The sequence below is a fragment of the Leisingera daeponensis genome (genome assembly GCF_019801465.1).
Taxonomy (GTDB): Bacteria; Pseudomonadota; Alphaproteobacteria; order Rhodobacterales; family Rhodobacteraceae; genus Leisingera; species Leisingera daeponensis_A.
Genome location: NZ_JAHVJA010000004.1, coordinates 1 through 55,290, shown reverse-complemented (window position 1 = coordinate 55,290; position 55,290 = coordinate 1). Strand labels below are relative to the sequence as shown.

The 55,290-nt window shown below is 62.6% G+C and carries 53 protein-coding genes, 1 tRNA gene and 1 pseudogene (1 of these 55 only partly in view); 29 read left to right on the top strand and 26 right to left on the bottom strand.

Translation table 11 applies throughout. The annotated features are described in order from the left end of the window. From pnp to KUV26_RS11200, 3 genes are all read left to right on the top strand, one after another. Positions 1–1,131: the 3' portion of a polyribonucleotide nucleotidyltransferase gene (pnp, locus tag KUV26_RS11210; RefSeq protein ID WP_222504246.1), read on the top strand. 1,014 nt of this gene lie to the left of the window's left edge; 1,131 of the gene's 2,145 nt are visible here — the last part of the coding sequence; the start codon falls outside the window, past its left edge; the stop codon is at positions 1,129–1,131. A 79-nt stretch (positions 1,132–1,210) separates the two neighbouring features. Next, positions 1,211–2,089, top strand: a complete 879-nt coding sequence (locus KUV26_RS11205) for a glycosyltransferase family 2 protein (protein WP_222508401.1) — start codon at positions 1,211–1,213, stop codon at positions 2,087–2,089. A 53-nt stretch (positions 2,090–2,142) separates the two neighbouring features. Beyond that, a complete protein-coding gene (locus KUV26_RS11200) occupies positions 2,143–3,297 on the top strand; it encodes a rhamnan synthesis F family protein (RefSeq protein ID WP_222508400.1) in 1,155 nt (384 codons plus the stop codon). A 67-nt stretch (positions 3,298–3,364) separates the two neighbouring features. On the opposite strand, the gene KUV26_RS11195 is transcribed toward KUV26_RS11200, so the two are convergent. Further along, complete coding sequence (locus KUV26_RS11195; protein ID WP_222504249.1) at positions 3,365–4,018, bottom strand: peroxiredoxin; 654 nt, start codon at positions 4,016–4,018, stop codon at positions 3,365–3,367. A 267-nt stretch (positions 4,019–4,285) separates the two neighbouring features. Here KUV26_RS11195 and KUV26_RS11190 point away from each other — a divergent pair, with 267 nt between their 5' ends. Continuing rightward, entirely contained in the window at positions 4,286–5,725 is a 1,440-nt protein-coding gene (locus tag KUV26_RS11190; RefSeq protein ID WP_222508399.1) for an aldehyde dehydrogenase family protein, read from the top strand. A gap of 168 nt (positions 5,726–5,893) precedes the next feature. On the opposite strand, the gene KUV26_RS11185 is transcribed toward KUV26_RS11190, so the two are convergent. Both KUV26_RS11185 and KUV26_RS11180 read right to left on the bottom strand, forming a co-directional pair. Beyond that, positions 5,894–6,187 carry an AzlD family protein gene (locus tag KUV26_RS11185; protein WP_222504251.1) on the bottom strand — a complete coding sequence of 98 codons (294 nt, stop codon included), beginning with the start codon at positions 6,185–6,187 and terminating at the stop codon, positions 5,894–5,896. Next, positions 6,180–6,893 carry an AzlC family ABC transporter permease gene (locus KUV26_RS11180; protein WP_222508398.1) on the bottom strand — a complete coding sequence of 238 codons (714 nt, stop codon included), beginning with the start codon at positions 6,891–6,893 and terminating at the stop codon, positions 6,180–6,182. The genes KUV26_RS11185 and KUV26_RS11180 overlap by 8 nt, the downstream gene beginning before the upstream one ends. Positions 6,894–6,998: 105 nt before the next feature. Here KUV26_RS11180 and KUV26_RS11175 point away from each other — a divergent pair, with 105 nt between their 5' ends. Next, a complete protein-coding gene (locus KUV26_RS11175; protein WP_261399843.1) occupies positions 6,999–7,553 on the top strand; it encodes a helix-turn-helix domain-containing protein in 555 nt (184 codons plus the stop codon). A 9-nt stretch (positions 7,554–7,562) separates the two neighbouring features. Here KUV26_RS11175 and KUV26_RS11170 read toward each other — a convergent pair whose 3' ends face one another. Beyond that, positions 7,563–8,216 carry an RluA family pseudouridine synthase gene (locus KUV26_RS11170; RefSeq protein WP_222504253.1) on the bottom strand — a complete coding sequence of 218 codons (654 nt, stop codon included), beginning with the start codon at positions 8,214–8,216 and terminating at the stop codon, positions 7,563–7,565. Positions 8,217–8,353: 137 nt separating this feature from the next. On the opposite strand from KUV26_RS11170, the gene truB reads away from it, so the two are divergent. Beyond that, complete coding sequence (gene truB / locus KUV26_RS11165) at positions 8,354–9,280, top strand: tRNA pseudouridine(55) synthase TruB (protein ID WP_222504254.1); 927 nt, start codon at positions 8,354–8,356, stop codon at positions 9,278–9,280. Between the two features lie 105 nt (positions 9,281–9,385). Here truB and KUV26_RS11160 read toward each other — a convergent pair whose 3' ends face one another. Both KUV26_RS11160 and KUV26_RS11155 read right to left on the bottom strand, forming a co-directional pair. After that, on the bottom strand, positions 9,386–9,664 hold the full coding sequence (locus KUV26_RS11160) for a hypothetical protein (RefSeq protein ID WP_261399842.1): 279 nt from the start codon (positions 9,662–9,664) through the stop codon (positions 9,386–9,388). Continuing rightward, positions 9,661–10,320 (bottom strand): hypothetical protein, encoded by a 660-nt coding sequence (locus tag KUV26_RS11155; protein WP_222508396.1) that lies wholly within the window; start codon positions 10,318–10,320, stop codon positions 9,661–9,663. Before KUV26_RS11155 ends, KUV26_RS11160 begins: the two co-directional genes overlap by 4 nt. A gap of 114 nt (positions 10,321–10,434) precedes the next feature. Here KUV26_RS11155 and KUV26_RS11150 point away from each other — a divergent pair, with 114 nt between their 5' ends. From KUV26_RS11150 to rpsO, 3 genes are all read left to right on the top strand, one after another. Continuing rightward, positions 10,435–10,956, top strand: a complete 522-nt coding sequence (locus KUV26_RS11150) for a DUF1643 domain-containing protein (RefSeq protein ID WP_222508395.1) — start codon at positions 10,435–10,437, stop codon at positions 10,954–10,956. Positions 10,957–11,058: 102 nt separating this feature from the next. Continuing rightward, on the top strand, positions 11,059–12,087 hold the full coding sequence (locus KUV26_RS11145; protein ID WP_222508589.1) for a calcium-binding protein: 1,029 nt from the start codon (positions 11,059–11,061) through the stop codon (positions 12,085–12,087). Positions 12,088–12,252: 165 nt separating this feature from the next. Beyond that, the gene (gene rpsO, locus KUV26_RS11140; protein ID WP_024088374.1) at positions 12,253–12,522 is read left to right on the top strand and encodes a 30S ribosomal protein S15; all 270 of its coding nucleotides are present in this window, start codon (positions 12,253–12,255) and stop codon (positions 12,520–12,522) included. A 265-nt stretch (positions 12,523–12,787) separates the two neighbouring features. On the opposite strand, the gene KUV26_RS11135 is transcribed toward rpsO, so the two are convergent. Further along, positions 12,788–15,124, bottom strand: coding sequence for an aldehyde dehydrogenase family protein (locus KUV26_RS11135; RefSeq protein ID WP_222508394.1), 2,337 nt, complete (start codon positions 15,122–15,124; stop codon positions 12,788–12,790). Positions 15,125–15,135: 11 nt separating this feature from the next. Next, on the bottom strand, positions 15,136–16,125 hold the full coding sequence (gene deoC, locus KUV26_RS11130) for a deoxyribose-phosphate aldolase (protein ID WP_222508393.1): 990 nt from the start codon (positions 16,123–16,125) through the stop codon (positions 15,136–15,138). A 243-nt stretch (positions 16,126–16,368) separates the two neighbouring features. Here deoC and mutL point away from each other — a divergent pair, with 243 nt between their 5' ends. From mutL to KUV26_RS11110, 4 genes are all read left to right on the top strand, one after another. Continuing rightward, positions 16,369–18,315 (top strand): DNA mismatch repair endonuclease MutL, encoded by a 1,947-nt coding sequence (gene mutL, locus KUV26_RS11125; protein WP_222508392.1) that lies wholly within the window; start codon positions 16,369–16,371, stop codon positions 18,313–18,315. 31 nt (positions 18,316–18,346) lie between these two features. Next, on the top strand, positions 18,347–19,729 hold the full coding sequence (gene rmuC / locus KUV26_RS11120; RefSeq protein WP_222508391.1) for a DNA recombination protein RmuC: 1,383 nt from the start codon (positions 18,347–18,349) through the stop codon (positions 19,727–19,729). After that, on the top strand, positions 19,730–21,031 hold the full coding sequence (locus KUV26_RS11115; RefSeq protein WP_222508390.1) for an adenylate/guanylate cyclase domain-containing protein: 1,302 nt from the start codon (positions 19,730–19,732) through the stop codon (positions 21,029–21,031). Between the two features lie 87 nt (positions 21,032–21,118). Beyond that, entirely contained in the window at positions 21,119–21,442 is a 324-nt protein-coding gene (locus tag KUV26_RS11110) for a DUF3775 domain-containing protein (protein WP_222504263.1), read from the top strand. Positions 21,443–21,510: 68 nt separating this feature from the next. Here KUV26_RS11110 and KUV26_RS11105 read toward each other — a convergent pair whose 3' ends face one another. The 5 genes from KUV26_RS11105 to KUV26_RS11085 are packed head-to-tail and all read right to left on the bottom strand — an operon-like array spanning position 21,511 to position 25,263. Continuing rightward, positions 21,511–22,653, bottom strand: a complete 1,143-nt coding sequence (locus KUV26_RS11105) for a saccharopine dehydrogenase family protein (RefSeq protein WP_222508389.1) — start codon at positions 22,651–22,653, stop codon at positions 21,511–21,513. Further along, entirely contained in the window at positions 22,650–22,916 is a 267-nt protein-coding gene (locus KUV26_RS11100) for a SemiSWEET family sugar transporter (RefSeq protein WP_222508388.1), read from the bottom strand. The genes KUV26_RS11105 and KUV26_RS11100 overlap by 4 nt, the downstream gene beginning before the upstream one ends. Further along, positions 22,913–23,965, bottom strand: coding sequence for a saccharopine dehydrogenase (locus tag KUV26_RS11095; RefSeq protein WP_222508387.1), 1,053 nt, complete (start codon positions 23,963–23,965; stop codon positions 22,913–22,915). The genes KUV26_RS11100 and KUV26_RS11095 overlap by 4 nt, the downstream gene beginning before the upstream one ends. Before the next feature lie 11 nt (positions 23,966–23,976). Beyond that, positions 23,977–24,591: a glutathione S-transferase family protein gene (locus KUV26_RS11090; protein ID WP_222508386.1), complete on the bottom strand. Its 615-nt coding sequence runs from the start codon at positions 24,589–24,591 to the stop codon at positions 23,977–23,979. A gap of 21 nt (positions 24,592–24,612) precedes the next feature. Continuing rightward, positions 24,613–25,263: a histidine phosphatase family protein gene (locus KUV26_RS11085; RefSeq protein WP_222508385.1), complete on the bottom strand. Its 651-nt coding sequence runs from the start codon at positions 25,261–25,263 to the stop codon at positions 24,613–24,615. Positions 25,264–25,407: 144 nt separating this feature from the next. Here KUV26_RS11085 and KUV26_RS11080 point away from each other — a divergent pair, with 144 nt between their 5' ends. Next, complete coding sequence (locus tag KUV26_RS11080) at positions 25,408–26,607, top strand: Zn-dependent hydrolase (RefSeq protein WP_222508384.1); 1,200 nt, start codon at positions 25,408–25,410, stop codon at positions 26,605–26,607. Between the two features lie 73 nt (positions 26,608–26,680). Here the strand turns inward: KUV26_RS11080 and KUV26_RS11075 are convergent, their stop codons facing one another. From KUV26_RS11075 to KUV26_RS11060, 4 genes are all read right to left on the bottom strand, one after another. After that, positions 26,681–26,908, bottom strand: coding sequence for a WGR domain-containing protein (locus KUV26_RS11075; protein ID WP_222504269.1), 228 nt, complete (start codon positions 26,906–26,908; stop codon positions 26,681–26,683). Between the two features lie 41 nt (positions 26,909–26,949). Then, entirely contained in the window at positions 26,950–27,348 is a 399-nt protein-coding gene (locus KUV26_RS11070; RefSeq protein ID WP_222508383.1) for an MAPEG family protein, read from the bottom strand. A 67-nt stretch (positions 27,349–27,415) separates the two neighbouring features. After that, a complete protein-coding gene (locus KUV26_RS11065; protein WP_222504271.1) occupies positions 27,416–28,120 on the bottom strand; it encodes a response regulator transcription factor in 705 nt (234 codons plus the stop codon). Continuing rightward, positions 28,117–30,018, bottom strand: coding sequence for a PAS-domain containing protein (locus KUV26_RS11060; RefSeq protein ID WP_222508382.1), 1,902 nt, complete (start codon positions 30,016–30,018; stop codon positions 28,117–28,119). Before KUV26_RS11060 ends, KUV26_RS11065 begins: the two co-directional genes overlap by 4 nt. 455 nt (positions 30,019–30,473) lie before the next feature. On the opposite strand from KUV26_RS11060, the gene KUV26_RS11055 reads away from it, so the two are divergent. Next, positions 30,474–32,438: an AMP-binding protein gene (locus tag KUV26_RS11055; protein ID WP_261399855.1), complete on the top strand. Its 1,965-nt coding sequence runs from the start codon at positions 30,474–30,476 to the stop codon at positions 32,436–32,438. Between the two features lie 53 nt (positions 32,439–32,491). Here the strand turns inward: KUV26_RS11055 and KUV26_RS11050 are convergent, their stop codons facing one another. After that, positions 32,492–32,710 carry a hypothetical protein gene (locus tag KUV26_RS11050; protein ID WP_261398736.1) on the bottom strand — a complete coding sequence of 73 codons (219 nt, stop codon included), beginning with the start codon at positions 32,708–32,710 and terminating at the stop codon, positions 32,492–32,494. Between the two features lie 55 nt (positions 32,711–32,765). On the opposite strand from KUV26_RS11050, the gene KUV26_RS11045 reads away from it, so the two are divergent. Together KUV26_RS11045 and KUV26_RS11040 are read left to right on the top strand one after the other, a co-directional pair. After that, on the top strand, positions 32,766–33,584 hold the full coding sequence (locus tag KUV26_RS11045) for an ABC transporter ATP-binding protein (protein WP_222508381.1): 819 nt from the start codon (positions 32,766–32,768) through the stop codon (positions 33,582–33,584). A 102-nt stretch (positions 33,585–33,686) separates the two neighbouring features. Beyond that, entirely contained in the window at positions 33,687–34,673 is a 987-nt protein-coding gene (locus KUV26_RS11040; protein WP_065268514.1) for a branched-chain amino acid ABC transporter permease, read from the top strand. A gap of 27 nt (positions 34,674–34,700) precedes the next feature. On the opposite strand, the gene KUV26_RS11035 is transcribed toward KUV26_RS11040, so the two are convergent. After that, on the bottom strand, positions 34,701–35,033 hold the full coding sequence (locus KUV26_RS11035) for an SHOCT domain-containing protein (protein WP_222508380.1): 333 nt from the start codon (positions 35,031–35,033) through the stop codon (positions 34,701–34,703). A 102-nt stretch (positions 35,034–35,135) separates the two neighbouring features. Here KUV26_RS11035 and KUV26_RS11030 point away from each other — a divergent pair, with 102 nt between their 5' ends. The 6 genes from KUV26_RS11030 (at position 35,136) to KUV26_RS11005 (ending at position 41,965) form a co-directional block, all read left to right on the top strand. Further along, on the top strand, positions 35,136–35,399 hold the full coding sequence (locus KUV26_RS11030; RefSeq protein ID WP_222508379.1) for a hypothetical protein: 264 nt from the start codon (positions 35,136–35,138) through the stop codon (positions 35,397–35,399). Between the two features lie 74 nt (positions 35,400–35,473). Continuing rightward, positions 35,474–36,550 carry a branched-chain amino acid ABC transporter permease gene (locus KUV26_RS11025; protein WP_222508378.1) on the top strand — a complete coding sequence of 359 codons (1,077 nt, stop codon included), beginning with the start codon at positions 35,474–35,476 and terminating at the stop codon, positions 36,548–36,550. 92 nt (positions 36,551–36,642) lie between these two features. Further along, complete coding sequence (locus KUV26_RS11020) at positions 36,643–37,926, top strand: ABC transporter substrate-binding protein (protein WP_222508377.1); 1,284 nt, start codon at positions 36,643–36,645, stop codon at positions 37,924–37,926. A gap of 117 nt (positions 37,927–38,043) precedes the next feature. Then, positions 38,044–38,892 (top strand): ABC transporter ATP-binding protein, encoded by an 849-nt coding sequence (locus KUV26_RS11015; protein WP_222504278.1) that lies wholly within the window; start codon positions 38,044–38,046, stop codon positions 38,890–38,892. A gap of 17 nt (positions 38,893–38,909) precedes the next feature. After that, positions 38,910–40,127 carry a phenylacetate--CoA ligase family protein gene (locus KUV26_RS11010; RefSeq protein WP_222508376.1) on the top strand — a complete coding sequence of 406 codons (1,218 nt, stop codon included), beginning with the start codon at positions 38,910–38,912 and terminating at the stop codon, positions 40,125–40,127. A gap of 158 nt (positions 40,128–40,285) precedes the next feature. Next, positions 40,286–41,965: an ABC transporter permease gene (locus tag KUV26_RS11005; protein WP_222508375.1), complete on the top strand. Its 1,680-nt coding sequence runs from the start codon at positions 40,286–40,288 to the stop codon at positions 41,963–41,965. A gap of 23 nt (positions 41,966–41,988) precedes the next feature. On the opposite strand, the gene KUV26_RS11000 is transcribed toward KUV26_RS11005, so the two are convergent. The 4 genes from KUV26_RS11000 to KUV26_RS10985 all read right to left on the bottom strand — a co-directional run bounded on the left by KUV26_RS11000 (position 41,989) and on the right by KUV26_RS10985 (position 44,622). Continuing rightward, positions 41,989–42,849, bottom strand: coding sequence for a CobW family GTP-binding protein (locus KUV26_RS11000; protein WP_222508374.1), 861 nt, complete (start codon positions 42,847–42,849; stop codon positions 41,989–41,991). Positions 42,850–43,098: 249 nt separating this feature from the next. Continuing rightward, positions 43,099–44,115: a Fe(3+) ABC transporter substrate-binding protein gene (locus KUV26_RS10995; protein WP_222504282.1), complete on the bottom strand. Its 1,017-nt coding sequence runs from the start codon at positions 44,113–44,115 to the stop codon at positions 43,099–43,101. Positions 44,116–44,343: 228 nt separating this feature from the next. Beyond that, positions 44,344–44,469 carry a type B 50S ribosomal protein L36 gene (gene ykgO / locus KUV26_RS10990; protein ID WP_005648635.1) on the bottom strand — a complete coding sequence of 42 codons (126 nt, stop codon included), beginning with the start codon at positions 44,467–44,469 and terminating at the stop codon, positions 44,344–44,346. Positions 44,470–44,547: 78 nt separating this feature from the next. Continuing rightward, positions 44,548–44,622, bottom strand: a tRNA-Val gene (locus KUV26_RS10985). Positions 44,623–44,785: 163 nt separating this feature from the next. Between KUV26_RS10985 and KUV26_RS10980 the strand changes: the two genes are divergently transcribed. Then, positions 44,786–45,646: an N-formylglutamate amidohydrolase gene (locus KUV26_RS10980; RefSeq protein ID WP_222508373.1), complete on the top strand. Its 861-nt coding sequence runs from the start codon at positions 44,786–44,788 to the stop codon at positions 45,644–45,646. 14 nt (positions 45,647–45,660) lie between these two features. Here the strand turns inward: KUV26_RS10980 and KUV26_RS10975 are convergent, their stop codons facing one another. Continuing rightward, a complete protein-coding gene (locus KUV26_RS10975) occupies positions 45,661–46,914 on the bottom strand; it encodes a DNA polymerase IV (protein WP_222508372.1) in 1,254 nt (417 codons plus the stop codon). A 90-nt stretch (positions 46,915–47,004) separates the two neighbouring features. Between KUV26_RS10975 and KUV26_RS10970 the strand changes: the two are divergent. After that, positions 47,005–47,418, top strand: a pseudogene (locus tag KUV26_RS10970) (NUDIX hydrolase); the annotation flags it as partial. 404 nt (positions 47,419–47,822) lie between these two features. Here KUV26_RS10970 and pyrF read toward each other — a convergent pair. Then, positions 47,823–48,539: an orotidine-5'-phosphate decarboxylase gene (gene pyrF / locus KUV26_RS10965; RefSeq protein ID WP_222504301.1), complete on the bottom strand. Its 717-nt coding sequence runs from the start codon at positions 48,537–48,539 to the stop codon at positions 47,823–47,825. A 282-nt stretch (positions 48,540–48,821) separates the two neighbouring features. Here pyrF and clpB point away from each other — a divergent pair, with 282 nt between their 5' ends. Further along, on the top strand, positions 48,822–51,440 hold the full coding sequence (gene clpB, locus KUV26_RS10960; protein WP_222508370.1) for an ATP-dependent chaperone ClpB: 2,619 nt from the start codon (positions 48,822–48,824) through the stop codon (positions 51,438–51,440). 143 nt (positions 51,441–51,583) lie between these two features. Beyond that, complete coding sequence (locus KUV26_RS10955; protein ID WP_222508369.1) at positions 51,584–52,225, top strand: TVP38/TMEM64 family protein; 642 nt, start codon at positions 51,584–51,586, stop codon at positions 52,223–52,225. A 31-nt stretch (positions 52,226–52,256) separates the two neighbouring features. Here KUV26_RS10955 and KUV26_RS10950 read toward each other — a convergent pair whose 3' ends face one another. Further along, a complete protein-coding gene (locus tag KUV26_RS10950; protein ID WP_222508368.1) occupies positions 52,257–52,826 on the bottom strand; it encodes a hypothetical protein in 570 nt (189 codons plus the stop codon). A 207-nt stretch (positions 52,827–53,033) separates the two neighbouring features. On the opposite strand from KUV26_RS10950, the gene msrP reads away from it, so the two are divergent. After that, positions 53,034–53,954 carry a protein-methionine-sulfoxide reductase catalytic subunit MsrP gene (msrP, locus tag KUV26_RS10945; protein ID WP_222508367.1) on the top strand — a complete coding sequence of 307 codons (921 nt, stop codon included), beginning with the start codon at positions 53,034–53,036 and terminating at the stop codon, positions 53,952–53,954. Between the two features lie 11 nt (positions 53,955–53,965). Beyond that, the gene (gene msrQ, locus KUV26_RS10940) at positions 53,966–54,589 is read left to right on the top strand and encodes a protein-methionine-sulfoxide reductase heme-binding subunit MsrQ (RefSeq protein ID WP_222508366.1); all 624 of its coding nucleotides are present in this window, start codon (positions 53,966–53,968) and stop codon (positions 54,587–54,589) included. Positions 54,590–55,290: the final 701 nt, after the last annotated feature.

Here is a 55,290-nt window from a genome sequence, read left to right as displayed (position 1 = left end):
CGTACCCACGGTTCCGCCCTGTTCACCCGTGGCGAGACCCAGGGCCTGGTCGTGACCACGCTGGGCACCGGCGACGACGAGCAGTTCATCGATGCGCTGCATGGCAACTTCAAGTCCAACTTCCTGCTGCACTATAACTTCCCGCCGTACTCGGTTGGCGAAGTGGGCCGTGTCGGCTCCCCGGGCCGCCGCGAAATCGGCCACGGCAAGCTGGCCTGGCGCGCGCTGCAGGCAGTGCTGCCGGCTCCGACCGACTTCCCCTACACCATCCGTCTTGTTTCCGAGATCACGGAATCGAACGGCTCTTCTTCGATGGCTTCCGTCTGCGGCGGTTCGCTGTCGATGATGGACGCGGGCGTGCCGCTGAAAGCACCGGTTGCCGGTGTGGCGATGGGCCTGATCCTCGAGGACGACGGCTCCTACGCGGTCCTGACCGACATCCTGGGTGACGAAGACCACCTGGGCGACATGGACTTCAAGGTGGCGGGTACCGAAAACGGCATCACCTCGCTGCAGATGGACATCAAGGTTGCCGGCATCACCCCGGAAATCATGGAGAAAGCCCTGGCCCAGGCCAAGGATGGCCGTCTGCACATCCTGAACGAGATGGGCAAGGCCCTGTCCGAGACCAACGAGTTCTCGGTCCACGCCCCGCGCATCGAGACCATGCAGATCCCGACCGACAAGATCCGCGAAGTGATCGGCTCTGGCGGCAAGGTGATCCGCGAGATCGTCGAAGTGTCCGGCGCCAAGGTCGACATCAACGACGACGGCGTGATCAAGATCGCCAGCCCCAACGGCGACGCCATCCAGAAGGCCTATGACATGATCTATTCGATCGTGGCAGAGCCGGAAGAAGGCCAGATTTACACCGGTAAAGTCGTGAAGATCGTCGACTTCGGCGCCTTCGTAAACTTCTTCGGCAAGCGCGACGGCCTGGTGCATGTTTCCCAGATCGAAAACCGCCGCCTGAACCATCCTTCGGACGTTCTGAAGGAAGGCCAGGAAGTGAAGGTGAAGCTGCTGGGCTTCGACGACCGCGGCAAGGTCCGCCTGTCGATGAAGGTTGTCGATCAGGAAACCGGCGAGGAAATCGCGCCGGAGAAGAAAGAAAAGGCAGAGCAGGACTAATCCACCTCTGACCGTCCATAAACAGCCCGGGGCGCGCATAAGCCGTGCCCCGGGCTATTCAATTTCTGCCGGGACGCTCATGGACCAGCCTTTGAATTCCCGTATTTCCATTATCACGGTCACCTATAATTCGTCGGTGATTGTTGAAAACCTGCTGCGCTCCGTCCCGTCCGGGGTTCCCGTCGTACTCGTCGACAACGCGTCACGCGACGCGGAGGCAACCCGGGCCTTAGCCGCTGAACATGGCGCCCGCTTTCTTGCCAACTCTGAGAACCTGGGCTTTGGCCGCGCCTGCAATCAGGGTGCGGAGCAGGTCGGTACCGAGTTCCTGTTTTTCTTGAATCCGGACGCCGAGCTATTTCCGGACACGCTGGAACATCTGCTAGCTGCTGCGGATTCTCATCCCGAGGCCTCAGCCTTTAACACCCGCATCGTCAAAGGCGACGGTTCTCTGTTCTTCAAGCGTCGCAGCAAACTGATCCCGAAATCGCTCTGGCTGGGGCGCAGCGCTGCAAAACAGGATGGCGAGGTGCCGGTGTTGAACGGCGGCGCGCTGCTGGCGCGCCGGGCCGCATTCGAGCAGGTCGGCGGCTTTGATCCGGCGATTTTCCTGTTCCACGAAGATGACGACCTCAGCCTGCGTTTAAAGGCAAATTGCGGCCCGCTGCGGTATGTCTATGACGCGCAGGTCCGCCACCTCTTGGGTCATTCTACCGAGCGGTCTTCCAGGACTGCGGCGCTGAAAGCCTGGTACATGGGGCAATCGCGGGTATATGCCGCGCGCAAGCACGACCAGCCCTTTGGCTTCTCGCGTGCGTTCGCGGAAGCGGGGCTGCAGCTGGTCTCGCCCCTCAATCTGATTTCGGCGCGAAAACGGGCCAAGGCATGGTATTACTTCCGTGCCATCCTCAGCAGCCGCGGAAAGCAGAGCGCCGACAGGCAGCCGCCCTGGGTTTAGGACTACACGCGGAAAAGCCTGACGCTAGAAGCCAAAAAAAGAGGCCAAGGAAGATGAAACTGCCCCCGCTTTGGAAGATTACCAGAGAGCTGAAGCGCCCGTTGGCGCAGCTCAAGCTGTTGCCAAGCCGGATCGGCACTTATGTCTTCGGAAATAAGTACTACGACTGGTTCCTGGCCAAAAACTCCCGCTGCACCGAAGGCAGGGCGACACCCGGCTCGCGGATTGCCGTCTATCTGATCTTTCCCAGTCAGGGTGTTCTGGCATCCCATATCGAGGCCCTGAAGTACCTCATTTCAAGCGGTTATGCGCCATTGGTGGTGTCAAACCTGCCACTGCCGGAAGCAGACCGCGACCAGGTTCTGGATTACTGCTGGCTGTGCCTGGAACGGCCTAATTACGGCTATGACTTTGGCGGTTACCGCGATGGCATCCTGCTGGCCCGGGAAAAGGCTGCGCAGATCGACCGTCTGGTACTGCTTAACGATTCCTCCTGGTTCCCTCTGCCGGGGGCGCAGGACTGGCTCGCCGAAGCAGAAAAGACCGGGCTGGATTTTACCGGGGCGGTGTCGAATTACGGCCACCCCCGTGTCGATCCCGAGAATTTCCGCAGCATCCGGTGGAACTACACCACGTCGCACCGGAACTTCCATTACTGCTCCTTTGCGCTGATGATGTCGGGCCGGCTTATGGCAGATCCGCAGTTCATCAAATTCTGGGAACGGTTCCCGTTGACCAGCGACAAGAAGGTGACGGTGCGCCGCGGCGAGATCGGCCTCAGTCAATGGATCACTTCCAGCGGCTACTCGCATGGGATGACGAGCGACCCAAGTGATCTGGATCAGCGCCTCGCCGGGCTTTCGCATGAGGAGATCAAGGCCGCCGTGCGCGGAGCGGTGTTTCTGGACCGCCCCCGTCTAGATACGCTGCGGGAACAGCTTCTGGCAGCAGACGCCCCCGCCGGGGACCTGGTGGCCTTTTTGCTGACTGCGGTTGCTATCCAAGGCGCAAGCTACGTGCAGCCGGACTTGATGCGGCAGCTGCATGGTGCGGCATTCCTGAAGAAATCGCCTTGCTGGCTGGACGAGAAAGGATCGGCAATAACGATCCGGTTCGCCAGAAGACTTGGCGGTGACTTTGGTGCGGTTGTTGCCCGCGAAGCCGAGACGCTGCGCCGCGAGAAGGCTCCGGACTTCCCGCCGGTCTGACATCCGGCCCTTTGACCGGCGCACGGCAGCTGCGCAGGGATATCCGCGCAGCCGCTTCGAGCAGCAACTATTCCGGTGCCTTTGTCTTGCGGAGGTAGGGGAAAACAGTCTCGAATTCGCCGAATTTCGCTTTGGCTTCCTCGTTGGAAACAGCCGGCGGAATAATCACATCTTCGCCCGGAACCCAGTTCGCCGGGGTGGCGACTCCTTTGCCAATCGACATTTGCAGCCCGTCCAATGCCCGCAGGATCTCGGCAAAGTTGCGGCCCACGGTCATCGGATAGGTCATGCTGAGCTTCAGCTGCTTGTCCGGGCCGATGATGAAGACAGAGCGCACCGTGGCGCTGTCTGCAGGCGTCCGTCCGTCAGGCAGATAGGCTTCGGCAGGCAGCATGTCGAACGCTTTGGACACCGTCAGTCCGTCGTCGGCGATGATCGGGAAACCGGGGGCAGCCTTGCCGTATTCCTCGATATCCTTCTTCCACTTTTTGTGGTCCTCGACGCCGTCGACAGAAACGCCGATCACCTTGGTGTTGCGCTTGGTCCATTCGTCGCCCAGCTGTGCAACAGCTGAGAATTCTGTGGTGCAGACCGGGGTGAAATCTTTGGGGTGGGAGAACAGAATCGCCCAGCTGTCGCCGATCCAGTCATGGAAAGAAATGGTGCCCTGATCCGTTTCCGCGGTGAAATCGGGGACCGTGTCGTTAATGCGCAAACCCATGGCGGTGTCTCCTTGTCAGTGAAATATTGAGTCGTCTTGACTGATACCTAAGTACTTTAACGCAACGATAAAGCCACCGTACAAGGAAACCGCAAATTATCGTCTCCTCAGGCGGCTGGCAGCTGCCGCAGATGAACATTGACAGTGCACGCGATAATTTGATCAAATTATGCGTAAATCTCCTTGCCCACTCTAAAGTGCAGTGACAGAGTGGCGGCGAAACCGGCAAACCGGGACAAGAAACACCTCTGAATTGGGAGTTCCCAGATGATCGAGAAACGCGACTTTTACATCAACGGCCAGTGGGTCGCCCCTTCTGCCGCCAACGATTTCGAGGTGATCAACCCCTCGACCGAAGAACCCTGCGCAGTGATCTCGCTGGGCTCTGAAGCCGACACCAACGCTGCCGTGGCGGCGGCCAAGGCGGCCCTGCCGGGCTGGATGGCCACCCCGGTGGCTGAGCGCATCGCATTGGTCGAGAAACTGATCGATGTCTACGAGGCCCGCGCCGAGGACCTGGCTCAGGCGATGTCGCTGGAAATGGGCGCGCCGATCGACATGTCGCGCACTTCGCAGGTGGGCGCCGGCAGCTGGCACCTGCGCAACTTCATCGCCGCGGCCAAGGAGTTTCCCTTTGACGCGCCGCTGAACGACCGCAGCCCCAACGACCGCATCATTCACGAGGCGGTGGGCGTCTGCGCCCTGATTACGCCCTGGAACTGGCCGATGAACCAGGTGACGCTCAAGGTCGGCGCTGCGGCGGTGGCCGGCTGCACCATGGTGCTGAAACCGTCCGAGCAGAGCCCGCTCAACGCGATGATCTTTGCCGAGCTGATGGACGAGGCCGGCTTCCCGGCAGGTGTCTTCAACCTGGTGAACGGCGACGGCCCGGGCGTCGGCTCGCAGCTGACCACCCATCCGGACGTGGACATGATCTCGTTCACCGGTTCCACCCGCGCAGGCATCGCGATCACCCAGGCTGCCGCGCCGACGCTGAAGAAAGTGGATCTGGAACTGGGCGGCAAAGGCGCCAACGTGATCTTTGAAGATGCCGACGAAAAGGCCGTGAAGCGCGGCGTGCTGCACATGATGCAGAACACCGGCCAGAGCTGCAACGCGCCCAGCCGGATGCTGGTGCAGAACAGCATCTATGACCGGGTGGTCGCCGAGGCGGCGGAAGTGGCCGCCAAGGTCGAGGTCGGCCCGGCAGACCAGCAGGGCCGCCATATCGGCCCGGTGGTGAACGAGATGCAGTGGAACAAGATCCAGGACCTGATCCAGAAAGGCATCGACGAAGGCGCCAGGCTGGTGGCCGGCGGCACCGGCCGCCCGGACGGGCTGAACAAGGGCTACTACGTGAAGCCCACGGTCTTTGCCGATGTGAACAACCAGATGACCATCGCGCGCGAGGAGATCTTTGGCCCGGTGCTGTCGATCATTCCATTTGAATCTGAGGAAGAAGCCATCGGGATTGCCAATGACACGCCCTATGGCCTGACCAACTATGTGCAGACCCAGGACGGCGCCCGCGCCAACCGCATGGCCCGCGCGCTGCGTTCCGGTATGGTGGAAATGAACGGCAAATCCCGCTCGGCCGGGTCGCCCTTCGGCGGCATGAAACAGTCCGGCAAGGGCCGTGAGGGCGGCAAATGGGGTATCGAGGATTTCCTGGAAGTGAAAGCCGTGGGCGGCTGGGCAGCCGACTAAGCCCTTCGCTTTGGACGTAACGGAGAGCCGCCCCTCGGGGCGGCTTTCTTTTTTCCAGATGTGTTCAGGAAGGGGTGGTGCTCCCGCGCCCTCAAGCCCCCCGGCTGCGCCGGGCTGCCTTCGGACTTGGGCGTGGCCCGTGCTGCGCACGGGCAAGCGGTCATGAGATCAGAAAAAGGCTCTAAGCAGGCAGATTGCAGCGATTCCGGCGCCCATGGTCAGCGGCAGGCTGCGGGTGATCAGTGCCACAATCAGCGCGGCAGTCCCAGCCGCCCATTCCTGCGGCCCGCCCTGCATCAGCAGATAGGTGACCAGCGACAGGATCAGGCAGCCCGGCAGTGCCTGCAGCCCGCGCGCCCAGGGGCCGTGGTCCGGCAGCCGCCGGCCCAGCAGATAGCCCGAAAGCCGCACGGCAAAGGTCGCCATTGCCAAGCCAGTGATCAGCGTCCACGTCTCAGTCATGGCCAAATGCTCCGGCGACGGCCGCACCGCTGACGCCGCCTAGGATAAGTGTCCAGGTGGGATCCAGCGGGGCCAGCAAACCTGCAAGCAATACGATGGCAACGGATCCGGCCCACGGCAGCAGCATGGCGTTGCCGCTCCATAAGGAGCGCAAGATGGCGATAAAGGCAGCGGTAAAGGCAAAGTCCATGCCCAAGGCGCGCGGTTCCGGTACGGCCGCCGCGAACCCCGCACCTGCTACCGTGGCCAGAACCCAGATCGCGACCAGCGCCAATCCACCGCCCACCAGATACCAGTAGCCCGCAGGCCGGCCGCGGGCGCGCATGGCGTGCATCAGCGCCCAGTTCTCATCCGTTGCCAGATGCACCCCCAAGAGGATCTGCCACCAGGGCCGCCCGGCCAGTTCATCCCGCAATGAGGCCGTGATCAGCAACAGCCGGAGGTTCAGCGCAAGTCCCGCCAGCAGGGCAGTGCCCGCCCCGGCGCCTGCCACCAGCCGCTCGACCGCGATGATTTGCGAGGACCCGGCAAAGACAATGGTTCCCATCACCCCTGTCTGCAGCCCGCTCATCTGCGCCTGAGCGGCCAAAAGGCCAAAGGCCAAGCCGTAGACGGCGACGCCGATTGCCAGCGGCAGGATGTCCCGCAACCCGGCCAGCAGCTGGCCGCGGGCAGGGGGCAGTGAAGATATGTCCTGAACGGTCATTGCAAGGCTCCTCTGGAAAAAGGCAGGGCGTTCATTTAAACCGAATGCGAGGCTTCTATATCGAACGAATGGATTGTTCGTCAAGGCGAACGATGGGATGAAAAAATGAACACATCAGCGCCCCACAAGATGATAGCCGCGGCCATCCAGCGCGAACGCAGCCGCGCGGGAAAGTCGCTGTCGGCACTCGCGGCCGAGGCAGGAATTGCGAAATCGACCCTGTCTCAGCTGGAGGCAGGCAATGGAAACCCCAGTGTAGAGACTCTTTGGGCACTGGCCGCAGCGCTGGATATCCCGCTGAGCCTGCTGTTTGAGACCGAGGCGCCCGCCACAAAGCTGATCCGCGCAATCGAAGGAGAGGTGCTGGAGTCAGAACAGTCGGATTTCGCCGCGGTCCTGCTGTCGCGCAGCCCGCCGAATGTGCGCCGGGATGTCTACCGCGTGGTGATGCAGCTGGGAGAGATCCGCCGCGCCCAGCCGCATCCGCGCGGCACCGTGGAGCATATGCTGGTCTGTTCCGGTCAGATGCGGGCCGGGCCGGAAGGGCAGGAGGAACTGCTGTATCCCGGTGACTACTACACCTTTCCGGGAGACCATCCGCATACCTATGAGGCGAAGCGGGCCGACACGATGTTCCTGATGGTGATGGAGGCGCCCTGACCGGCGCCCTCAGAAATCGGACTTCACCCGGAACTTCAGCGACTCGCCGCTATCGGGGTGCTTAATCCGCAACTCCTCGGAATGCAGCATCAGCCGCGGATGCTCCAATGCCGCGCCGGTTGCATAAAGCGGGTCGCCCAGGATCGGGTGGCCCAGTGACAGCATATGCACCCGCAATTGGTGCGAACGCCCGGTCTTGGGGGTCAGCCGCACCCGTGTGGCATTGTCCTCATACTTCATCACCCGCCAGTCGGTGACGGCGGGTTTGCCGGTTTCATGGCAGACCATCTGCTTGGGCCGGTTCGGCCAGTCGACGATCAGCGGCAGATCTACGGTGCCGCTGCGCGGTTCCAGCCGGCCAGCCACCCGCGCGACATATGCTTTCTTGGCGGTGCGCTTTTCAAATTGCATCGACAGATGCCGCTGCGCATGGGGGGTGAGGCCAAACACCATCACGCCGGAGGTGTCGCGGTCGAGCCGGTGCACCAGCAGCGCCTCAGGGAACACCGCCTGAATGCGGCTGATCAGGCAATCGGCCAGATGCTCCCCGCGCCCCGGCACTGACAACAGGCCGGCAGGCTTGTTCACCGCCAGCAGCTCTGCGTCGTGGTGCAGGATCTCCAGCGGGTCCTGCGGCGGGGTGTATTCGCTTGATACGGCCATGACCGATTGCCTACTGCGGGATCCTGGCGAGGGCAAGCAGTCCCGCGCCGCTTTCCCGCTTGCCTGGTCTTTGCTAAATTGACACTGTCCCGGCGATCCGGTAACCGGCGCGCCTCACGTACACATGGGGACGATGCATGGCACGCAAACGCAAAGGGCGCGATATTTCCGGCTGGCTGGTGGTGGACAAGCCCGCGGGGCTGACCTCGACCGCGGTTGTGAACAAGGTGCGCTGGGCGCTGGAGGCCAAGAAGGCCGGCCATGCGGGCACCCTGGACCCGGAGGCAACCGGCGTTCTAGCGGTGGCACTTGGCGAAGCGACCAAGACCGTTCCCTATATCACCGATGCCTTGAAGGCCTATACTTTCACCGTGCGGCTGGGGCAGGCGACCAATACCGATGATGCCGAGGGCGAGGTGATTGCCGAAAGCGCCGAACGCCCCACCGATGAGCAGATCAAGGATGCGCTGCTGCCCTTCCTGGGTGAGATCATGCAGGTGCCCCCCAAGTTCTCCGCGGTGAAGATTGACGGCCAGCGCGCCTACAAGCTCGCCCGTGATGGTGAGGATGTGGAGATCGAAGCCCGCCCGCTGTGGGTCGAGGAGCTGATCATGCTGGACCGCCCGGACGCGGACCACGTGGTGCTGGAAATGACCTGCGGCAAAGGCGGCTACGTGCGTTCGATCGCCCGTGACCTGGGCGCGGCGCTGGGCTGCCATGGCCATGTCAAGGAACTGCGCCGGATCTGGTCCGGTCCCTTTGATGCGGCTGAGGACGGGATTTCGCTGGAGGAGATCGACCGTCTGGCGCGCACGCCGGAGCTGGACGCCTACCTGCGCCCGCTGGAGGAAGGACTGGCTGATTTGCCTGAGGTGAAATGCACCCCCGAAGGCGCAGTCCGGCTGCGCAACGGCAACCCGGGCATGGTAATGCCCAGCGATGAAGTTGAATACGGCGATGAGGCCTGGGCCTCGCTCGACGGCCAGGCGGTGGCAGTTGGCGTCTATAAATCGGGCACCCTGCATCCCAGCCGGGTCTTCAATCAGGACACAAGCGCCGGTTAACAAGGTGTGACTTTTTGGGTCAGCAGCTGTGACCGGATGTTTCGCGCGCGAAACATTCGGACAGCAGCGCTGACCTATTGCCCTGCGCGGTCGTTGCGGTCCGGACTAGACTGCACCGGCTGTTCCGTATTCCCCGAACACAGAGTAATACTCTTGTGCGGTCAGGATGATAGCTGCTTGCCTGCCCTCCACGGCGCTGATTGTATTTCCCGCCGCATCCCTCCAGCGGTCTTCATCCGTAGAATAGTCGTCGTGGAAGGCAATGCTGATCTCTGACTGGTCGCCTGGCAATGCCGAGACAGCAATGCCGTCCATGGCGATCAGGGTGCTGTCCTCGTCCGCTCCACCTGACAGGGTGTCGGCACCGCTTTGGCCAAAGATCAAATCATCGCCTGCGGTGCCGTCCAGTGTGTCGCCGCCCGATGTGCCGCGGATCGCATCCAGGGTGAACGGCGCGGTTCCGCCGGGACCTTCAAAGCGCACGGTGCGGTCAACGTCGCCCCCCGGGTCAGAAAATCCACTTGCAGAGTTTCACCTTCATCCAGGGAAACGCCCGGCAGGGTCAGGATCGTTTGGTTGTTGAGGGTGTCGATATAGCGCAGGCCGGTGCCGTCTTCGGCCTCGATCAGCTCGACGTAACCGGAGTGATAGGGCGTCAGGGCCAGCCGGTCGGCACCCAGTTCAAAATCCTCGATCAGCGTGTGACGGCTGCCCTCATCGCCCAGGACAAAGCGGTCTGCCCCCGCGCCGCCCCGGGCGGTATTGTCCGCACCCAGATGCAATTCATCATCGCCGTTGCCGCCGGCCAGCAGATCCAGGTCGCCGGCATTGCCCGTCAGCGTGTCGTTTCCATCCCCGCCGTCCAGCACGTCGTCTGTTCCCGCGGTGCCGGACAGTTGGATGGATTGGGGTTGCGGGTCTGGTTCAACCGGAGTGTCCGGTTCCGCCGGTCCGGCGGTTTCTTGGCCGGAGTTTTCTGCTCTGTCAAAGCCAACTGCTATGGCGGAGCCTGCAAGTGCAAGGAAGATAAGAAGTTCCATGTCGCTCAGGTCAAAAAAATCAAAGCCTCCGCGGTAAAAATGCGCCTACGTTTCTGCTGCAGGTTGCGAGAAACCTGCTTGGATCGCAACCTGTGCCGGTCTAGTAACGCCGCCATGATCATCCGCAGCCATACCAAGGGCGATGCGCCCTCGACCGCCGTTTATTCCGACTGCGAAACCTACCGCTACAGCCTGACCCGGGTTTGGGAACCGGCCGGGCCGCGGGTGATGTTCGTGATGCTGAACCCTTCGACCGCAACCGAGGTGCAGAACGATCCCACCATCGAACGCTGCGAGCGGCGCGCCCGGGCACTGGGGTTCGGCGGGTTCCGGGCCACCAACATCTTTGCCTGCCGGGTGACCGACCCGCGGGAGATGCGCAGGCTGCAGGCGCCGGAGGGGCCGGACAACATGGCCGCCATCCTTGTAGGCATGGAGTGGGCGAATATGGTGATCTGCGCCTGGGGTACCCATGGCGAACATCGCGGCCAGGGCGCACGGGTGGAAAGCACGCTGCGGGAAACGGGCAAACCGCTCCATCACCTTGGGCTCAGCAAGGCGGGTCATCCGAAGCATCCTTTGTACATCGCCTACAGCCAGCAGCCTCAGCCGTGGCATGCGGGCACCGGGTCCTGAACTCAAATACCCGTTAACCGATGTTCCCGTTTTGTTTTGTCATTCAGCGTGCAGCATGAGAGTGTGTATTTGTTTGATTTTGTGTCTTCGGGTTGAGTGGCGATGCTGTGGCTGGCGAGCATGTTGGGACTGATGGCGGTGGGCGGAGCCGTCCTGGCGGAGACCGGGACCGATGAGGATGAGGGCAGCAGCGCCCCGTCCGGCCCTGAGGCGGAGGGTGACGGTCTGGACGGCGGCTTCATCGAGCCCGGCGGCGAAGCGGGGGCAGACGGGGGCAGCGCGGAGTCAGCAGGCACGGAAGATGGCGAAACTCTGACGGGCACCGAATACGGCGATGTGCTGGCAGGCAGCGGCCAGGCCGACAGCATCAGCGGCGGCGGCGGTGATGACCAGATCGGCGGGTATGGCGGGGAAGACTGGCTGGAGGGCGGATCCGGCAGCGATGTGCTGCACGGCGGTGCCGGAGATGACAGCCTGTTTGGCGGTGCAGATGAGGACCTGCTGCATGGCGAAGACGGAGATGACGTCCTGCAAGGCGGGGAAGGCGGTGACACACTGTACGGGCATTTCGGCAATGACAGCCTGCTGGGCGGCGGCGGCGCGGATGTGCTGCATGGCGGCCGGGAGGAGGATTGGCTGGAAGGCGGAGACGGCGCGGATTCGCTGCATGGCAATGACGGCGACGACAGCCTGACTGGCGGCGCCGGTGAAGATGCGCTGTTCGGCGGCACCGGCAATGACGTGGTATCCGGCGCCGGGGATGGCGCTGACCAGGATTTTGTTAACGGCGGTGATGGTGATGACACGCTGATCGCCGGGGCAGGTGATGTGCTCACCGGCGGCGCAGGTGCCGATCTCTTTGCAGCGGGCAGTTGGACCGGCACTGCCGGAGCCGTGCAGCTGATGGATTATGATGCCGCAGAGGACCAGCTGGTGCTGGTCTGGGACTTCGAGGGCGGTACGGAACCGCAGGTGGTGGTGCAGCAGAATCCGGAAGCTGAAGATGAGCAGCTGATACTTGTGAACGGGGAACCAGTGTTGCGGGTCTCGGGCGCATTAGGCCTGACCGTGGCCGACCTGGTGCTGATCGACACTGCATCGGCTGCGGCGGCCGGAATGCTGCCGCAGTAGGCTGGACAGATGATACCGGATCGCCTCACATAGGCTTTGCCTTTGCAGCGGAAACAGCTTATACGCCCGCATCTGCCGCGATTCTGCGGCAGGTATCTCCATGGGCCTGTGCTGGACGACATCCCGGCCTGAGCCATCCACTCTAACCTTATGAAGGAGACCCCGATGTCGATCACTGCGGAAGAAAAAACGCGCCTGATGAAAGAATTCGCAACCAAGGACGGCGACACCGGTTCCCCGGAAGTCCAGGTTGCAATCCTGACCTCGCGCATCAACACCCTGACTGAGCACTTCAAAACCCACAAGAAGGACAACCACGGCCGCCGTGGCCTCCTGAAAATGGTTGCTCAGCGCCGCAAGCTGCTGGACTACACCAAAGGCAAGGATGAGGCCCGTTACCAGGACCTGATCAAGCGCCTGGGCATCCGCCGCTAATCCGCGCATATCCGGATTTTCTGCGCCCGTTCCGAAAGGAGCGGGCGTTTTCTTTTCTTTCAGTGGCGTCAAGCGCGCGAAGTGCTCCCGCGCCCGCAGGCCCCCCGGCTGCGCCGGGCAGCTCTTGGCCTTGGGCGTGGCGCGTGCTGCGCACGGGCGGTTGCTGCCTGCGGCAATGCAGGCCTTTGCGGGCCCGTGGCCGGTTTGCAAACGAAACGCCGCCCCGGATGGAGCGGCGTTTTGTCTTTGCCGGAAGCGGCGCGGGTTATTCCCCGTAGGGCACCCAGATGTTCTTGATCTCAGTGGCCTCCTGCAGGAAGCGCTTTGTCCGGTCCTGCATCCAATCGGCTGCGGTGCCGTTGTTGACCCAGGTGCGCTTCAGGTTGCCTGCGGAAGCCGCCTCGATTGATGCCGACAGATCAGAGGAGGAGAAGCTCCAGACTGCGTCCACGTTTAAGTGCGCGGCCAGCGGTGTCGCCAGCTCCGCATGGCTGCCGGTCAGGATGTTGACCACACCGCCGGGCACGTCCGAGGTGTCCAGAACCTGGTAGAAATCGGTTGCAGCCAGAGGGAAGGGCTCGGAGGCCACCAGCACCACCCGGTTGCCCATGGCAATGGCCGGCGCCATCACCGAGACCAGACCCAGCAGCGGCGCCTCATCCGCGCAGAGCGCGCCGATCACGCCAACCGGCTCCTTCATCGCCAGCGCCACGCCGTGGATCGGAACGCCATGCACCTGGCCGTCGTATTTGTCGGCCCAGGCCGCGGCGGAGAACAGGCGCTGGATCGAGGCCCCGACCTCTGCTGCGCCGCCCTTCTTGCCTGTCATTGCGTCGATGCGGGCTGCAAACTCGTCCGCACGGGCGGAGAGGTTCTCGCCGATGTAGTAAAGGAGCTGCGCCCGCAGGTGGCCGGTGGTTTTGGACCACTTGCCTGCACCCGCCGCGGCCTCAACAGCGTTGCGGACATCCTTGCGGTTGGCGAGGCCGGCATGGCCGAGCAGTGCGCCGGACTTGCCATAGATGGCCTGGCTGTAGCCGCCATCCGGGCGTGCCTGCTTGCCGCCAACGTAGAGCTTGGCGGTGCGGTCCAGCGGGTCGACGGGGGCGCCACTGCCGGCAAACGCATCAACTTTGGCCAGTTGCTTGGCCTTGGATTTCGGACGGGTATAGGCAGCAAGACCCTCCCAGCCGCCTTCGCGCCCGAAGCCGCTTTCGCGCACACCCCCGAAACCGGCAGCAGCGTCGAACATGTTGGTGCCGTTGATCCAGACCACGCCGGCGGCCAGTTGCGGCGCCATGTCGAGCGCGAGGTTCACGTTCTCGCTCCAGACGGTCGCAGCCAACCCGTAACGGGTGTTGTTGGCCAGCTCCACGGCTTCCGCCGGGGTGCGGAAGGTGCAGGAGACCAGCACCGGGCCAAAGATCTCCTCCTGCATCAGCGGATCGGCGGGCGACAGGCCCTCGATCAGCGTCGGCGGGTAGAAGCAGCCGCCTTCGGGCATTTCGACACGTGCCTGATGCATGGTGCCCGCCCGGTTGGCCGCAACCATGCAGCTGATGGTGTCGAGCTGCACGGGATCCACCACGGCACCCACGTCGATGCATTTGTCGAGCGGGTTGCCGACGCGCAGCCCGTCCATGCGGGCCTTGAGCTTGGTATGGAACCGGTCCGCAATGCCCTCTTGCACCAGCAGGCGCGAGCCGGCGCAGCAGACCTGGCCCTGGTTGAACCAGATCGCATCCACCAGACCTTCGATGGCGGAGTCAATGTCGGCGTCGTCAAAGACGATGTAGGGGGACTTGCCGCCCAACTCGAGAGTCAGTGCCTTGCCGCTGCCTGCGGTGGCTTCGCGGATCTTGCGGCCGACAGAGGTGGAGCCGGTGAAGGCGATCTTGTCCACATCCGCTGCGGTGATCATCCCGCCCACGGCGCCGTCGCCTGTGACGATGTTGACCACGCCCCTGGGCAGGCCCGCCTGGCGGCAGATGTCGGCGAACAGCAGCGCTGTAAGGGAGGTGTATTCCGCCGGTTTCAGCACCACGGTGTTGCCCATGGCGATGGCCGGGGCGATTTTCCATGCGAGCATCAGAAGCGGGAAGTTCCACGGGATGATCTGGCCGCAGACGCCCAGGGCCTCGGCATCCGGCAGTTCGCTGTTCATCAGCTGGGCCATGCCGGCGTGATAATAGAAATGCCGCTGCGCGAGGGGGATGTCGATGTCGCGGCTCTCGCGGATCGGTTTGCCGTTGTCCAGCGTTTCAAGCACTGCAAACAGGCGGGAATGCTTCTGCAGCAGGCGCGCGATGGCATAGAGGTATTTGGCGCGGCCAGCGCCGCCAAGTCCGGCCCAGCCGCCCTGCGCCTTGCGGGCGGCTTCAACCGCAGCATCCACATCGGCCTGCGAGGCTTGGGTCAGGGTGGCCAGCACCTCGCCGGTGGCCGGGTTCCTGCTGTCAAAGCCGTCGCCGGGCGCGGTGAACTCACCGTTGATGAAATGTCCGAACCGGCTGCCCTGATCAACCAGCCAGGCCAGTGCCTCAGCTGCGCTTTCGGGGGCGGGGCCGTAGTCCATGGTGTCGAAAATCTCTTTGATGGTCATGTGTCCAGCCCTCAACCCATCGCGTGGCGGTAGCCGGCGGAGTATGCTCCGGTGACATGGTGTTCCAGCTGGCGCTCGATGTCGCCCAAGAGCGAGGAGGCGCCAAAGCGGAACAGGTCGGGCTGCAGCCAGCGGCCGCCCAATTCGTCTTTCATCAGGGCCAAGTATACCAGCGCGTCCTTGGCCTTGGAGATGCCGCCTGCGGGCTTGTAGCCGACGCGGTAGCCGGTACGTTCATAGTAGTCGCGGATCGCCCGGATCATCACCAGTGAGACGGGCAGGGTGGCGTTGACGCTTTCCTTGCCTGTGGAGGTCTTGATGAAATCGGCCCCCGCCATCATGCAGACCAGCGAGGCACGCGCCACGTTGCGTAAGCTGCCCAGCTCGCCGGTGGCCAGGATTGCCTTCACATGGGCTTCGCCGCAGGCCTGACGGAAGGCTTTCATTTCGTCGTAAAGCTCTTGCCAGTTGCCCTGCAGCACATGGCGGCGGGTGATCACGATGTCGATTTCCTCGGCGCCGTCCTTGACGCTTTCCTCGATCTCCGCCAGCCGCAGTCGGAACGGCGACAAGCCGGCCGGAAAACCGGTTGAGACCGCGGCAACAGGGATGCCGGTGCCTTCCAGCGCGTTGACGGCGGTTGGGATCATGTCGTGATAGACGCACACTGCGCCGGTGGTCAGGCCCTCCATGCCCAGCGTGCGAAGGAGGCCGGAACTGACCGGCTGCCGCGCCTTGGCGCACAGGCGGCGGACGCGGCCCTCGGTGTCGTCACCGGACAGGGTGGTGAGGTCAATGAGGCTGATGGCTTTCAGGAGCCATGCGGCTTGATGGTCTTTCTTGACGCTGCGGCGGCCCGGAAGGGTGGCGCAGCGGCGTTCGATGGCCGAGGTGTTGGCCTGCACGGCAGCTACCCAGTCCAGGTCGAGCTCCATGCCCGGGTTGCGCGGCTCGGCCAGCTGCGGCAGCTGCGCGCTTCGTTCGGCGATTTGGCTTTCCATTCGGGGAGTCCTCAGAAGAGTTCCGTGCGAAAGTCGCACGGGTGCGGCATCTTGGCAAGCGAGCGGCCCGGCAGACCGGCATATTTTTTGACTAAGTGGACAAAAATGCATGGCAAGGGGGCTGGGGAGGCGGAATACCGCGAGGCGCAAGGCCTGCAAGCGGCCTTCCTATCCCGAAACGCCGGCGTTGGGCGGGTGCGCATTCCTGTGGCAGAATCGCGCACACATGCTAAATTTAGCGGTATGAGCAGTGCAGAACCCCATATCCGCGAAAAAATAGTGTCAGACGGCCGACCGGTCATCCGCCAGCTGGACGACAGCGCCATCAACCGGATTGCTGCTGGCGAGGTAGTGGAACGCCCCGCCTCAGCGGTCAAGGAACTGGTGGAAAACGCCATAGACGCCGGCGCAACACGGATCACTGTGGAGATCTCCGATGGCGGCAAAACGCTGATCCGGGTGACCGACGACGGCTGCGGCATGACGCCTGAGGACCTGCCGCTGGCGCTGAGCCGCCATGCGACCTCTAAGATCGATGGCTCCGACCTGCTGAATATCCACACCTTCGGCTTCCGGGGCGAGGCGCTGCCAAGCTTGGGCGCTGTCGGGCGGCTGACCATCACCAGCCGGGCAGCGGGCCATGAAGCGGCGCAAATCCGGGTGTCGGGCGGCAAGCTGGAACCGGTGAAGCCGGCGGCTCTGCGCACAGGCACCATTGTCGAGCTGCGCGACCTGTTCTTTGCAACGCCTGCCCGGCTCAAGTTCATGCGAACCGACCGGGCCGAAGCGCAGGCGATCGGGGACACGGTGAAACGGCTGGCGATGGCGGAACCCTCGGTGGGCTTTACTCTGCGCGACGTCTCGGGCGGCGGCGAGGGGCGGGTCACCTTCCGGGCTGATCCGCTGTCCGGCGACTTGTTCGATGCGCTGCACGGGCGGCTGGCCTCGGTGCTCGGGCGGGAGTTTGCCGAGAACGCGCTAAAGATCGACGCCACCCGTGAGGGTATCCGGCTGTACGGCTATGCGGCGCTGCCGACCTATTCGCGCGGTGCGGCAGTAGCGCAATTCCTGTTCGTGAACACCCGGCCGGTGAAGGACAAGATGCTGACTGGTGCCTTGCGGGCGGCGTATTTCGATTTCCTCAGCCGCGACCGTCACCCGGCGGCGGCGCTGTTCATCGATTGCGATCCGCAGCTGGTTGACGTGAACGTGCATCCGGCCAAGTCCGAGGTGCGGTTCCGCGATCCGGGGCTGGCGCGGGGGCTGATCGTCTCTTCCCTGCGCCATGCGCTGGCGGAAGCCGGGCATCGCGCCTCGACCACCGTGGCAGGTGCCACGCTGGGGGCGATGAAGGCGGAGCAGCCCACCGCCAGCGGCGCGCCGCGGGTCTATCAGATGGACCGGCCCTCCTATGGCGCGCGTTCGGCATCTTATGCGGCGCAGCAGCCGGAAAGCTTTGCGCCCGCGCCCGCCTATCAGCCCCCGGCGTCTCCAGGCTTTGCAGAGCTGGCGGGCGCTTACAGCGGCCGGGTGACAGAAACGCCGGAGGCCCCGATGGCCCCGGGTCAGTCCTCGGATGCGCCAGAAGCCGCCGCGCCCGGGGCCGAAGCCCTGCCGCTTGGCGCGGCGCGCGGCCAGGTGCATGAAAACTACATCATCGCCCAAACCGCCGACGGCATGGTGATTGTCGATCAGCACGCCGCGCATGAGCGGCTGGTCTATGAAAAGCTGAAGAAGCAGGTGGCCGAAAACGGTGTCGCGGCACAGGCCCTGCTGATCCCGGAGATCGTCGAGCTGAGCGACAATGACTGCGCCTGCCTCTTGGGCGTGGCAGACGAACTCTCGAAGTTTGGCCTCGGCATCGAGGCGTTTGGCGGCAATGCCATTGCGGTGCGGGAAACTCCGGCGATTTTGGGCGAAGTCAACGCCGAGGCGATGATCAAGGACATCCTGGACGAGTTGTCGGACCAGGGCGAAAGCCAGCTTGTCCAAGCGCGGGTGGAAGCGATCCTAAGCCGGGTTGCCTGCCACGGTTCGATCCGTTCTGGCCGCCGGATGCGGGGGGAGGAGATGAATGCGCTTTTGCGGGAAATGGAGGCAACACCCCATTCCGGCCAGTGCAACCATGGCCGGCCGACCTACGTGGAACTGAAACTGGCAGATATCGAGCGCCTGTTCGGGCGCACATGAACAAGAACCCCCGGTAAAGGGAGGACGAGCAGTGACACTGGAACAGGCCCAATGGGCTATCTATGCGCTGGCGGGACTGGCCGCCATTCTTGCGCTGGCTGGCCTGCGGCTGCGCGGAACGGCGCGGCAGCTGGAGCAGATGAACGCGGATCAGCGCAGCCACATCGCCGGGCTGAGGGCTGAGGTGGCGCGGCTGCCGGAACTGACGGATGAACTGGCCACCCTGCGCCGCACCAGCGAGAACGAGCGCGCCGCGCGCTATCAGGCGGAGGCTCAGGTGCAGGCTTTGAAAGCGGAGCATGCGGCACGGCTGGAAGAGCTCAATCACATGAACCAGCAGATGGAGCACAAGTTTGCCGCGCTGGCCAATGGTGTGCTGAAGCAGAATTCCGAAAGCTTCCTGAGCCTGGTCAGCGAACGCTTTCAGGCGCACAGCAAGACAGCGGACGCGGACCTGGCCAAGCGCCATGCGGCGATCGAAAGCCTGGTGAAGCCCTTGGATCAGAAACTGGGCCAGTTCGGCGAGCGGATCAAGGAGATCGAGCAGGCCCGCAACGAAGCCTACGGTGCGATCCAGGCGCAGGTGAAGCACTTGGCCGAGGGCCAGGCGGCGCTGGGCGGCGAAACCCGCAAGCTGGTGCAGGCGCTGCGGGCGCCCAAGACCCGCGGCCGCTGGGGCGAGATGCAGCTGCGCCAGGTGTTCGAGATGGCCGGCATGGCCGAACACGTGGATTACGAGCTGGAGAAGAGCGTCGGCACCGATGAGGGCCTGCGCAGGCCTGATGCTGTGGTGCGCATTCCCGGCGGCAAGAGCATTGTGGTGGATGCCAAGACACCGCTGGAGGCCTATCTGGACGCGCTGGAGGCGGAGACGCCGGATCAGCAGCAGGCGGCACTTGCCCGTCATGCAAACCATGTGAAGACCCATGTGCGCCAGCTGTCCTCTAAATCTTATCAAAGCGCCCTCGGCGAGACGCCTGATTTCGTGGTGATGTTCATCCCCGGCGAGACCTTTGTCTCCGCCGCGGCCGAAGCCGATCCGGGGTTGATCGAGTACGCCTTTGAAAACAAGGTTTTGATTGCGACCCCGACCACGCTGATGGCGCTGGTCAAGTCGATCGCCTATGGCTGGCAGCAGGAGAAGATGGCGGAAAACGCGGTCGAAGTTCAGAAAACCGCCAAGGAGTTGTATGACCGGCTGGCGACCTTCTCCAAGAACCTGGCTTCGGTTGGCCGCTCTCTGTCTTCCTCGGTGAACAACTACAACAAGGCAGTGGGATCGCTCGAGGCCCGGGTGCTGCCGTCCGCCCGCCGGTTTGAAGCGATGGGCGTGGTGGCAAACGGAGCAGAACTGGAAGATCCCGGCCAGGTGGAAGTCGAGCCGCGCCAGGTGGCGCTTCTGGCGGAGGAGTAGATGCGGCTGCCGCCGGCACTGCGTGCAGGAGCTGCGGGAGAGGCGGCGCTGCGGGCTGCAGAGGTTGAGGCAGAACGTATCGTCGCGCTTCTGCGGATCGCAGTGGCACTAGGCCTGATGCTGGCAATGACACTGGCCCTTGATTCAGTGCGGGTGGTTGATGAGCCGCACTTGCGGCGCCAGATCGGGCTGGCAATGGTCACCATGCTTTCCTACTTGGCAGTTGGTGTGCTGATTTATTGGATGATCGGCAGGGGGCTGTTCAAGCCCTGGATGATCTGGCTGGCGGTTTTTACCGATTGCACCTTTCTTCTTTTGAATGCCTTTCTTTCACTGGTGAATACCGGGGTGCCCGGTGCAGCAATCTTTGCCATGCCGGCCGTGTGGATGGCCCCGGTTGTGCTGGCCTTCGGAGTGCTGCGGCTCAGCCCCTTGCGGCTTGCGGTGATGCTGGTGCTGATTGCAGCCGGATTTGGCTGGATGATCCTGTGGCAGCCGCCTGAAGCTGCGCCGGACCTTGTTGAACGGATCCGGCTGACCTTGGATTCGCCGCCGAATTTCATGCGGCTGGTGATGTTGTGCCTGGCAGGCGCAGTTCTGGTGGTGGCTGCGGTGCGGATGCGCAGCCTGCTGCACCGCTCTCTGGAAGAGGCGCGTCAAAAGGCTAACCTGACCCGCTACCTGCCGGCCCAGCTGGCGGAGCGACTGGCCGGGGGCGGGCTGGAAGCCCTGCAGGAGGGCCGCCAGCAGCAGATGGCAATCCTGTTCATCGACATCCGGGGCTTCACCAGCTGGTGCGAGGGACGCGAACCGCATGAAGTCAGCAGCCTGATTACAGAGTTCCGCAGCCGGGTGGAGGATGTGGCGGGCCGGACAAGCGGGCTGATCGACAAATACATCGGTGACGCGGCGATGATCCTGTTTGAAGGGGAACTGGCAGCGGTCAGGGCGCTGGACTGTGCCGAAGGCCTGGCGGCGGAAGTTGCCGCATGGTTCCGGATGCGGGAGCAGGCGGGTGACAGGGGGATGGCAGCCGGGATCGGTGTGCACTGGGGCGACGTCTTCTCAGGCGTGACCGGCACACAGGAGCGGCTGGAATACTCCGTTTTCGGCGACACGGTGAACACAGCGGCGCGGCTGGAGCAGCTGACCAAGGAGCATGGCATGGCGGTGATTGCCTCTGAGGCGCTGCTGAAGCAAGCCGGGGTGGAGCCCGCGCGAAACGGCTGGGAACCGCTGCCGGCAGAGGTCCTGCGCGGGCGCAGCAAGAGGCTCGCGCTCTTCGGCAAGGCGCAGGAATAGGCTCGGCTTCATTTGCCTCAGATCAAAGACTTAGGTGTTTTGCCTGCGGTTTGATATGATGAGACAGCGAACAGAAGGAATGGAGCAATGCTGGAGATCTCAGCCCGCAAGGTGGCACAGGTGGCGATGATGGCCCGGGAGCTGGGACGGGCCGAGGGCGAGCTGCGCGCTTTCATCGACCGGATGAGCGAGGACCAGCAGTCCGAGCTGGTCGGCATCATGTGGGTTGGCCGCGGCAGTTTCGAACCGGAGGAGCTGGCTGAAGCAATCTATACCGCGCGCCAGGAGGCAACCACGCCGACCGTCGACTACCTGCTTGGCACACCGCATCTGGCGGACAATCTGGAGGCCGGGCTGGAAGCGCTGGGCATCGATGTCAATGATGTCGAGGACGATGTGATCGGCCGCTGAAGCCGCAGGTTCGGTTCGCAATGCTAAAGGGCGCCGCAATCCGGCGCCCTCTATTTTGGGAACTGAAGTCAGACCTTGCTGTCAACAACCTCGAGGTGCTGAGCCAGCTTGCCGATCTCAGCCATCCACTTCCCGACCAGGGCGGGGTCGCTGGGCGCAGCGTGGACGCCGGCGGCGATCTTGCCGTTCATTGCAGCCTCGATGGCAAAGGACACAGGATAGGACACCAAGCGCGCCATAGCGCTGCCGCGCTCGTCGCCCCAGGCGTCCATGACATAGGTCTTGTGCCAGACCTCGGCGCCGTCTTTCTCGGCTTTCAGGCCCACGCAGAGCACCACCCGGTCCGGCTCACCCTCGTCATAGGCATTCTCGGCCCAGAACTGATCCGACATTTCCTTGAGGCGGGAGTCGCCTTCGGGGCCGGAGAGGGTTTCGACCTGCTTGAACACATCCGCCCAGGCATCGGCCCAGCCGTTGAGGCGCAGGGTGCCGCGGACGAATTCCTTCACTTTCCAGTCCTCGCCGAATTCGTACTGGGACATGAAGGGGATCGAGTCGCGGTTCGGGTAGACCTCGAAGCTTTCCGGCGCGGGCAGAGGCGCCTCATAGGAGGAGATCGCGTCCCAGGGGCGGGCGACGTCCAGTTCCTTGAAATCGCGGATCGACTTCGACGGCGAGCGCAGCGCCTTCAGCACGCCCAAAGGCGACCAGCTGAATTTGTAGCGGAACGGGTTCGGCGTCTTGGGAATGCCGCCGCAGTAGGAGATGAAGCTGATCTCGTTGGCCGGGTCAAAGGCATCAGAGGCCTTGTAGTCGGCAACCAGCGCATGCGCCATCAGGTGGTCGATGCCAGGATCCAGTCCCACCTCGTTGATCAGGCAGACACCTGCATCTTTCGCCTTCTGCTCCAGCGCGCGCATTTCCGGCGCGATGTAGGAGGAGGAGACAAAATGAGCGCCGCGCTCAATCGCCAGCTCGGCCAGAGGCACATGCCAGTCGCCCGGCAGCATCGACACGATCACGTCCTTGGGGCTCAGCATCTGGGCCAGGTTGGCGATGCTGAAGGCGTGGATGTTGGTGGTCAGATCGCCGACGGCGCCGCGCGCCTTGTCGGTGGTCCGGTTCCAGACCGCCACGTCGTGGCCGGCTTCCAGCAGGCGGCGCAGGCCGGGGATTGCCGACAGGCCGGTGCCGCACCAGTGAATAGTCATGTGTCAGTCCCTTTCTTGTATTTCAGAATTGCTCCGATGATCGCCAGCACGATGACGATGGAGCAGGCATTGGCAAGGATGATAGGCGCATCGCCCATCAGCAGCCCATAGATCAGCCACAGGCTGACGGTTCCGAGAAACATCAGATTGGCTGGCAGGGACAGCCCCGCCGTATCGCGCGTGGCCCAGGCTTTCCAGGCTTGAGGGAGCCAGCAAACCGTGCCAAGGATGGCCGCCAGAAATCCGATGGAGGTTGCGGTCATTCGGGCAGATGCTCCAGGAAGGTGGCCTTGGCCCGGCCCCAGACACCGCTATTCAGATCGGTGAGCGTCAGCAGCGAGGGCAGCAGCTGGGCGGCGTAATCCTCGGAGCTTTCCACCGGCAGCATCGACGGCAGGTTGTCGATCGCCATCACGTCCAGCACCGGGTTTTCGGCAACACGCAGGGCGGGGGCCTCCCAGGTGGTGGCGCGGTCATAGACCGGCACCGGGTTGTAGTCGCTGTCCGGATCGCAAGCGACATCGCCGATGGCGGTCAGCTTGCGGTCCGCGCTCAAAGCTTCACGGGGCACAAAGACCGGGGTGCCCGGGCGCGCGAAGATACAGTTCAGGAACAGGTCATGGGCCAGGATTTCCGGGAACGGGCCGCCGCTAGCGGTCTCGGCCATGTCCCATTTGGTGACGGCGACGCCCATTGCCTCGCAAAGATCAGCCGCACCGGTTCCAACCCGGCCAAGCGCGCCGATCACGATGGCGGTCGGGCGGTCCATGTTCAGCGCGTCAAGTTCTGCGCCCAGATCTGACAGCAGCGCGTCCTTGCCGGGATAAACGCCAACCGGCCCGCACAGCTCGCCGCGCTGCTGAGCGGCCCATGATTTCAGCGTCACCGCGGCGCCGGCATAGCCCGCCCAGTAGCCAAAGGCAGCCACCCGGCGGCCGGTCTCGTCCACCAGATATTCCAGATCATAAAGCGTGCCGCCGCCGGCCTTGAACCGCTCCAAAAGCGCCTTGCCGGAGTGCTGGCCCTTGAAGGCATGGCCGAACATGATGTGGCGGTGCGGCAGCGGGGTGCCGTCTTCAGGCAGTTCCTTGAGGCCGAAGATGATCGCGTCCGCAGGCGCGCCGGGCCAGGAGTTTTCCGGTGCAATTTCGCAGCCTGCATCAATGTAGCCCTGCAGCGGGATTGCCCGCACAGAGCTTTCCTCGACCGTGACCTTGATGCCCGCGGCCAGCAGCGTCTTGGCGCCTTCGGGGGTGAGGCCAACCCGGTCTTCGTTGGGGCGCTGCTCGGCCCGTACCCACAGATGCGTCATTGTCATGTCCTTCAAAGCATTCCCTTGGCATAAACTGCGCGCACGGATGGGCGCTGTTCCATTGCCGTCATGAAGTTCTGGATTTTGGGAAAGTCCGCAGTGGTCACCCCGTCGCCTTCCAGCCAGGTGCAGACCACGTAAAGGTAGCAATCAGCGAGGCTGACCGTGTCGCCCAGCACAAAGGGCCCGCGCAGCCCGAACTGGCTTATGTATTCGCAGGAGGCCGCCATGGTCTGGGGCACCATCTTCTGCATGTCTTTCCAGCTGGTCCGCTCCTTGGCCCAGCGGGCACCGCGCAGTTTGTGCGCGTGGTTCACATGCATGGTCGAGGCGAGGTAGAACATCACCTCGCGCATGCGGGCCAGAAGCACCGGGTCCTGCGGGCGCAAAGACGCCTCGGGCGCCATGTCTGAGATGTATTCCAGCAAGGCGCCTGTCTCGGTCAGGATGCCGCCTTCCACCGCCAGCGCCGGTACCCGGCCCTTGGGGTTGATCTGGGCATAGGCCGCACCGGTCTGCTCCTTGGCGGCAAAGTCGATCTTCACTGCCTCATATTCGATTCCGGTTTCCTCAAGCGCGATAGCCGCTGCCACCGAAATGGTATTGGGGGCGTAGTAGAGCTGCATGTCGTCCCTCCCGTTCGTGTCTCAGAGATGTGTCTGGGCAAAATGCCGGTCCGGCGCTTCCAGATGCGGCACCGCGTTGAACAAAACCGGGCTCCAGTGGCCGCCGATCGGGAACAGCCGGTGCATGGAAGTGTTCATCACCGCCAAGGCAATCCGGGCCATGCCTGCAGTATCCAGCCCCATCGCTTGGCGCAGCGCCATCGAGATTAACCCGCCGGAGGTCACAACCAAGGCAGGCCCGTCACCTGCCGCGATCTCTTCCAGCGCCTGCCGGGTGCGGGTCTCGAAGTTTTCCCAGCTTTCGTAGGGGGCTGCGATGTCGCCTGTCGCCCATGCGGCAAAGACCTTTGGAAGATGGTCGACAAACCCCTCACGCTCTTCCGGAATGGGCAGGCCGTGCTGGTCGCGCATTGCTTCGGCAAGTGTGAAGTATTCCATCTCGTTCAGCCGGGCGTCCTGCACAGGTTCCGCAAAACCCATCGAGGCGGCTGTTTCGATATGCCGGGTCAGCGTGCCGCAATAGATGCGCGGATGATGGCTGCCGCTGGACCGCAGGTGATCACCCAGCCAGGCCGCCTGCTGGTGGCCCAGATCGCTGAGCCGGTCATAGCTGGCCTCGTCGCGGGCCTGGGTGTTGGCCTGGCCGTGGCGGATCAGCGTGATGTGGGACATGGGCGGGCGGCTCCGTTGTTACCGGGGGAGTCTTAGGGGAGCTTGCAGGCAGAGAAAAGGGCAGGCTTGCCGCCGCCAGGATCAAATTCGTTGAGGCCGAGGAAAACTTGGCCCAGTGTGCTGTAGCCAGATAGGAGACCTGCCATGCCGATCGACCCTCAGCGCTTTCTTGAGGATCTGCACAAACTTCGCAGCTTTGGCGCGTCAGGTGTGGGCAAGGGGGTGGTGCGGCAGGCCTACTCGGATGCCGACATCGCTGCGCGCAAATGGCTGGCAGGACGGATGAAAGAGGCCGGGTTAGAGCCGCATTTCGACCCTCTCGGCAATCTCTTTGGCCTGGCCGCGGAGAAGAGCCTGCTGCTGGGGTCGCACAGCGACAGTCAGCCCGAAGGCGGCTGGCTGGACGGGGCGCTGGGCGTGATCGCCGGGCTGGAAATTGCGAGGGCGGCTAAGGAGGATGGCGTGCCGTCCATTTCTTGCGTCAGCTTCCAAGATGAGGAAGGGCGGTTCGGAGTGCTGACCGGCTCGGACGTCTGGAGCGGCAAGCTGTCACTGACGGAGGCGGATGGGTTTGCCGACAATCAGGGCAATACGCTTGCGGACATGCGCGGCAGGATGGCGGAGCTGGCCGGGGAGTTTCTGCCGCATGACAGGTTCACCGGCTTTCTGGAGATGCATATCGAGCAGGGCCCGTACCTGGAGGAGACCGGGCTTGGGCTTGGGGTGGTGACGGATATTGTCGGCATCCGCGACATGCGCATCACGTTCGAAGGCCGCCAGAACCACGCAGGGACCACGCCGATGCATCTGCGTCGGGATGCGTTCCAGGCGCTTTCCGCCTTCAATACGGCTCTAAACAGCCGCTTTGCAAATGTGGTGACGCCTGCAACGGTCTGGACCATCGGCCATTTGGCGCTGCATCCCAATGCGTCCTCTGTTGTTCCGGGCCGGGCGGTGTTTTCCATGCAGTGGCGCGACGCGGATGCAGACCGGCTGGCGCGGATGGAGGAAATTATCAAGGAAGCCGCACAGAAGATTGCAGCGGCTCACGGTGTAAGGGCTGAGCTCGGCCCGGTAATGGGCATAGAACCGGCGGCGATGGATGCACGGTTTCAGGCGGGACTGGCTGACGCAGCGGAGGCGCTGGCACCCGGCAAGTGGCAAAAGATGCCTTCAGGCGCGCTGCATGATGCGGCCAGCCTGGCAACGGTGATGCCTGCGGGGATGCTGTTTGTCCCTTCGATTGGCGGCATCAGCCATGCCTTTGACGAAGACACGGAAGAGGCTGAACTGGTGCTGGGGCTGCAGGTGCTGAACCGGGCCGCCCGGGCCTTGGCCGGGTGATCTCCCGCCTGTTTCCGGCCCTCCTGCCGGAGGCCCGGCACAGTTGGGCCGGGCGCCGCTGGCGCGGCGCGGGTCAGGCCCGGCCGTAGCCGCGTTTGATCATCCGGTTGCGGTGCTTGTCGGCAGCCAGAGATGCCTCGCGCAGGTTGCCATAGATGTTGATCACGCTTTGCCCGTTGCCGCCGGCCACGCCCCATTCCCGCAGCACGGAGACTTCGGAAAACAGGTTCATCGCCAGCTCAATGCGGTAGAACCGCGACGGGCGCGAAGGGGCTTGGCGGTAGAGCAGACAGGTGGCCATGAGCTGATTCTATGCCAAGTGATTCGCCCGGGCAAGAAACTCTATGCTGCGCCGAGGAGCGTGAGACCCAGAAGCACGGAAGACAGCGCCGCCACCGCAAAGGCCAGGGTGCGCAGAACCGGTATGCCGATGGTGTAGATGATGTAATGCGCGATCATGCCGATAAAGAAAGTCAGGCCCAGAGTGCCGGGCTGGTTTTCTGCCGGCAGCACCAGCATCGCCAGAATGGCCAGCGGCGCAAAAGCGGCAAACAGTTCTACGCCCACGATATGCGCCCGGTGCGCGCGCTGAGCCCAGAGTGATTGCGGCAGGTCGCTGGGGCCGGGATTGGCCATCGCCCCCATCAGTCCGCGGACCATGACCCGGTCCAGAATGTAAGGCAGCCAGGCTAGCGCCAGCCAGAGCCCGGATAGGGCTGTAAAATACTGCAACTGCGTCATCTTCCGCTCCTTCTGATTGACCAGACTGAGCGTAGCGCGGAACATGCGATTTTCTACCTGAAGGGGGTCAGTCCCAGTCTACATCACCCAGAAAGATATAACCCGCCCCGTAGATGGTCTTGATCAGCCGGGGGTTCTTCGGATCTTCGCGGAGCTTGGTGCGCAGGCGGGAAATGCGCACATCCATCGCCCGGTCAAAGCTGTCCCCGGCTGCGCCGCCCAGCATTTCCTGCATCTGCGCGCGGGAGATCAGCCGCTTGGGGCTGTTCAGGAACAGCCGCAGCACCTCACCCTCAGCATGGGAGAACGGGGTTTCCGCACCGTTTTCGTCCTCCAGCACGTAACGGTCAAAATGAGCGGTCCAGCTGGCAAAGCGGGCGGTGTTGCTGGCCGGTGCAGCTGTGCGCGGGCCGCTGCGCAGCCGGGCCCGGACACGGGCCACGACCTCTGCCGGGTCGAACGGCTTAGTGATGTAATCATCGGCGCCAAGCTCCAGCCCGGTCACCCGGTCCTGCACCTGGGCGCGGCCGGATATGATAATGACTGCGGCCCCCTGTTCCAGGGCCAGCCGGTGCACCAGCGCCAGGCCGTCGGTATCCGGCAGGGACAAGTCGACCAGGCAGACGTCAGGTGTCACCCGGTTCAGCGCAGCCTCGAACTCGCGGGCGCGGGAAAAACTTTGGGTGCGGAAGCCTGCATCCTCCAAAGTGTCGGTCAGGATCTGCCGGATTTCCGGCTCGTCATCCAGGATGGTGACCAGGGGCGATGTCATTCGGCGGGCTCCGGTTGGATCAGCTCGGAAAGCTGGTGGATGGTGAAAGGTTTGCGCAAAACCGGGCCGCATTTCAATGCCTTGCGGAAAAGCGGGTCGCTGACGGGCAGAGAGGTCATCAGGATGCAGGGCAGACCGGAGCCCTCCAGCCGTGTAGCGAGGTCTATACCGGTGGCACTGCCTTCCAGCTTGATGTCCGACAGTACCAGAGCAATGTCCGGCAGGTCAGCTGTCAGCGCGCAGGCCTCGTCGACGCTGGCGGCCTCGATAACCGAAAAGCCGAGGTCGGTCAGCATATCGCGGAAGGCTGCGCGCAGCTCCTCGCTGTCCTCAACCAGCAAGGCCATGCCGCCGCCCGCGTCCGGGGCCGGGCGGTAGGGCAGGCGCAGGGTGATCGCGGCACCAGTGATGCCGTTGCCGATCCGCATATCGCCTCCGGCCAGTTTGGCCATATCATAAACCATCGGCAAGCCGAGGCCGGAGCCTTCGCTGCCTTTGGTGGTAAAGAACGGGTTGAGCGCTTTTTCCAGCGCCTCCGGCGAGAAGCCGGGGCCGGTATCGGTCACGGTGATTTCGACCCAGGTCTGGCCGACCGCATGGGCGCTGACGGTGATCTGACCAGACGTGCCGCAGGCGTCGCGGGCGTTTAGTATCAGGTTCAAGAGCGCATCCTGAAGCTTTCCTGCGTCGAGCAGCAGCACCTGATCCGGCAGGTTATCAAGAATGCTGAGTCCCACGCCCTGCGGCAGCGACGGCGAAGCCAGCACCTTCAGCTCATCCAGCAGGGCGTGCATATCGGTGGCCTGCGGGCGCAGGGTGCGCTGGCTGGTCATTTCGGCAATCCGGTTCAAAAGCCGCCCGCCGCGCCGGGCGGCCGACAGGGTGCCCTGCACCAATTCGCCGGCTTCGCCGCCCAATCCCATCTTTTCCAGCTTTCCTTGCATGCCCAAGATGATGGTCAGAAGGTTGGAGAAATCATGCGCCAGGCCGCTGGTCATCTGCGCAGCCATCTCGCGGCGGCGGGCCTGCTGCAGGGCGACACGGGCCTGGGTTTCCTCGGTCACATCCATTGACAGAATATAGACACCGCCCTGCTGATCAGGAGTGAAGGCCACCCGGATCCGGCGGCTGCCGTGGCTTTCGGTGAATTCGAACACCGGGCTGCTGCCCTTGTAGGCGGCCAGCAGATGCGGCTCGATCCGGTCGAAGGCGGTCTCTCCCAGCGCGTCCGAGATATGCATTCCGAGGATTTCCGAGGGGCGGCCCGGAAACACCGCGCTAAGGCGGCGGTTGGTATAGGTGTAATACCCGTCCGCATCCACATGGGCGATATGGGCGGGCATCATCTCTGTCGTCAGGCGGGTACGGCCTTCGATTTCAGTCAGCTGGCGCTTGGCCTCTTCCAGTGCAGTGTTGGTGGCTTCCAGCTGCCTGTTGGCAGCAGACAGTTCCTCCGTATGGGCAATCAGCTTTTCGGACAGTTCTTCCGAACGGGAGCGCAGCAGCTGCTCCGCGCGTTTTGCACGGGAGATGTCTGTATAAACTGTGACCCAGCCGCCCTGCGGCAGAGGCGAGCCTTCGATTGAAATCGTCTGCCCGTTGGGGCGTTCGCGCTCCAGATAGTGGGGCACGAAATTCAGGGCCTGGTCGACCCGGCTCCGAACGATGTCCTCAATATCGTTTTCCGGCGCGTATTCCCCCGCTTCGGCCAGATAGCGGATGGTTTCGGCAAAGGACGCGCCCGGCTGAACCAGATGGTCCGGGAGATCGAACATTTCCTGGAAACGCCGGTTGCAGACTGCCAGCCGGAGGTCGTTGTCATAGATCGACAACGCCTGGGCAATCAAATTCAGCCCGGCGGTGGTCATGGCGGCGTGCTGTTTGCTTATCCGGTTCATGGTACTCCCCGGGTCATGGCTAGCACCGGGGCGGCTGCGGGGCAAATCGCCATTCGGCCGCGGCGCGCAAATGTACCGCGGCTTCAAAGGTCCGGTCGCCTTTCGGTTGCCGCGCTGCGGAAAAAGCTGCGGACGGATCCAGAGGTGCGGATTTGGTGTTTCCGGATTCGCTGCCGCTAGCCCGATTCGAAACATCATCCTGCAGTGCGCATCCCACGCGGCTGAGTCGGCGCCTGGGGCCAGATGGAACGGGATTTTTAGTACCCGGCTGAGACGGTCAGGCGTAACAGTAAGAAAAACAAGGAGGATTAGGGTGTTACAATTGGTAAGATTTGAGAAAACATCAGGAAAAAGTTGACGGGCTACCCTGCTGCTGTCCCTAATCGGGGCCAGAGCCGCGGGCAGCGGCCAGTCCGGCAGTAACGCCGGAAAGGGAGGAGATAAAGTTGGCTCAGATGCAGATGGGCGCCGAAGGGATGCAATCCCTGCCGGCGCTGCTTCAACGCAATGCGGCGCAATTCACGGAGGCACCAGCCTACCGGGAAAAGGAATTTGGCATTTGGCAATGCTGGACCTGGGCCGAGACGGCAAAGGAAATCGAGGCGCTGGCGTTGGGGTTGATCAACCTTGGCGTGAATGAGGGTGACTTTGTTGCCATCATCGGCCGCAACCGTCCTTACCTTTACTGGTCGATGGTTGCTGCGCAGGCGGTGGGTGCCGTGCCTGTGCCGCTTTACCAGGATGCGGTGGCGGAGGAGATGGCCTATGTGCTGGGCCACTGCGGTGCGCGTTTTGTGATCGTGGGCGATCAGGAGCAGGCTGACAAGGTCATCGAGATCCAGGACCAGCTTCAGCAGTTCGAGCACATGATCTATCTGGATCCGCGCGGGATGCGGAAATACGACCATACCCAACTGCACCAGTTCAGCCACATCCAGGAGCAAGGCCGCGCCGCCCATGACGAGCTGATCGGTGAGCTGCAGTCACGCCAGGCCAAGCTGGACTACGATAGCACCTGCGTGATGCTTTACACCTCCGGCACCACCGGCAAGCCCAAGGGTGTGGTGCTGTCAAACCGCAATGTGATTGAAACCGCGCGTAACTCTTCTGAGTTCGACAATCTGTCTCAGGGCGAGAATATTCTTTCCTACCTGCCGATGGCCTGGGTTGGGGACTTCATCTTCTCGATCGGCCAGGCCTACTGGTGCGGCTTTTGCGTGAACTGCCCGGAAAGCCAGGACACCATGATGACGGACCTGCGCGAGATCGGGCCGACCTATTTCTTCGCCCCGCCGCGGGTGTTCGAAGGCCAACTGACGAACGTCATGATCCGGATGGAGGACGCAAGCACCCTGAAGCGCAAGATGTTCCACCATTTCCTGGCGCATGCGAAAAAGGTCGGCGGCAATATTCTGGACGGCAAGCCGGTGGGCCTGATGGACAGGCTGAAATACGCGCTGGGCAATGTGCTGGTTTACGGCCCGCTGAAGGACACGCTGGGGTATGGCCGTATCCGTGTGGGCTATACCGCAGGCGAAGCAATCGGGCCGGAAATCTTCGATTTCTACCGTTCGCTGGGCATCAACCTGAAACAGCTATACGGCCAGACCGAGGCCACAGTGTTCATCACCGTGCAGCCGGATGGCGAAGTGCGCGCAGACACCGTTGGCGTGCCGGCTCCGGAGGTTGAGATCAAGATCGACGACAACGGCGAGATCCACTACCGCTCGCCCGGCACCTTTGTTGAGTATTATAACAACCCGGAATCGACCGCCTCAACCAAGGATGCAGAGGGCTGGGTGGCCACCGGGGATGCGGGCTTCTTCGAGGAAGGTTCCGGCCACCTGCGGATCATCGACCGCGCCAAGGACGTGGGCAAGATGGCCGATGGCAGCATGTTTGCGCCCAAGTATGTGGAAAACAAGCTGAAATTCTACCCGGACATCCTGGAAGCAGTGCTGTTCGGAAATGGCCGTGACCGTTGCGTGGCCTTTATCAACATCGACCTGACGGCGGTCGGCAACTGGGCGGAGCGCAATAATATCGCCTATGCCTCCTATCAGGAGCTGGCAGGCCATCCGAAGGTTCTGGAAACCATCCGGTCGCATGTGACGGCGGTGAACAAGTCCGTGGCCGAAGACCCGATGCTGTCGGGCTGCCAGGTGCATCGCTTTGTCGTGCTGCACAAGGAACTGGATGCCGATGACGGTGAAATGACCCGCACCCGCAAGGTGCGCCGCCGCATCGTCGAGGAGAAATTTGCCGACATTATCACCGCGCTCTACGACGGCTCGGAGAAGGTCTCCACCGTTACCGAAGTGACCTATGAAGACGGCCGCAAGGGCTCGATCAAAGCGACTCTGACCATCGTCGATGCCGAAGTGAAACCGGCAGCGGTTCACAAGGTGGCCGCGGAATGATGCACGTTTCGCCGGAAAACTGTCTGCCCCGTGCCGGGCAGGCCGGAAGATCCTCAGATCAGGTCGGGGTTGAGACCAGGATTGTAGGCGGTGTTGACCACCTGCTGGATCTTGAAGGGGGAGCTGAACCCGTGTGTCTGCTCAATGATGGTGGCCAGGCTTTCGGATTGGCTGAGGCCCATCTGCTTGCATTCGAGTGCCATCTTCAAAAGGCAGGAATGCTCAAGTTCGCCGAACATAACGTCGATCTCCTTGCTGCTCGTTTTGAACAAGTATCGCATGGAAATCTTAAAATTTCTATGCGGCAAAAATATGGAGGCCGTTGTTATGCTTGATAATTCCGATAGCTACGTCACCGAGGACGGCCGCACCATCGGCGGTGTGGTGATGGAAATGAAGAACATCACCCTGCGGTTCGGCGGCGTGATAGCTATCAAGGACATCTCCTTTGATATCCGCGAGGGCGAAATCCGCGCGATCATCGGCCCCAACGGTGCCGGCAAGTCTTCGATGCTGAATGTGATCTCCGGCTTTTATGTGCCGCAGGAAGGTGAAGTGCTGTTTCACGGCAAGCGCCGCCCGCCGATGCGCCCTTACGAGGTTGCGCGTCAGGGGATCGCCCGTACTTTCCAGAACATCGCGCTGTTCGAAGGCATGAGTGTGCTGGACAACGTCATGACCGGGCGCCTCAACTACATGAAAACAAGCCTGTTTTCCCAAGCGTTGTGGAAGGGCAAGGCCGAGGCGGAAGAGACTGAAAACCGGGAAGTGGTTGAAAAAATCATCGACTTCCTGGAGATCCAGCATATCCGCAAGACGCCAGTGGCACGGCTGCCCTACGGCTTGAAGAAACGGGTCGAACTGGCGCGCGCGCTGGCGGCGGAGCCGAAGCTTCTGTTGTTGGATGAGCCGATGGCCGGCATGAACGTCGAGGAGAAGGAGGATATGTCCCGCTTCATCCTGGATGTGAACGACGAATTCGGCACCACCATTGCCCTGATCGAACACGACATGGGCGTTGTGATGGACCTCAGCGACCGGGTCGTGGTGATGGATTACGGCAAGAAGATCGGTGACGGCACCCCGGATGAGGTGCGCAACAACCAGGATGTGATCGACGCCTACCTGGGGGTCAGCCATGACTGAGTTGCACCGCAGCAACACCCCCCCCCGGCAGGGTGACACCCGTACACCGCCTGTGCACCGCCTGTGCACCGCCGCAGCGCAGAATTCCGAGGAGAGCCTCTAATGCCCGAACAACTCGTCTTTGCGATGGAAGTGACGCTCAACGGCCTGATGGCGGGCGTGCTCTATGCGCTGGTCGCGCTGGGGTTCGTCCTGATCTACAAGGCCTCCGGTATCTTCAACTATGCCCAAGGTGTTCTGGCGCTGTTTGCGGCGATGACACTGGTGGGGATCATGCAGGGACAGGTGCCGTTCTCGCATCTGATCAACGCGGTCTTTGGCGGCCATATCACCCATTTCGGCTGGAATGTTCCGGGCGCCGTGGCGATTGCGCTGACGGTTGCCGTGATGGTGCTGCTGGCCTGGCTGGTTCAGGTGCTGGTGATGAAGCATCTGGTTGGGCAGGAACCGATCATCCTGTTCATGGCCACCATCGGTCTGGCCTACTTCCTGGAAGGCGTTGCCGACCTGATGTGGGGCTCCGAGATCAAGACGCTTGACGTGGGCCTGCCGCAGGGCATCAACCTGTGGATCGACGAGACCACCTTCAACATCTTCGGCTACGGCTTCTTTATCGACAATCTGGATATTGTGGCGACGGTGATTGCGGCGCTGCTGGTGGCGGGGCTGGTGGCTTTCAGCCAGTACACCAAGCAGGGCCGGGCCATGCGCGCGGTGGCGGATGATCACCAGGCGGCGCTGTCGGTCGGCATCTCGCTGAACTTCATCTGGGTTCTGGTGTGGTCGGTCGCAGGTTTCGTGGCGCTGGTTGCGGGCATCGTCTGGGGCACCAAGTCCGGTGTGCAGTTCTCGCTGTCGCTGATCGCGCTGAAGGCGCTGCCGGTGCTGATGCTGGGCGGCTTCACCTCGATCCCCGGCGCCATCGTTGGCGGCCTGATCATCGGCGTCGGCGAAAAGCTGTTCGAATTCGCGGTCGGCCCGCTGGTGGGCGGCGCGACCGAGAACTGGTTTGCCTATGTGCTGGCGCTCTTGTTCCTGGTGTTCCGCCCGCAAGGTCTGTTCGGGGAGAAGATCATTGAACGGGTCTGAGGCTCATATGATCTGCTCCCGGCACGCTCAGCCTTCGAGCCGGCGGAAGGCGGCGACAACGATGGCGGCGCAGACCGTGGCGACCAGAGTGAAGGCGATGGTGATGTTGCCGATCAGCTGCCCGGCCACGAAGGTCAGCAGCCCGGCCATCAGCAGCCCGATCAGCACCGTACCCCACGGGCCGGGCGCTGCTTTGGAAGCCTGCCGCCGCGGCGGCTCAAACTCAAACGGCGGCAGCACGGTTGCATCCTCCACCGTTTCCAGCAGTCGGCCCTTTGCCTCTGCAAAGTCAGCCTCGGATATGTCGCCCCTCTTCCGCGCGGCCTCCAGCCGCCGGATTTCCTCGAAAATCACGGTCATTTGTTCCACTCACTCTACCCGCGAACAGGGTTCCACAAAGAAGTGGGCAAAATGTGTCCAAGCCGGGAAATCTGACAAAGTGGTTAACGCCGGGGGTGCGGCATGACCAAGCAGCTCGCCGTCATCAACGTGATTGCCTGGGCCGGTTTCTGGGCCTTCGGCTACCTGGCGCTGACGGCAGAAAGCTACAGCGAAACCCAGGTGGTGACCGCGGCGCTGCTGGCCTCGGCCGGGCTGATCACCGGCATCATCGCCTATTTGCGGCTGGTGCGCGGCAGCGAACGCAGCGGCTATGCAAAACCGTCGAACCGGATGACGCGCGACCAGCGCGACGCGGCGCAGGCCCAGTGGGGGCAGATCGAATGAGCGCCGCCGCAATCAATAACAGTATCCGCGCAGGCAGCATCGCCAACGCGCAAAAGAAAGGGAGCATCTGAGACATGTTCTACCGTGAAGCCGGGGATTTCAAAGTCTCCTATGCCGATGACAGCCAGACGTTTCCGATCAAGTTTGACCGCTACCGGTACTATGCGGTGCTGGCGGTGGCCTTCGGCCTTATCCCCTTCCTGATCAATGATTACTGGGCCAATGCGATCCTGCTGCCATTCCTGATCTATTCGATCGCGGCGATCGGTCTGAACATCCTGGTCGGCTATTGCGGCCAGGTGTCCCTGGGCACCGGCGGGTTCATGGCGGTGGGGGCCTATGCCTGCTACAAGCTGATGACTGCCTTCCCGGAGGTCAGCATGTTCCTTCATGTGATCCTGGCGGGCGGTATTACCGCGTTTGTCTGTGTGCTGTTCGGCCTTCCGTCCTTGCGCATCAAGGGGTTCTACCTGGCGGTGGCAACGCTGGCGGCCCAGTTCTTTTTGGTGTGGCTGTTCAACCGGGTGCCGTGGTTCTACAACTATTCCGCCTCAGGCCAGATCAACGCGCCAGAACGCGATACCTTCGGCATCATCATCACCGGGCCCAATGCGCCGGCCTGGGCCACCTACCTGTTCTGCCTGATCTTCCTGACGGTCTGCGCGTTGATTGCCCGTAACCTGACCCGCGGCACCGTGGGCCGAACCTGGATGGCGATCCGCGACATGGATATTGCTGCCGAGATCATCGGGGTGAACCCGCTGAAGGCGAAGCTGACGGCTTTTGCTGTCTCCGGTTTCTTCATCGGCATCTCCGGCGCGCTGTTCTTTGCGGTCTACCTGGGCGCTGTCGAGGTCGGCGAGGCCTTTGGCATCCAGAAATCGTTTCTGGTGCTGTTCATGGTGATCCTCGGCGGTCTGGGCTCAATCTTCGGAAGCTTTGCGGGAGCGGCCTTCCTTGTTCTGCTGCCGGTGGTGCTGAAAGTGGTGGGTGTGGACCTTCTGAACTGGCCCACCGACATTGTTGCGCATTTCCAGCTGGTGATCGTGGGGGCGCTGATCATCGTCTTCCTGATCGCAGAGCCGCACGGCATGGCCCAGCTGTGGCGCGTTGCCAAAGAAAAACTGAGACTGTGGCCTTTCCCGCACTAACGCGGGCGGCCTGGAGAGCTGGCGGGGAGAAAAAAGACGACCCCCCGTTTGAAGACAACCATCGGATAAGACCAAAGGGAGGATTTAAGCCGATGAAAAAGACACTGACCACTCTGGCGCTCGGCGCCGCGATGGCAGCGGGTCCGGCAATGGCGGATCTGGTGTTCCCGGACCTCAGCTACCGGACCGGACCCTACGCGGCGGGCGGCATTCCGTTCTCTGACGGCTACAACGATTATTTCACCTTGCTGAACGAGCGAGATGGCGGCATCGGCGGCGTCAAGGCCAAGGTGATCGAATGCGAGACCGGCTATAACACCGAAAAGGGGGTGGAGTGCTATGAAGCGACCAAGGGCGAAGGCGCGCTGGTCTATCAGCCGCTGTCCACCGGCATCACCTATCAGCTGATCCCCAAGGTGACCGCGGATGGAATCCCGCTGCACACCATGGGTTATGGCCGCACCTCGGCGGCTAACGGTGAAGTGTTCAGCCACGTGTTCAATTATCCGGCCAACTACTGGAACGGTGCGTCCGGCGCGGTGAACCATCTGCTGGAGATCAACGGCGGCGACATCAACGGCAAGAAAATCGCTCTGGTCTTCCACAACTCTGCCTACGGCAAGGAGCCGATCCGCACGCTGGAAGAACTGTCCAAGAAACACGGGTTTGAGCTGACCCTGCTGCCGGTAGATCACCCGGGCCAGGAGCAAAAATCGCAGTGGCTGCAGATCCGCCGCGAAAAGCCCGATTATGTGGTGATGTGGGGCTGGGGCGTGATGAACCAGGTGGCGATCCAGGAAGCCGCCAACATCCGGTTCCCGATGGAAAACTTCATCGGTGTCTGGTGGTCCGGCGCCGAATTTGACGTGGAGCCGGCAGGTGACAAGGCCACAGGCTACAAGGCGCTGACCTTCACCGGCTTGGGCATGGACTACCCGGTCTACGACGATCTCAAGAAATTTGTGGTCGACTCCGGCAAGGCGTCTGGCGCTGGTGATCAGCTGGGTTCGGTGCAGTACAACCGCGGCCTCTATGCGGCGATGCTGGCTGCAGAGGCCGCCAAAACGGCGCAGGAGCTGCACGGAACCGCTGACATTACTGCAGCAATGATGCGTGACGGCATGGAAGCGCTGGAAATGACCAACGCCAAGATGGAAGCGCTGGGCATGGCGGGCTTCGGGCCGGAGTTCACGGTCAGCTGCGACAACCACGGCGGTCCCGGCCTTGTGGGCGTGGTGCAGTGGGATGCTAGCTCCAAGACCTGGAATGCGATCTCTGACTTCATGCCGACCGACGGTGAAGTGATCGGCCAGCTGATCGAAGAGGACTCCGCCGCTTACGCTGCAGAGAACGGCATCGAGCCTCGCTGCAACTAAGGGGTCTCACCGGCCCTGCAGTGGCGGGGCCGGAAACAACCGGCGCGGCGGGGAGCCGCCGCGCCACGCAATCAGGGTCCGGGACAAGAACCGGGACAGGCATGAGGACACGCTTTGATGCTGGATGCAGCGAACACCGCCGCCGATACTTCCGATGTGCAGGCCGAGACCCTGCTGGAGGTCAACAATATCGAGGTTATTTACAATCACGTGATCCTCGTCCTGAAGGGCGTGAGCCTGAATGTGCCCAAGGGCGGCATCACCGCGCTGCTGGGCGGCAACGGCGCTGGCAAGACCACAACGCTGAAGGCGGTCTCCAACCTGCTGCATTCGGAACGCGGCGAGGTCACCAAGGGCTCGATCAAATACCGTGGCGAGAATGTGCATGAGCAGGACCCGGCGGAACTGGTGAAGAAGGGCGTCATTCAGGTGATGGAAGGCCGCCACTGCTTTGAGCACCTGACGGTGGAAGAAAACCTGCTGACCGGCGCCTATACCCGCCGTGACAGCGGCGCGGATATCCAGAAAGACTTGGAGATGGTCTATCACTATTTTCCGCGGCTGAAGGAGCGGCGGAAGAGCCAGGCCGGATATACCTCCGGCGGCGAGCAGCAGATGGTGGCGATGGGCCGTGCGCTAATGTCCCGTCCGGAAACCATCCTGCTGGACGAGCCGTCGATGGGGCTGGCGCCGCAGCTGGTGGAGCAGATTTTCGAGATCGTTAAATCGATCAACGAGCAAGAGGGCGTGACCTTCCTGCTGGCCGAGCAGAACACCAACGTCGCTCTGCGCTATGCCCACTACGGCTACATCCTGGAATCCGGCCGGGTGGTGATGGACGGGCCTGCGGCAGAGCTGCGGGAGAACCCGGACGTGAAAGAATTTTACCTCGGCATGTCGGATGAGGGGCGCAAGAGCTTCCGCGACGTGCGGTCCTACCGCCGCCGCAAGCGGTGGCTGAGCTGATGCGGGATGGTGATGTGATGAGCTTTTTTGACACCCTTGAAACCCGCAGCGCAGACAAACGCGCCGCAGACCTGGCCAGGGCGCTGCCGGAGCAAATCGCCCGCGCCAAGAGTGCAGCCGGATATGCCAGGCTGCTGGACGCGGTGGACCCGGCGGCGGTGACCTCAGCAGAGGCGCTGGCGAAACTGCCGGTTCTGCGTAAATCGGAACTGGGCCGGGCACAGGCCGAGAATCCTCCCTTTGGCGGTTTTACTGTGAAGCCCGCGCACGGCTTTGCCCATATCTTCCAGAGCCCCGGCCCGATCTACGAACCTGGCGGAGTGGACGGCGACTGGTGGCGGATGGGGCGTTTCCTGAACGCGGCCGGTATCGGTCAGGGCGACGTGGTGCAGAACTGCTTTGGCTACCACCTGACACCAGCGGGTATGATCTTTGAGAACGGGGCACGGGCGGTTGGCGCCGCGGTGCTGCCGGCTGGCACCGGCCAGACCGAGCTTCAGGTGACCGCGGCGCGTGACGTCGGCGCCACCGCCTATGCCGGCACGCCGGACTACCTCAAGGTCATCCTGGACAAGGCTGATGCCATGGGCGTGGAGCTAACGTTCTCCAAGGCGGCAGTGGGTGGCGGCGCGCTGTTCCCCAGCTTGCGCCAGGAATACGCCGACCGCGGGATTTCTTGCCTGCAGTGCTATGCCACTGCCGATTTGGGCAATATCGCCTATGAAAGCCCGGCGATGGAGGGGATGATTGTTGATGAGCATGTGATCGTCGAGATCGTCACCCCCGGAACTGGCAATCCAGTGGCGCCGGGCGAGGTGGGCGAGGTCGTGGTGACAACGCTGAATCCCGATTACCCGCTGATCCGGTTTGCCACCGGCGACCTGTCGGCGGTGATGCCGGGAGTCTCTCCCTGCGGGCGCACCAATCTGCGGATCAAAGGCTGGATGGGCCGCGCTGATCAGACTACCAAGATCAAGGGCATGTTCGTGCGCCCCGAACAAGTGGCAGCGCTGGTAGAAAAGCATGATGAGATCGTTAAGGCACGGGTCATTGCCACCCGCGATGGCGAGATGGATGCGATGACGGTGCAGATCGAGGCCGAGGGCGGTGACGAGACGGCCTACGCACGCTCGGTTGTCGAGGTGCTTAAGCTGAAGGGCAAGGTCGAGGTGGTCGCGCCCGGGGCGCTGCCCAAGGACGGGCTGGTGATCGAGGACCAGCGGACCTACGACTGAGCTGTCTGTTTTGCCGGCAAGCACGGGCGCTGGATACGGGCGCCCGTTTTCTGTTTTGAGGGGCCGATGAGCGGGGCCGCGCTTTCCGGCTGGAATTTCTGACTGGAATAGTCGAAATAGGGCGGAGTGAAACCTTCGCCTGACCATGACCGCCGTTAATGACCGCTGCCAATGAATCCATAGAATACGCCCCGCACGGCCGCCGCCTTGGCGGCAAAAGCGGCGGGGGCGTCTTTGCGGTGCTGGCTTGGGCAGTGGCGTTGTCTTGCCTGCTGCCGATGGTTGCCGTGGCGTTGGCGGCGGCCTTCGGGGGGACGGACACCATCAGTCACCTGGCTGAGACAGTTCTGCCGGGGTATTCACTGACCACACTGGCGCTTGTGGCCATGGTGGCGCTTGGCACTTTCGCCATCGGCACCGGGGCAGCCTGGCTGGTTACGATGACGCGGTTTCCCGGTGCAAGGCTGCTGGAGGTGGCGCTGGTTTTACCGCTGGCCTTTCCGGCCTATGTTCTGGCCTATGCTTATACCCATATTCTGGACCATCCAGGCATTGTGCAATCCACATTGCGTGAGGTGACCGGTTGGGGCCCGCGGGACTACTGGTTTCCCGAGATCCGATCCACCGGCGGGGCGGCGGCGATGCTGGTGCTGGTGCTGTACCCCTATGTCTACCTTCTGGCGCGGGCGGCCTTCATGCAGCAGAGCGCGGGGGCCTTTCTGGCAGCGCGGGCGCTCGGCAAAAATTCCTGGCAGGCGTTCTGGATGGTCAGCCTGCCAATGGCGCGGCCTGCGATTGCTTCCGGTGTTCTGCTGGCGGTGATGGAGACGATCGCGGATTTCGGCACGGTTTCCTATTTCGGGGTGCAGACCTTTGCCACCGGTATTTACACCAGCTGGTTCTCGCTTGGCGACCGGGGCGGGGCGGCACAGCTGGCTTTGTGCCTCTTGGGTTTTGCGCTAACGCTGGCGGTGGTGGAGCGGGCGACGCGGGGGCGGGCGAAATACCACCACGCGGGCAAGCACCACAATCAGATGCCGCCTGCGGAACTGGGCGGGTTCAAGGCCGTGGTTGCGGTATTTTGCTGTGCCGTTCCGGTGGTTCTGGGATTTCTGCTGCCGGTGGCCGTGCTGTTTACGATGAGCTTTGATTCCGAACAGAACCTGTTCAGCCGCCGCTACATCGATTTCACGGCAAATTCGATCACTCTGGCCGCGGCCGCGGCGGTGCTGACAATGGCAGCGGCGGTATGCCTCGGGTTCTATCAGAGACTGCGGCCCGGGCGGGTGTCGGCGGCCGCGGCCTATTTCGCACGGCTGGGGTATGCGGTACCTGGCGGGGTAATTGCGGTGGGGCTGATCGTTCCCTTTGCGGCCTTTGACAATGCGCTTGATGCCTGGATGCGGGAGAGTTTCGGAATCCGCACCGGGCTCTTGGTGACCGGCTCGATCTGGCTGCTGGTTGCGGCTTACGGGGTTCGCTTCATGGCGGCCGCCTTGGGGGCCTATGAAGGCGGGCAGGCGACGATGCATTCCAACATGGATGCGGCGGCGCGGTCACTGGGGCAGGGGCCGATGGGGATGCTGCGGCGGGTGCATCTGCCGATCCTGACGCCCAGTCTGCTGACCGCGCTGCTGATCGTGTTCGTGGATGTGATGAAGGAACTGCCCGCGACGCTGATCATGCGGCCTTTCAATTTCGACACGCTGGCGGTCCAGGCGCACAGGCTGGCCGCGGATGAAAGGCTGGAGGGCGCCGCGGTGCCCTCGCTGGTGATCATGGCGGTGGGCTTGCTGCCGGTGATCCTGATCTGCCGGCAAGTGGGGCGGCGGCGTTAGAGGCCGCCGGGCCCGGGGGCGGCTTATGCCGTCCACCAGGCCTCAATCTCTTCGCGGGAAATCCGGTCTGCCGGACCCAATCCGACCAGGACTGTTTCCTCCGCCTCGCAGCGCTTGGCCTCCACATGGCGGCCCACCACATGCAGTTCATAGGCACCGCCAGAGGTCAGCACGAAACCCTTCATCCGATAAAGCCCCGCGGGCCGTTCCGCCAGTTTGTCGCCCAAGGCGCGGCGGTCAAGGACGGCGGAGCTGCGGTGCTGCCAGGTGGTGTAAGCGGGATGCACCGCCACGGCGCGTCCCTTGGGCAGCGGCACCACGTCAAACAGCAACTCCGCCACCGGAGTGCCTTTCAGCACAGTGGGAGTGCGGGCATCGGCCTTGTTCAAAAGTGCAGCGAGCGGCTCGCTGATTGCGTCGCATTTTGTGGCGATTACCAGGTCGGCCGCGCGGATCTGCTGTTCCGCCTGCGGGGCAACCAGCGGATCGTTCAGCAGGGTTTCGGCATTCTCTGCATCGACCAGGGAGACGATGCCGCCGTAGCTGAGGCCGGGTTCATTCAGAACGGAATTGGCAATGGCAACCGGGTCGGAAATGCCGCTGGCTTCAATCAGCAAGTGGTCCGGGCGGTCCGCCCTATCCAGAATTTCCCGCAAGGCAAGGGAGAGATCGTCACCCATCGTGCAGCAGACGCAGCCGTTGGTCAGTGCGATTTTTCCGCCATCGGTATCGCGGATCAGCGCATCATCGATATTGACTGCGCCGAAGTCGTTGACGATCACGGCCAGCTTCAGCCCGTGTTCCTCCGCCAAAAGGCTGTTGATCAGAGTGGTCTTGCCAGCGCCCAGATAGCCGCTGACAATTGTGACCGGCAGCCTGTTCATGCGTTCTGCCCCTGCAGGCCCCGGCATTCTCTCAACCGCATATTTTCTCCCAATATGATACTTTTCATTTGGGCAGCTATAAGAGTGAAGGGCCGCCGGGTCTAGCGAAAGCTGGGCGCAGGAGGTGATGACGGACCGTGAAGCGTCAGGCGCATGTTTGCCTGGTGATGCGCCGTGGTCACTTGGCGTCAGTAAACAAATGGCGCGGAGTATTCCGCGCCATTTTCCGTCGGCTTGTTCTGAGAAGGCTTATTTCCAGCCCACGTCGTTGAAGATCTTCTGTGCCTCAGGCAGGTTCTTGGCAACCTCCGACAGGTTCACGTCGTCCGGTTTGAAGTGGCCAAGCGCCGCGATCGACGGGGCCAGACCGACACCGGAAACTGCCGGATATTCGTCATTGCCGGACGAGAAATACTGCTGCGCAGAATCGCTGGAGAGATATTCCAGGAACTTGATGGCGTTTTCCTTGTTCGGGGCATGCTTGGCCACCCCGCCGCCCGAAAGGTTCATATGCGCGCCTTCTTCGTTCTGGGAGGGGAAAAGCCAGGCGATCTGGTCGCGGTGTTCGGACAGGCCCTTGACCTCCTTGCGGATGGAACGGGCGAAATAATAGCTGTTGCCGACAGCAATTTCGCATTCACCGGAGACGATGCCGCGCATCTGGTCGATGTCGCCGCCCTGGGGATCGCGTGCCATGTTGGTAACCACGCCTTCGGCCCATTCGCGGGCTTTTTCGGCACCGTGATGTGTCACAATGGATGCCAGCAGGGTCTGGTTGTAGGTGTTCTTGGAGGAACGGATGCAGACCTGCCCCTTGTAGGCGGGATCGGCCAGATCCAGATAGGTCTGCGGCGGATTGGATACGCCTTCCTTGTCATAGAAGATGATGCGGGCGCGCTGGCTGAAGCCGAACCACTGGTTGTCCTCATCCTGCAGATAGGCGGGAACGCGCGCCTCCAGCACTTCGCTGTCGATGCTTTGCAGAACGCCGGCGTTTTTGGCACGGGTCAGGCGCGAGGTGTCGACGGTGATCAGAATGTCAGCCGGGGAGTTTTCGCCCTCGGCGTTCATCCGCGCGATCAGCTCATCGGCGTTGCCCTCGATGCGGTTGATGGTGATGCCGGTGGCCTCTTCGAAGTCCGAGTAAAGCTGTTCGTCGGTGTCGTAGTGGCGCGAGGAGTAGATGTTCAGCTCGCCCTCGGCTGCAGCGGCGGTGGCAACAGCTGCGCTCAGCGCGCCGGCCAGTACGGTTGTGGCTTTCAGCATTGGATGTCCCGTTCTTGGTTAGATCAGTTTTCCGACTGAAAGAGTCGATTAAAGCATCTGACAGAAGATGCAATGAATTTCCGACTGAAATAGTCGGAAAGTTGTCAGGTTGAGGTGAATGGGCGGGGCTGCGAGGGTCTTCGCCGTGCCAGGCCGCGAGTGCCTACGGCCAAACGCAAAAAAACCGCATCGGATGATGCGGTTTTCTGCATGTCGCTGTGGCGGATCTTAGCCCTGGCGCGCTTTGAACTTGCGCTGGGTCTTGTTGATCACGTACACGCGGCCTTTACGGCGCACAACCCGGCAATCGCGGTGCCGGTTCTTCAGCGAACGGAGCGAGTTCTTGACCTTCATGGTCTCTCTCCTTGTCTGCGGCGCGAACCAGCGCCTGGGTTAGCGGGTGCTTGGGCCGGAGCCGAAGCAGTGAATGAATGGTGGGCGATACAAGGATCGAACTTGTGACCCCTTCGATGTCAACGAAGTGCTCTACCGCTGAGCTAATCGCCCACTCTGGCCTGCGCTGCGTTCCTGCCCCTCAGAAGTGAAAGGGGCGCGGGGTGCCGCGCCGGTGAGGGGGTCTATAAATAGAGTCGCCGGCGGGCGCAAGAGCTTTTGACCGCAGAAATTTCCGCGATATGCTGTTTCTTGCAAAAGAAGCACCGGAGCAAGGATGCCTGATACAGCGTTTTCCGTGATTTCCCCGCAGAAACTGGCCTCGGCTGTGGTTTTTGCCTCTCCGCACAGCGGCGCGGACTATACCGATTCCTTTCTGGCACAATCGATTCTGGGGCGGCGGGAGATCCGCAGCTCGGAGGACGCCTTTGTTGATCAGCTGTTTCAGGCTGCGCCTGAGTTCGGGGCACCGCTGTTGAAGGCGCTGAAGCCGCGCGCCTACCTGGACCTGAACCGATCGCCCGACGAACTGGATCCGGCGGTGATCGAGGGGGTGCAGAGGCGCGGGCAGAACCCGCGGGTCGCGTCCGGTCTGGGGGTGATTCCGCGGGTGGTGGCCAACGGCCGGGCGATCTACAGCGGCAAGCTGCCGCTGGCCGAGGCTGAGCGGCGGATCATGACGTGCTGGCACCCCTACCACACGGCATTGAAAGGCCTTCTGGAGCAAGCGCACCGGCGGTTCGGCCAGGCGATTCTGGTGGACTGTCATTCGATGCCGCATGAGGCGGTGGACGCGATGGCAGCCGGGAGGTCGGGCAAGCCGGAGGTCGTGCTGGGCGACCGGTTCGGGGCGGCGGCCGAAAGCGGCGTGGTGGACCGGATCGAAGCGGCCTTTGCTGCAGCCGGGCTGAAAGTTGCACGCAACACGCCCTTTGCCGGCGCTTACATTGCTCAGACCTATGGCCGCCCCTCGCGGCGCCAGCATGCGGTGCAGATTGAGATCGACCGGGCTCTTTATATGGATGAGGTCAATATCCGGCCCAATGCGAACTTCGACTCGCTGCAGAAGCTGCTGAGCCAGGTTGCAGCGGAAATCGCTCTTATTGGCCAGGAGGAGCTGCCGCTGGCGGCCGAATAGCCTCTGCCGTGAAGTCAGCGCAGGGCGCGGCCCTTCAGAATCGCACTTTCGCCGAATCTTTTGCGGATGGCGTCGGTGGCGCGTTCGGCCTCTGCCCTTTTTCCGGCGTGCGGATCCAGGAGGTCGCCGCTGTCATCAGCCTGCGATTCGGGCACCAGGTCTGAGATCCCGCAGCCCAGGAGGCGGTAGGGGCCTTCGTTGCCGACCTGATCAAGCAGGCCGCGGGCGGTGCGGTAAATCCGGTCGGCAATCTGGGTCGGGCTGTGCAAGGTGACACGCCGGGTCAGCGCCGAGTGGTTGGCGCGCTTCAGCTTGAGTGTCACCACCCGGCCTGCCATCTCCCGCGCCTTGGCCCGGTCGGAAACTTTTTCCGCCAGCCTCCACAGATGGCCGTCGAGCACGTCAAGGCAGGCAGTGTCTTCGAAGAAGGTGGTCTCGTTGGAAATCGATTTGATTGGTTCGTGTGCCGAAACCCGGCGCTTGTCCTGACCGCGGGCCAGGTGCCACAACCGGTCCCCCATCGAGCCGAAACGGCTCTGCAAGGCATCACGGTCCCAGCGCAGCAAGTCCGAGAAGGTGCGGATGCCGGCCTTGTCCAGGCTGGCCTGGGCGGCCGGGCCGATGCCCCAGATCAGCCGCACCGGTTTGTCGCGCAGGAAGTCGCCGGTCTCCGCTTTGCCGATCACTGAAAACCCGCGCGGCTTGTCGAGGTCGGAGGCGACCTTGGCCAGGAACTTGTTGTGGCTGAGGCCGATGGAGCCGGTGACGCCCAGTTCGTCCTTCATCCGCTTGACCAGCCGGGCCAGCATCATTGCAGGTGGTGCGCCGTGCAGCTTTTCGGTGCCGGTCAGGTCCATAAAGGCTTCGTCCAGCGACAGCGGTTCCACATCCGGGGTCAGCTCATTCATCATCTTGCGGATTTCGCGGCTGACCTCGACGTAGACATTCATCCGCGGCTTGATCACCACGGCCTCCGGGCAGAGTTTCAGCGCCTGGAACATCGGCATGGCGGAGCGCACGCCGCGGATGCGGGCGACGTAGCAGGCGGTGGAGACCACGCCGCGCTTGCCGCCGCCGATGATCACCGGTTTGGTGGTCAGTTCCGGATTGTCGCGTTTTTCGACGCTGGCGTAAAAAGCGTCGCAATCCATGTGAGCGATACTGAGAGAGAACAGCTCCTCATGCGCCTTGATCCGTGGGCTGCCGCAATGGGGGCAGCGCCGGGCGGCGGTGATCTGACTCAGGCAGTCTCGGCAAAGGGCGTGCATGGAGTGCGGCAGGCTGTGGTCTAGGAGAGTTAAGTTTAACTTGCTGCGGAGGTCTTGTCTTTAACGCGGCGGGTTTCCAAGTGACAGATTATGACATCAGCAAACGAAGAATTTGCCGGCGCGAAGCTGGCGCTGTTTCTGGGGCAGGATTTGCTTGTCATCCAGCGCGATGACAAGCCGGATATTCCCTATCCCGGGCATTGGGATTTGCCGGGCGGGGGCCGGGAGGGGGATGAAAGCCCCCAGGTCTGCGCCCTGCGCGAAACTTATGAAGAGGTCGGGCTGGTGCTGCCGCCGGAACTTTTGAACTGGTCCCGGGTGTACCGGCGTCCGCACGGGCGGGTCTGGTTTTTTGCCGCGCATTTGCCCGCCTCGGCCGCAGGGCAAATCCGGTTCGGGAATGAGGGGCAGGGCTGGGCGCTGATGGCGCCGGAGGCATATTGCGAACATCCGCTGGCCGTGCCGCATTTTGCTGCGCGGCTGCGGGACTATCTCACCGAAAGGAGAAGTTTACAGGGCCGGAAAGAAAGATCCCCCGCTAGTATGCGGGGGGAAGGTGACGGGTCTCAGGAAGAAAAACCCGTCTGGGGAGTGTCTCAAGACTAGAATCGCTCACACGGCGCTGTTTCGCAAAGTTTGCGGGACCGGACCGGGGCTGCGGGTTTTTCGGGTGTGTTATTTTTGGCACAGGACGATTTGGCGCAGAGCTTCCTGCGGCTGCTGGTTTCATCAGCGAAATGAGAAGCTTGACGTTGCGTCAATGTCCTGAGGCCGCGCGGCTGGCAGGGAAATGGTTCGCCCGCCGCACATTTTTCTTTCCGCCTAATTTTTGTGCAGACCGGAGTTTGCGCAGGCTGCAACGCGGGTTCATCGCCGGTGATCCCGCTGTATCACCGGTGGCTTTGCGCCTACAGTTTGGCGGCAGCTAGTTCTGCCAGGATTGCTTCGGCAGCGGTGCGGGGGCTGTCCGCCTTCCAGATCGGGCGGCCTACCACAATGTGGTCAGCGCCGTCCGAGATGGCGCTGGCGGGAGTGGCGACGCGTTTCTGGTCACCCAGAGCTGCTCCAGCAGGGCGGACTCCAGGGGTGACGATCAGCTTGCCCTTCGCCTCGGGCAGGGCGCGGATTAGGGCTGCTTCCTGCGGGCTGGCGATGACGCCATCGGCGCCGGCCGCAAAGGCATTGCCTGCGCGCTCCAGCACCAGATCCTGTACCGCGCCGTCCTTGATCAGGGCTCCGTTCAGATCCTGGCGGTCCAGCGAGGTCAGGATGGTGACGGCGAGGATCTTGAGGTCCTTGTCCGCGGCGCCTTCCTTGGCGGCGCGCACCACATACGGGTCGCCATGAACGGTGAGAAAGTCGAGGTCGAACTGCGCCAGGCCCCGTACCGCGTTTTCCACTGTGGCGCCGATGTCGAACAGTTTCATGTCCAGGAAGATGCGTTTTCCTTGTTCCTGCTTCAGCTCGTTGGCGAGCGCCAGGCCGCCGCCGGTAAGCATGCCGAGGCCAATTTTGTAGAAAGAGACGGCATCGCCCAGCTGTTCGGCAAGCTTCAGCCCCGCCAGTGCGTTGGGGACATCCATGGCAACAATCAGACGGTCGTCGGCGCGCGGGGCGTGGGTCATGGCGTGGTCCTTTGTGGCGGGTTTGGCATGAAACTGGCGTTTCATACGCAAGGGGCGGCTGATGGGCAAGACGCGGCGCGGCGCGCTGGAATCCGGATAGGTTCTTGGCGGCGGCAGCTGTGGCTGAAAAGTTGACGCAGGTCAGGGATTTGAACACCTTTTCCCGGCAGAATGGGTTGAAGCGGCGGGATCGCTTCCCAAATTGAACCTTGAGGCCCGGACCGGGGCGTGCCGCCAAGCGGGCGCTGCAAAACCAGAGGGCGCTTGAAAAAGGAGAGCAAGATGGACTTGAACAAGTTCACGGAGCGTGCACGGGGATTCGTGCAGGCAGCGCAGACCATTGCGATGCGCGAAGGGCACCAGAGGCTGGTGCCGGAACATATTCTGAAAGCTTTGATGGATGACGATCAGGGGCTGGCGAGCAACCTGATTTCCCGTGCCGGAGGGACCCCCGCGCGCGTGGCCGAAGCTGTTGATGCGGCTGTTGCCAAACAGCCCAAGGTTAGCGGTGATGCGGCGCAGATCTATCTCGATGGGCAGACTGCGAAAGTGCTGGATGAGGCCGCCAAGATTGCCGAGAAGGCTGGCGATAGCTTTGTGCCGGTGGAGCGCCTCCTGATGGCGCTTTGCATGGTGAAGTCGAAGGCTAAGGAAGCCCTGGAGGCGGGCGAGGTTTCCGCCCAGAAGCTCAACGAGGCGATCAACGATATCCGCAAGGGACGCACAGCCGACTCGGCAACAGCTGAGGAAGGCTATGATGCGTTGAAGAAATATGCCCGCGACCTCACTGAGGCGGCGCGTCAGGGCAAGATCGATCCTATCATCGGCCGCGACGAGGAAATCCGCCGCTCGATGCAGGTGCTGTCACGCCGGACCAAGAACAATCCGGTGCTGATCGGTGAGCCGGGTGTGGGTAAGACCGCGATTGCCGAGGGCATGGCGCTGCGCATCGTCAACGGTGATGTGCCCGAATCCCTGCGCGACAAGAAGCTTCTGGCGTTGGACATGGGGGCGCTGATCGCTGGTGCGAAATACCGCGGTGAGTTCGAGGAGCGCCTGAAGGCGGTCCTGACTGAAGTCACCGAGGCTGCGGGCGAGATCATCCTGTTCATCGACGAGATGCACACGCTGGTGGGGGCGGGCAAATCCGACGGTGCCATGGACGCGGCCAACCTGATCAAGCCTGCGCTGGCCCGTGGTGAGCTGCACTGCATCGGTGCCACCACGCTGGATGAGTACCGCAAATACGTGGAGAAGGATGCGGCCCTGGCCCGCCGGTTCCAGCCGGTGATGATCACCGAGCCGACGGTGGAGGACACCGTGTCGATCCTGCGCGGCATCAAGGAGAAGTACGAGCTGCACCACGGGGTGCGCATTGCCGATGCGGCGCTGGTCGCGGCGGCAACGCTGTCGAACCGTTATATCACCGACCGCTTCCTGCCGGACAAAGCGATCGACCTGGTGGACGAGGCAGCCTCCCGCCTGCGGATGCAGGTGGATTCGAAGCCGGAGGAGCTGGATGCGCTGGACCGGCAAATCCTGCAGATGCAGATCGAGGAAGAGGCGCTGAAGCTTGAGGAGGACGCCGCCTCCAAGGACCGGCTGGAGAAGCTGCAGAAGGAACTGGCCGAGCTGCAGGAGCAGTCCGCCCAGATGACCGCGCAGTGGCAGTCGGAGCGGGATAAGCTGGCCTCGGCCCGCGACCTGAAGGAACAGCTGGACCGCGCCCGTGCGGAACTCGACATTGCCAAGCGGGAGGGCAACCTGGCCAAGGCTGGTGAGCTGTCCTATGGCGTCATTCCGGGGCTGGAGAAGCAGCTGGCGGATGCCGAGCAGAAGGAAGAGCAGGGGCTGATGGTCGAAGAGGCCGTGCGGCCCGAGCAGATCGCCGCCGTTGTCGAGCGCTGGACCGGCATTCCGACCTCCAAGATGCTGGAGGGCGAGCGCGAGAAGCTTTTGCGCATGGAAGATGAGTTGCACCGCCGGGTGATCGGCCAGAACGCCGCCGTCACCGCGGTTGCCAATTCTGTGCGCCGGGCGCGGGCGGGTCTGAATGACGAGAACCGGCCGCTGGGCTCCTTCCTGTTCCTCGGCCCGACGGGAGTCGGTAAGACGGAGCTGACCAAGGCGGTTGCCGGCTTCCTGTTCGACGACGAACACGCGATGGTGCGCATCGACATGTCGGAATACATGGAGAAGCACTCGGTCGCCCGCCTGATCGGCGCGCCTCCGGGCTATGTCGGCTATGACGAGGGCGGGGCGCTGACCGAGGCCGTGCGCCGCCGCCCCTATCAGGTGGTGCTTTTCGACGAGGTCGAGAAGGCGCATCCGGATGTGTTCAACGTGCTGCTGCAGGTGCTGGATGACGGCATGCTGACCGATGGCCAGGGCCGCACTGTCGACTTCAAACAGACGCTGATCGTGCTGACCTCCAACCTTGGCGCGCAGGCGCTGAGCCAGCTGCCCGACGGCGCCGATGCGTCGGAGGCCAAGCGCGATGTGATGGATGCGGTTCGCGCCCACTTCCGGCCCGAGTTCCTGAACCGCCTGGACGAGACCATTATCTTCGACCGGCTGAACCGCAAGGACATGGACGGCATCGTCGAGATCCAGATCGCCCGGCTGCTCAAGCGGCTGGCGGGGCGCAAGATCACGCTGGAGCTGGACGAGGCGGCCAAGACCTGGCTGGCCGATGAGGGCTATGATCCGGTGTTCGGCGCCCGGCCGCTGAAGCGGGTGATCCAGCGTGCGCTGCAGAATCCGCTGGCCGAGGCCCTGCTGGGCGGCGAGATCAAAGACGGCGATACTGTCCCGGTCACGGCCGGCAGCGAGGGCCTGATCATTGGCGAGCGGCTGGGCACCAGCGGCAGGCCGCGCCCTGATGATGCCGTCGTGCATTAAACGGCCCTGCATAAAGTGCAGGATGTGAACCGGAAAGGCCCGCCTGTAGTGGCGGGCCTTTTCTTGTCTGCTTGGCCGCGCATTTTGTGACAGTGCTAGAAAGCGCTAGACTGGCAGCTGTTCCAAGCCAAGGCGCCGGCCCCATGATCCGCATCAGGCGCAGAGCAGCCTTTACCGCATTTCTCCTCGCGCTGCTGTGCGGCGCGCTGGCGGCCTATGTACTGGACGGACAGCCGCGCCCGGTGGAGGACATGGTTGCCTGGTTGCGCAGCACAGGGGGCTGGGCGCCGCTGGCGGTGATCGTACTGATGGTGTTGCATTCCTTTGTGCCGTTTCCGGCGGAAATCCTGGCGCTGTGCGCGGGTGCGATCTTTGGCACGTTATTGGGGGCGGCGCTGATCTGGACCGGGGCGATGCTTGGGGCGCTGGTGGCTTTTGGGATCGCGCGCCGGCTGGGGCAGGAGGCGGTCCGGGCCTGGCTGAGCGAGGCGCAGGCGCAGCAGCTGGATGCGTGGACCGAGGAGCGGGGTGCGCTGGCGCTCCTGGCCGCGCGCCTGATTCCAGTTATAGCTTTTAACCTGATCAACTATGCCGCAGGGCTGACCCGGGTCCGCCTATGGACTTTTGTCTGGACCACGGCGCTGGGCATTCTGCCGGTAACGCTATTGTCCACATGGTTCGGTGCGCGGATGCTGGGTATGAACTGGCCAGTGCTGGCGGCGGTTTCAGCCGGGTTACTGATTGGTCTGTTTGCCATGCACCGGCTGGCTAGGCCATGGATCTGATGCGGGCAGGGTGATGCAATGTGAGCGGCGGTTAACTGCCCGCCGCCGCTTCCTTCGCCATCCGGCGCTCGTATTTGCGGCGCAGCACTTTCAGCTGAGGTTCCCAATTGTAGCGGCTGTCTTCGGTGGTTGCCGACCAAAACAGCTTGCCGCCATACCGCCAGGGATCGAGCACGATACCCTCGTAAATGCCGTTGCCCTTGGCGGCGATCACTGCTGTGCTGTGGTCTATGCGGAATTCGTTCTTCGGCTCTGCAATGGCGCGCAGCATGGTAAGGGTCTGGAAATTTTCCTGATTGAGGCGGGCCTGCATGTCCTCGGCGTAATGTACGCAGATGCCGCGTTCCTTGATTCCGCTGTTGACCAGCGTGTTGTGAACGATCGGCGAGGTGGTGACATTATACTGCCGGGCCAGATGGGCGGAGTAGCTGTAGGCAAGCTCGGCTGCGCGGCGGGCTTCATCCGGATCCACCTGCGGGTCCAGCGACTGCAGGGCGACAGACAGCTCCTCGACATCGCCCTTGGTGGCGGTGGGGTTTGTGCTGCAGCCTGCCAGCGTTACGGCGGTCAGAATCAACAGGGTCGCAAAAAGGGATTTCATCGTGGCCTGCCAGGTGCGGTTTCCGGTTCCGGCCAGCATAAGGGTTTCATTGCCGGGGTGAAGCGGGGATTTCCGGCCTGCTGTTCTCAGCCGGGCCGCAGTGGTGCACACGTTACAGATCTCTCGCGCAGTCGTGAGAGGTTATGTTTTGGGTTTTGGGCCCTGAACCGTTACCAGAAGAAGGACCCGCATTTTCAGGAGACTTAAATGGCGCGCCGCTGGACCAATAACCTGACCCTTGCCGACGCAACCTCGGAGGCGGCCTTCTGGAACCGCCGCCGTATCATGGCCGGGGTGGCGGGCACCGGGCTTGCGGCAGCACTGGGCGGCCAGGCGCGGGCGGAGGGCGAGCGGACGGAAGAACTGCTGGAGCCCAACACCTGGGAAGAGGTAACCAGCTATTGCAACTTCTATGAGTTCGGAACCGGCAAGGGCGATCCGTCCAAGTATGCGGACCGGATGACCATTGAGCCGTGGAGCGTCACGATCGATGGCCTGGTCGAAAAGCCGGGCGAATATTCGTTTGACCAGATCCTGGGTGAAATGACGCTGGAGGAGCGCATCTACCGGTTTCGCTGCGTCGAGGCCTGGTCCATGGTCGTGCCCTGGCAGGGGTTTGAGCTGGCTGACCTGCTGAACCTGGCAGAGGTCCAGGACGGCGCGAAATACGTTGCCTTTGAGACTCTTTACCGCCCGGCCGAAATGCCCGGCACCGTTTACAAGGTTCTGGACTGGCCCTACCGCGAGGGTCTTCGCCTGGATGAGGCGATGCATCCGCTGACGATCATGGCGACCGGCATCTTCGGCAAACCGCTGCCCAACCAGAACGGTGCGCCGCTGCGGCTGGTGGTGCCATGGAAATACGGTTTTAAATCGATCAAGTCGGTGGTGCGGATCACTCTGACCGATGCGGAGCCGCCCACCAGCTGGAACATGGCCAACCCGCGCGAATACGGCTTCTACAGTAATGTAAACCCGGATGTCTCGCATCCGCGATGGAGCCAAGCCACCGAACGCCGCATCGGCGGCGGTCTGTTTGCGCGCCGCCGGCCGACGCTGATGTTCAATGGGTACGAGGACGAGGTCGCCGCTCTCTATGAGGACATGGACCTGAGCGAGTATTTCTGAGGAGGCAGCGGATGGAACTTGCAAACCAGCTTCTCCGGCGGCTGCCTGTCTGGGCGGTCTACCTTCTGGGAGCGCTGCCTGCCCCCTGGCTGTTCTATCTTGGCCTGACGGGCGGACTCGGCGTGGAGCCGGTCAGGGCGCTGGAGCATGAATACGGTGAGCTTGCGCTGCAGCTTCTGATCCTGACGCTGGCCATTTCGCCGCTGCGCCGTCTGCTCGGCCTCAATCTGATGAAGTTCCGCAGGGCGGTTGGACTGCTGTGCTTCTTTTATGTCCTGTGCCATCTGCTGGTCTGGCTGCTGCTGGATGTGCAGATCCCTGGCCAGATCCTCACTGATATTGCCAAGCGGCCTTATATCACCATCGGCATGGGCGCCTTTGTCCTGATGCTGCCGCTGGCGCTGACCTCCAACAACCTTTCGGTCCGCAAGCTCGGCCGCACCTGGTCCCGGCTGCACCGGCTGACCTATGGCGCTGCTGTTTTCGGTGCCGTGCATTTTGTGATGCTGGCGAAAGGGTTTCAGATTGAGCCGCTGATTTACCTGGGGCTGGTGCTGTGCCTGCTGGCGCTGCGTCTGGCCGGCAGCCGCTGGCTGCGGCAGCTTTCGGGGGCGCTGGTTTCGGGCCGGACCTAGATCCGGAACTATTGGAAGACGTCTGAAGGACTTCTGCTGGGCCCTCCTCATTGCTTAGGGCCTGCCCGCTTATTTGTTTTTCTCGCGATTCCCCCGGGGGCTTTGGGCTGGAGTGGGGCTGGGCGGAAGGAAACCTGGTTTGGGAGACCGCGATTCCTGTCATTGCGTCTGTGGATAATGGGGTTGAGTCTGTGGGTAAGTGCTGCGGGCACCGGTTTGGCGGTGTCCGGGGTGGTTTGAGGCGCGGGGGAGGGGCGGCAACCGGGTCAGTGTTTCTGACTTTGTTTTGCTGTAATGTATTGATTTTGTTTGATTTGTGATTTTTCTTTCCGGAATTCTGCGTTTTTCTGAATTTTTGGGTTGCGGGTGTTTGGCGGTGTCCGTAAAAGCCCCCTCACCGGCGGCGCTGAGGCGCAGCTGAGACACACCGGACAGGGCGGCGGCGACGCGGGACTGGACGGGAAACGCACCGGAGAGACGGTGGGACGCGCTGGAGAGACGGCGGCATCTGAGGGTTTGGATGAGGCGGGCGCGCCGTGAGATTGGCGCATCGGTCTGTTTTTGGGCTTCGGGTGGCAGCATTGCTCTTTGACATTGATGGATGACTGAAGAGATATGCGGGCGGTTTGGTTCATTTCGATGGATCAGCCGATGCATATCGCGCTGCTAGGATTTAGGTCCGATGATGCAGTGTCAGCTTC

Bases quoted from the DNA above. Each gene is read 5' to 3' on its own strand.
- KUV26_RS11190 (WP_222508399.1), top strand. From the start codon at position 4,286: ATGATCGAGAAACGCGACTTTTACATCAACGGCCAGTGGGTCGCCCCT.
- KUV26_RS10950 (WP_222508368.1), bottom strand. From the start codon at position 52,826: ATGAAATCCCTTTTTGCGACCCTGTTGATTCTGACCGCCGTAACGCTG.
- KUV26_RS11010 (WP_222508376.1), top strand. From the start codon at position 38,910: ATGAGCTTTTTTGACACCCTTGAAACCCGCAGCGCAGACAAACGCGCC.
- KUV26_RS11135 (WP_222508394.1), bottom strand. From the start codon at position 15,124: ATGACCATCAAAGAGATTTTCGACACCATGGACTACGGCCCCGCCCCC.
- KUV26_RS11085 (WP_222508385.1), bottom strand. From the start codon at position 25,263: ATGTCCCACATCACGCTGATCCGCCACGGCCAGGCCAACACCCAGGCC.
- KUV26_RS11040 (WP_065268514.1), top strand. From the start codon at position 33,687: ATGCCCGAACAACTCGTCTTTGCGATGGAAGTGACGCTCAACGGCCTG.
- KUV26_RS11175 (WP_261399843.1), top strand. From the start codon at position 6,999: ATGAACACATCAGCGCCCCACAAGATGATAGCCGCGGCCATCCAGCGC.
- KUV26_RS11150 (WP_222508395.1), top strand. From the start codon at position 10,435: ATGATCATCCGCAGCCATACCAAGGGCGATGCGCCCTCGACCGCCGTT.
- KUV26_RS11055 (WP_261399855.1), top strand. From the start codon at position 30,474: ATGCAGATGGGCGCCGAAGGGATGCAATCCCTGCCGGCGCTGCTTCAA.
- KUV26_RS11170 (WP_222504253.1), bottom strand. From the start codon at position 8,216: ATGGCCGTATCAAGCGAATACACCCCGCCGCAGGACCCGCTGGAGATC.
- KUV26_RS11065 (WP_222504271.1), bottom strand. From the start codon at position 28,120: ATGACATCGCCCCTGGTCACCATCCTGGATGACGAGCCGGAAATCCGG.
- KUV26_RS11090 (WP_222508386.1), bottom strand. From the start codon at position 24,591: ATGCAGCTCTACTACGCCCCCAATACCATTTCGGTGGCAGCGGCTATC.
- KUV26_RS11195 (WP_222504249.1), bottom strand. From the start codon at position 4,018: ATGGGTTTGCGCATTAACGACACGGTCCCCGATTTCACCGCGGAAACG.
- KUV26_RS11105 (WP_222508389.1), bottom strand. From the start codon at position 22,653: ATGACTATTCACTGGTGCGGCACCGGCCTGTCGGCAATCCCCGGCCTG.
- pyrF (WP_222504301.1), bottom strand. From the start codon at position 48,539: ATGACCCACGCCCCGCGCGCCGACGACCGTCTGATTGTTGCCATGGAT.
- KUV26_RS11095 (WP_222508387.1), bottom strand. From the start codon at position 23,965: ATGACGCATCTGTGGGTACGGGCCGAGCAGCGCCCCAACGAAGACCGG.
- KUV26_RS11180 (WP_222508398.1), bottom strand. From the start codon at position 6,893: ATGACCGTTCAGGACATATCTTCACTGCCCCCTGCCCGCGGCCAGCTG.
- KUV26_RS10975 (WP_222508372.1), bottom strand. From the start codon at position 46,914: ATGCACGCCCTTTGCCGAGACTGCCTGAGTCAGATCACCGCCGCCCGG.
- KUV26_RS10995 (WP_222504282.1), bottom strand. From the start codon at position 44,115: ATGCTGAAAGCCACAACCGTACTGGCCGGCGCGCTGAGCGCAGCTGTT.
- KUV26_RS11185 (WP_222504251.1), bottom strand. From the start codon at position 6,187: ATGACTGAGACGTGGACGCTGATCACTGGCTTGGCAATGGCGACCTTT.
- KUV26_RS11015 (WP_222504278.1), top strand. From the start codon at position 38,044: ATGCTGGATGCAGCGAACACCGCCGCCGATACTTCCGATGTGCAGGCC.
- KUV26_RS11000 (WP_222508374.1), bottom strand. From the start codon at position 42,849: ATGAACAGGCTGCCGGTCACAATTGTCAGCGGCTATCTGGGCGCTGGC.
- KUV26_RS11005 (WP_222508375.1), top strand. From the start codon at position 40,286: ATGACCGCTGCCAATGAATCCATAGAATACGCCCCGCACGGCCGCCGC.
- ykgO (WP_005648635.1), bottom strand. From the start codon at position 44,469: ATGAAGGTCAAGAACTCGCTCCGTTCGCTGAAGAACCGGCACCGCGAT.
- KUV26_RS11115 (WP_222508390.1), top strand. From the start codon at position 19,730: ATGCGGCTGCCGCCGGCACTGCGTGCAGGAGCTGCGGGAGAGGCGGCG.
- KUV26_RS11020 (WP_222508377.1), top strand. From the start codon at position 36,643: ATGAAAAAGACACTGACCACTCTGGCGCTCGGCGCCGCGATGGCAGCG.
- KUV26_RS10980 (WP_222508373.1), top strand. From the start codon at position 44,786: ATGCCTGATACAGCGTTTTCCGTGATTTCCCCGCAGAAACTGGCCTCG.
- KUV26_RS11155 (WP_222508396.1), bottom strand. From the start codon at position 10,320: ATGGAACTTCTTATCTTCCTTGCACTTGCAGGCTCCGCCATAGCAGTT.
- KUV26_RS11205 (WP_222508401.1), top strand. From the start codon at position 1,211: ATGGACCAGCCTTTGAATTCCCGTATTTCCATTATCACGGTCACCTAT.
- KUV26_RS11145 (WP_222508589.1), top strand. From the start codon at position 11,059: ATGCTGTGGCTGGCGAGCATGTTGGGACTGATGGCGGTGGGCGGAGCC.
- KUV26_RS11080 (WP_222508384.1), top strand. From the start codon at position 25,408: ATGCCGATCGACCCTCAGCGCTTTCTTGAGGATCTGCACAAACTTCGC.
- truB (WP_222504254.1), top strand. From the start codon at position 8,354: ATGGCACGCAAACGCAAAGGGCGCGATATTTCCGGCTGGCTGGTGGTG.
- KUV26_RS11030 (WP_222508379.1), top strand. From the start codon at position 35,136: ATGACCAAGCAGCTCGCCGTCATCAACGTGATTGCCTGGGCCGGTTTC.
- deoC (WP_222508393.1), bottom strand. From the start codon at position 16,125: ATGGAAAGCCAAATCGCCGAACGAAGCGCGCAGCTGCCGCAGCTGGCC.
- rpsO (WP_024088374.1), top strand. From the start codon at position 12,253: ATGTCGATCACTGCGGAAGAAAAAACGCGCCTGATGAAAGAATTCGCA.
- KUV26_RS11035 (WP_222508380.1), bottom strand. From the start codon at position 35,033: ATGACCGTGATTTTCGAGGAAATCCGGCGGCTGGAGGCCGCGCGGAAG.
- msrP (WP_222508367.1), top strand. From the start codon at position 53,034: ATGGCGCGCCGCTGGACCAATAACCTGACCCTTGCCGACGCAACCTCG.
- KUV26_RS11100 (WP_222508388.1), bottom strand. From the start codon at position 22,916: ATGACCGCAACCTCCATCGGATTTCTGGCGGCCATCCTTGGCACGGTT.
- KUV26_RS11075 (WP_222504269.1), bottom strand. From the start codon at position 26,908: ATGGCCACCTGTCTGCTCTACCGCCAAGCCCCTTCGCGCCCGTCGCGG.
- KUV26_RS11110 (WP_222504263.1), top strand. From the start codon at position 21,119: ATGCTGGAGATCTCAGCCCGCAAGGTGGCACAGGTGGCGATGATGGCC.
- KUV26_RS11045 (WP_222508381.1), top strand. From the start codon at position 32,766: ATGCTTGATAATTCCGATAGCTACGTCACCGAGGACGGCCGCACCATC.
- msrQ (WP_222508366.1), top strand. From the start codon at position 53,966: ATGGAACTTGCAAACCAGCTTCTCCGGCGGCTGCCTGTCTGGGCGGTC.
- KUV26_RS11025 (WP_222508378.1), top strand. From the start codon at position 35,474: ATGTTCTACCGTGAAGCCGGGGATTTCAAAGTCTCCTATGCCGATGAC.
- KUV26_RS10955 (WP_222508369.1), top strand. From the start codon at position 51,584: ATGATCCGCATCAGGCGCAGAGCAGCCTTTACCGCATTTCTCCTCGCG.
- mutL (WP_222508392.1), top strand. From the start codon at position 16,369: ATGAGCAGTGCAGAACCCCATATCCGCGAAAAAATAGTGTCAGACGGC.
- KUV26_RS11200 (WP_222508400.1), top strand. From the start codon at position 2,143: ATGAAACTGCCCCCGCTTTGGAAGATTACCAGAGAGCTGAAGCGCCCG.
- KUV26_RS11070 (WP_222508383.1), bottom strand. From the start codon at position 27,348: ATGACGCAGTTGCAGTATTTTACAGCCCTATCCGGGCTCTGGCTGGCG.
- KUV26_RS11060 (WP_222508382.1), bottom strand. From the start codon at position 30,018: ATGAACCGGATAAGCAAACAGCACGCCGCCATGACCACCGCCGGGCTG.
- clpB (WP_222508370.1), top strand. From the start codon at position 48,822: ATGGACTTGAACAAGTTCACGGAGCGTGCACGGGGATTCGTGCAGGCA.